Genomic DNA, 57,671 nt, shown 5'->3' on the forward strand with positions numbered 1-57,671 from the left:
GGCTCCGTCTCCCGGGAGCGACTTGGCCCATCGTGCGACGTGCGATCAGGTTGCCGCCCGGGCCTGCAACGCCTGCAAGTCCGGGCCTTTCTATCGCTTACGAATGGAGCCGATGAGATTCGAACTCCTTGTCATTTTGAAACATGCCGTTTTTTATAGATCTATGGCCGTTATTATCTACCACTTCAGTCAATTTTTGGCAGTATTTTTGGCAGCCCACGACGCAGCCTCGATTAGCGAGGGGCTGATCCAACTTACGCACCTTCACGCACAATCCCAGCGGCGATCAGCACGTTGATGAAGTCCACTACCCTTTGGTCGTCGCGGAGATTCTGCCGCAACCAAGGCACGAACCGCTCGCGGAGTTCCTTACTCGTGAACGTCCGTCCCCGCCACCGTCCAGGAGGGGCCATCTGCGCCGCCGCCAAGTACTTCTTGGCCGTCTGCTCCTTCCAGTAGAACGATAAGTAGACCTGCTGATAGGAGATGCGGGCGTTGTCCGAGCGGAGTAGCTCCGCGATCTCGTCGTATTTCAGAATCAGCTTCTTCCTCGTCGGCTTTAGCGAGGCAGGCGAAACGACTCCTGCCGTGCGAATCGGCGGCAGGTCGCCGACGAACTCGTCCAAACGCTGCGAGAGCTTGGCCCACGATTCGGGGGAGATCAGCGACAGCACTCGCAGAATTCGCAGTTGTGCGGGGCGAAAGTCCTCCAAGAGCGACTGAGCCAGGCTGCCCAAACACTCAGCGGGGATTTCAAAACCGACCCTGCCGTCCGCAGCGACCACAAGAAATCCGCCTGCATCGTAGATGGGCTCGCCATGCAGATCGGCTGGCACGGCGACGCGACCGTCGGCCACGGCCTCGGCCACGTTGTCGGCACCATAAACCTCGGTCCCGAATGAGTCCCAGCCGAGGAGGATCTTGCCGTCCGCCTCGGGAGGAGACTCGTCGTAGGTGATTGAATCGAACGTGAAGCGGTGGCGGGTATTGGGCCGACTTAGCAACTCCCGAGCTTCGTCCTCGAAATTGGGGCCGCCGTGTTCATGAGGCTGCCTGAGAAACGGCTGCTCGTCCAGGACGGCGAACACCGTTTCACCATGTCGCACCGAGAAACGAAGCCCGAGAAGTCCGCCCTGCTCGTCGATTTCTATATCCCACTCGTACGGCGGGGCCACGGCTTAGCTCCTGCTCCAAGGACCAAACAGCGCCAGCGGCAGCCGTCTGCTGATCACGGTGCCCTCGACCGCTCGCACCTGAGCCGTCCGCCACGCACGCGATAGCCGCAACTGCCTTTCATTTTCGGGCTTGGGCTTCGTCGCGGTGGTTGCGTCGGTTGCTCGCTGCCGAAGTAGTGCCGCTCGATGGCGTGGCACGGCTCCTTGACGTAGTCGGGGTTGGACAAAATGTAGGCCTCGTCCTCGGCGCTGATGCTGTGGCCGAGCAGCACGCGATACTGAGTCACCGTCCCGTTCTTGCTTGCGACTGTCGCGGCCGACTTCTTCAAGTGCTTGAACGTCAGTGGTCGCGTTACCCCCGCCGCGTCCCGAAGGGCGACGAAGTGGTCGTTCGACGCGCTGATCGACAGCGGGTTTCCTTCCCGCGATACGAAGATGTGCGGGCTGTCCGATCCTTCCCTCAGCTTCTTCAATGCCCGAACGGTCCTGTCCCAGAGATAGGCCACGCGCAGAGTGCCCTGCTTGTCGTGAACGTCTTTCTTTACACGCGTGAAGACCAAGTGGTGATCATCAACGTGATCCCAAAGCACGCGCTTGATATCGATGGGCGTCAATGCGGCGTTTAGTCCGATGAGCAGAAGGCAGCGGTCCAAATCCGTTTCGGCCTTGTTGAAGATCGCTTGAAACTCCTCGGGCGTGAGCGTCTTCGGTGCTCCGCGTGGGGCGGGTGGTGCCTTGAGCGGCTGCTTCCAATCTTGCCGCAGGCGGTTCCACAACTGGGCGTCGATCTTCCGTGATTCGTACGCGAAGTTGATGTAAGTCTTGACCGTGAGGAAACGGGCACGCGTAAACGTGTTCTTCCTGGGCTTCCCAGTCTTCTTCGACGGCTTCAACTGGTCGGCCTTGACCTTCTTTGCGTACGCGTCGAACAGGTCGAAATCGAGCAGATCGACGGTGCGGACCTTCACAAACGCCGCGAATTCGTCCCAGTACTTGTTGAACTTGGTCAGATCGACGGGCTCGATCTCGTCCTTCTTGGCGGCGTCGTAGAGCTTCCCGATGTCGGCCAGCGTGATGGACGGCTTCGGCCGCTCAATGAACAGGAGACGCTCAAGCGGCTCGTAGTCGAGTTCGGCGGCGGCCTGCTTCGGATTGGTCTTGATCAGCTCGATGATGCGGAGCCGCTCCCCCACGACAGCGGCCTCGATGTCGGTGTGGATCTGTTCGGCAGCTTCGGGATGCGTCTCAACCCATCGCTGCCACGCCTCCAACTTGCGGAGGTTGAGCTGCATGGCCTCGTCGGACGAGAGTGGGCCACCCTTCTTCTGCTCCGCCTCCCAGAGCCGAAACTTGTGGATCGCGAGTCGCTCATCGGGCTCGGTGTAGACGTGGTTCGGCTTGGCGATTGGATACCAACGTCCGTCGCCGCGCCGATGCAGTCCGACGATGGGCTCGCCCCACGACGTGACGTAATGGTCGGCCCTGCGGCCTACCTTCGCTCGCCCCATGTTCAAACCCTGCCAGAAACGCTCACGGAGCCCGTCTCAGGGCTGCTGGAGCATGATAGTTTTTGGCAGAGTTTTTGGCAACCGACTTGCGAGATGCTTTATTTGCAAGGACTTACGTAAATGGAGCCGATGAGATTCGAACTCACGACCTCTTGCATGCCATGCCGCTTTCTGTCCGGCCTAGGACTCGTAAACAACGTTACCAACGCGGTTTACGGATTGCAAGTCATGCGACCATTAGCGCGGTTTGTGACGGTTTTCGGCCGTTAGCGCGGCGACACCGCGCTAAGGACGGCGCCCCGGCCGTCAATCCGCGACGTCGAGATCCCGCTCGCGCTGTTCAAGCCGCCACGTGCTAAAGCTGTGTCGCTCGATGCGACGGCCAGGGCCCTTCTTCCCGTTGGTCGTCAACTTCCCGGCGCCTGCGGCCCACGAGACACGGGCGGTCGCCTTCTTCAGGTCCAGCCCCGAGACGTCATCGAGCAGCAGCAAAGCACACTGCTTGACGGTCAACCATTCCGAACCGCCGTCGCCTTCGTCGGGCGCCTGGATGACGCGCCGCACGACGCTCGCCAGCGTGCGTCCTCGGTCGGGGAACGGCTTGGCGATGAACTCGCGGGCGCCGTTCTCGGTCAGCTCGCGCGTCAGATCGACGCACGCACCGGTCTGCCCCGTCATGATGATCACGGGGGGGCAGCCGCCATTCCGCTGCTGCCGCATCCAGCGCAGCAGGTTCACGCCGCAATCAGTACTGGCGCCGCCGCGACCGCCCTTGGCCGGGATCTGCAGGTCGAGCAGCACGTAATCGAACGGCGTTGCCGCGAACCGCTCCTGGGCGTCGGCCTGATTGGTCACCCACTCGTGCTCATGTCCGAGCGAGAACAAGACGTCCTCAACCGAAGGCATGACCCGTTCATCATCTTCAACGATGAGCGCGCGATAGGACTTCATGCTTCTCTCCCCTTGGACGGCGTCGGCAGCCGCACCGTCACGACCGTGCCCCGACCCTCCTGACTGTCAAAGTGAATGCTGCCGCCTTGCGACACGATCTTGCGGGCCGCGTTCGGCAGGCCGTAGCCCGTGCTGTTCCGCTTGGTCTTGTTGCGCCGGCCGGGCGTGAACAGATGCAGGGTGTCGGCTTCTTCCTGCGCAAAACCCATACCGTTGTCGCGAATGCAGAGGTCTGCATGATCGCCGACCCGGCGCGCGGTGATCTCGATCCGGCCGACCTCGTCGGTGATCGCGCCGGCGTCGCCGGCATCCCCTGCCACGGCCTGCGTCCGGCGCGGCCAGCCGCCGGCGAAGGCCTCGAAGGCGTTCTTGAGGATGTTCGCCAGGGCCGTCACCACTTGGTGACGTGCGACGACGACTGTGATGTGCTCAGGGATGTCGAGGTCGGCCGCGATCGTGCTGGGATCGACTTCGCCATTGGCGCGCACACTCGCGACCGCGATCTCCTGGGCGGCGCGCAGCAGGTCCACGAGCCGCTCAGGCCGGCGGCCGGCGTCGAGCGGCTCGGTGAACTGCTCCATATCGAGCACGGTGCGCTCCAGGAACTCGAGGTCATCGCGCACCCGCGCGGGCAGCCGTGCCCGGCGCGCCCCCGCAGGCGGCGAGGTCTCGGCCAGCAGCGCCAGCGTGTTGGCCTTCAGGTGTGTGAGCACGCTGCGCAGGTCGTGGACCATCGAAGCCACCAGCAACTGCGTGTAACGCTCGCACAGACGGGATGCGTCGCGCGCGGCGGGCGCGCCGTGCCGCTTCTCGATCCGCTGCAGGTGGGCAGCCACCTGGTCGACCCCGAAACGGGTGCGCTGCGCCGCGCGCACAGCACGCGCGCGCCGGGCGACGGCGCGCTCCACCGCGTTGAGCACGAACGCATTGTGATCGTGCTCGAGTTTCTCGTGGAGCGTCGCGAAGAGCGGCTCCGGCAGATGCTCGAGCGCCCACGCGACCGCCTGGCGCACCTGCGGCAGCGGATCGTCCGCCAGTACACTCAGCAGCGCCGCCGCTTCCAGCGTCTGGAAGTACGCCGCGGGGTGCTCCGCGAGACCCCGGGCGAGCGCGAGGCGTTCGTCCCGACTCGCGGCGTTTCGGTCGGCCCGCAGGCGCGCGACCACGTCTGCGACGTCGATCTGATCAGGCTGCGTTTCCATGCATGCACCCGTAGCGCAGTTGACGCTGCGCGAACGCCTCGGCGCCGCCCTCGAGCAGCGTCAGGATCTCGTGCCGGCAATCGTCGACGCCGCCGGCACGAGCCACGAAGGCGCGCGTGCCGTCGGAGTCGAGCACGAAGACGCGCTCCGCATCCCCGAGCACCGGAATGTTCGGGTTATGCGTCACAAACACCAGCTGGCGACTGGCCTTGGCCGCGCAGAGGCTCCCGACGACGTGCTCGAAGATGAACCGGTTGTCGAGGTTGTCCTCCGGCTGGTCGATCAGCAGTGGGTTGGCGCTGTCGAGCAGTAGAATCGGCAGCACCGCGGTGCACTTCTGGCCGGTCGAGAGCGCCAGTGACGGCTTGTACTCGCCGTTGTCGTTGAGCTCGATCGTCGGCGTGTCCCCAAGATCGACGCACTCGAGCTGGAACAGTGTCTCGCTCCCGCCGAGGGCATCGAGCACCTTGCGGGCCTGGTCAGAACTCAGCTCGGCCTCGTCGACCAGCGGCCGCGGATCGCCCGCCCGCACAGCCGCCGCCAGCCGATCGGGCCAGAAGGCCTGCACGAGCTTGGGGACGACGGTATTGGTCCGCACGTGGGCGCTCCGCAACGCGGCGGCCAGCAGATCCGCGTACTGCTGTACATCGCCGGACTGACGCACTCCGACCCGAATGCGACCTGCGAGCTGAGTCGTGATTGTCTCCGCCACGCGCCGCCGGATGGCGAACCGCCGGTCGCGCAGCGTGGCCAGTTGCTGCAACAGGGCCTGGCGCTGCTCGCGCAGCGCTGCGAGCTGCGTACCCAGTTCGGCCTGGACGGCCTGCTGCGCGAGCAAGTGGTTGCGCTGCCGTTCGAGCCGGCTGCGCTCCGTCGCCTGGGCCTGCGCCGTCTCGCGCTGCTCGATCAGTGCCCGGAATGCCAGCTCCTGCTCGTTGTGCCGCACCTGGAAGTGCTGCGCGGCCTGCGTCAGCTCCGCCTGCGTGTTGGCCAGCGCCTGCCGCGCCGCGGTCAGCGCCACGTCGATCTGAGCCCCGCATTCGAGCGCGATACGTTTGACTGCTGCGACCGCCTCGGCGTTCGGCCCGCCGCCGACCTCCGCGCTGAATAGCAGAGCGGCGCGGGCCCCGATCTGACCATTCAGGCTGGCCACCTGTCCGTCGAACTCGCGCAGATAGCGGCGCAGGCCGTCGACCGCCCGTTGCTCACGGTCACGCAGCGCCTTCTCGGCATGGGCCTGGTTGATGGCGCCGCCGTCGTCGGAGCCGGGCGCCGCCGCCGCCAAGGCGAGTCCGCGCAGCTGCTCTTCGAGGGCTGGGAGGCCAGACAGTTCCTCGGTCAGGCTCGCGATCTGCGCCTCCAATGGGGCGATCTGGCCGGCGTTGGCATGCAGCGCGTGCTGCACGGTGCGGAGCTCGCTGGCGACGGTCGCCAACGCTTCGGCCTCAAAACGATCGAGCAACGCGAGCTGTGCCGGCGCGTGGTCGGCGATACGTTCGATCTCGTTCTGGCTGTAGAGGTCGGCGGCGAACAGCCGGCCCGACCGGATGGAGACCGCCGTCGGCTGGCGATCAGCGTCCAGCACGATCGGCTCTTCGCCGACGGCGCGCGTGATGACGTACGTCAGCCCCTCCTTGGTGGTGATGGTCAGCTCGACGCGCCCGCCGCCGAGGTTCTGGGCCAGCAGCGCTTCGATGCGGCGCCACCCAGCAGGGTCCACGTCCGCAGCCGGCAGCGCGTCCAGCGTGAACCGGATCAGCTCGAGTATGGTGGTCTTGCCCGAACCACGCGCGCCGATCAGGCAATTGAGGCCGTCGGCGAATTCGAGCGTGGCGCCGTCAAGGAAGCCGCCGATGACCCGCAGACTGCGCAGGCGGTGACCCATGTGAGGTTGTGTTGGGGGATGCGACGCGCCGGCCGCGACAACGAACTGTTCCATATCCGTTCTCCCTGATGATGTGCGCAGGGACTCCCCGCCGCGGTGAGGCCGCGTTCGTTTGCCCAGAATCGACTGCGTACACGCCGAAAAGCGCCCGGCGACCCCATCCTTGGGGAGCAATTCCTTGGCCGCGCCGGGCAGCCTGTTGGCTGGCATCGGCCACGCCCATGGCCGATCTTATGTTAGGGTAATGTTCGATACGTCATCTGTCAAGCACATGTCGAAGAAATCGCGCCGGCCACGCTCCGGATTCTCACCGCACCGAGGCAGCACACGCGCTGCAGCAAGTCCGGAAGTGCTTTAGGTGCAGCATGTTCGGAGCAGAGGAGGTCTCGCAGTCGGCCACGGGCAGCGATCTCCAAGCGACGGAAGGCCCGGCGGGTGCCGCTCTGGTGGGATCAGGGCACGCTGGACGATCTGACGGCATGGCGAGATCAGCGGATCGGGCAGGGTGCCGCTCCAGCCAATCCGTTCGTCTGCTCGCAGTCACCGCGCTCGGCCGGCAAGCCGCTGGATCGGCAGAACGCACGGGCCCGCTTCAAGGTCGCGTGCCGGGTGCTGAGTCCCGAGCGGACGGCGGGGTTGACGATCCATCACGGCCGGCACACGTTCGCTTCGTTTGCGCTGGCGCGGGGCGTGTCACCGGTGGCCGTCCAGCAGGCGCTTGGGCACTCCAGCCTGAGCGTCACGAATGTCTACGCGTACCTGTTGGACGATGACGGGGCAGATGGTCACTTGTTTGGCTCTGCGGACGATCGCCCTTGACCTAGACGAATCTGTGGGGCGTACAATATGCTAGAGGCGGGCGCTGCGCTCGCGCGCTGACAGGGCGCTAAAGGGGGTTAGGAGCGGCAGGATGGTTTATCGGACATGGCGCGCAGACATCGGGATCGCCGTAGGGTTGCTAATGGCTTGCTGCCTGCCGCCTGCTGTGCAGGCGGCCACGCTCACACCGGGCAACCTGCTCGTCTCCATCAGCGCGGCAGGCTACAGCACACTGTCGGAATTCACGACTGCGGGCAGCGTTGTGCAATCGGTGAACGTACCTTACCCAGTCCCACCGCGGCCGACGACGGAAGTGCTGCGCGACATGGTCGTAACACCCGGCGGAGCAGTTGCGATCTACAACGGGACTACCGACCCGTACATGACCCGTTGGGCTCCAGCGACAGGGGTATGGTCTCACCTCACACACGAAGGGTGGAGTACGTCGAATCTGACGAGTTACGGCGGTATCGCCGCATGGCATAACTACGTCTACGTCACGGACACCGCAACGTACGGAGAGCCGGCTGACGTGGCGCGGGGCATCGTTCGGTTTGACACCGCCAACGGCACGGCGTCTCGCTACTTGGACTACCTGGACTGGATCGACCTCAACATCGGGTTTGACGGCAAGCTCTATGCGCTCCTGCCCAATGAACGCTTCCTGTACGTGCTAGATCCACTGACGATGGCCACGGAGCGAGGCTTCTTTCTCGGGGCCGCGTGCCGGGGAATCGCGGTCGACGCGGACGGGCGGATTTTCGGCGCGTCGGGGGACGGGAACATCTATGAGTTCGACTACTTCGGCTACGTGACGAACACGCTCGCGACGGGCTTGGCTGGCGGTCTCACGGACATTGACGTTGCGGCTGATGGCTCTCTGGTAGCCGGATCTGCGCTGGGGTGGGTGATCAATTCTGATACGTCCCTGCAGTCGTTTGACGGCTTTCGTGCTCACCCATATTTGCCGACGTTCGTGAGCTTCACGACGCCGGTGCCGGAACCGGGAGTGGCCGCGGCAGCGCTGTTCGCGTCGGCCCTTATGTTCCGCCGGCGATAGGTGCAATCGTGCGGGTCCAAGCAAGTTCGGCGGACCGAAGTCAGCGTCGGATACGCGTCGGGAGAAATCGGTCTATTCACGCGCTGTCCGCAGCAGAACCGCGAGCGCCAGCAACTGATTGTCGGGGCGGAATGCGCTCTCCGAAACGGCAGGTAGCTGACACGAGCCCAATTGTGTTCGTCACGAGGCCCGTGGGCGGACGGCAGTGCGATTCGTTCAACGCACATGGTCTGTTCGGCCTGGACGTGCGGCTCATGGACCATCGCTGCCTGCGATCACCACGGAGACATAGTGCCCACGCTGACGCTCAGAATCGAAGAGGCGGTTTCCCGGATGATCACGATCTGGCCAACGATTTCCGCGGGAAAGCCAATTCATTGAGCAGTTTGGAGCAGCCCACGCTTAACAGTCCGCCGCGGAAGTCGATTTCGGCCGGATTTCACGCGGCCGCGCGGCCAACGTGATCTACGAACATTGGGCGACATCTCGCCGCCAGAACACCCGCCCAACGCCGCAATCGCGCGACTAAGCCGTTCCACAGGGCGGACAAACGCCGCGCGGCGGCCCTGCGGGCATCCGCCCAGCCCCGCGGCGTCCCAAACCCGGTCAGCTTCCGCATGATGAGGCCCAGATTGAACGCCGCCGTGTGGATCAGGTAGCGATTGGCAATATTCTCTCGGCCCCGCAGATACACCCGCCGCATCCCGCCGTCGTCTAACACGTGCTCGAAACTCCGCTCCACCAGTTCACCGCGCTTGCGGTGGAGACGTTTAGAACGGTTGCCTTTCCGGCGCCGCCGATTGTGGTACACCGCGGTCTGCTCCGCCTGCTTGAACGCCTGCTGCTCGGCCTGCTTCGCCGTCCACTTCTGCCGCCCGCGGTCCGGCTCGCTGACGTAGCCGCGCAACTCAACCCCTTCCAGGTTCACCAGCGTCTGGGCGCTGTGGTAGCCCTTGTCAACAACCACTTCCTTTACATGTAGACTGGAAGTATCCGCTGCGACCGTCTCATCCTCGCGCACTTCCTGCAGCGAGTTGCACGCCTGCTCCAGCGTGCCCCACATCGTCGTCGTGTCGCCTTCGTCGGCCGGATGCACCGCCGGCGCCACGACGGCCCCCGTCTCCAGGTCCACCGCGTGCTCGTTCTCGTGCGCCAGATGCGTGGTTCCGTCCTTCATCTTCGCAACCTTCGCGTCCGGATCATGGGGGTTAAACCAATCGTCATTGCTGCACTTCTTGCCCTTGCGCTGGCGGTCGAACTTCGCCAAGTCCTCCGCCGTTGGCGTCTCGATCCCCGAAGCCTTCGCCAGGTCAGTCAGAAACTCCCGATAGCTCTGCCCCGTCTCCCGCCGCACGATCGAACGCATGGCCGTGTTGGCTTCCAGGGTCGAGCCGTCCACACCCAGCGTGTGGCCCCTCAGCAGTTCGTGCTCGGCCAACCGCTTGAGCACCCAGTCGAACACCGCCTGATGCGTTTCCAGGTCGATCCGCAGCCGCGTGCGATTCAGCGAGCTGTCGTCCGGCGAACTCCCCTTCGCGGCCAAGCCCAGAAAGGCTCGCAGCGACAGCGAATCCGCACAACGCCAGGCGATCTGCCGCTCGCTGGGCAGCTTCTCGAAGTACCCCACCATGAGCATGCGGAAGTACACCCCCGGCGGCACCGATGGCCGCCCCAGCTTCGCGGCGTAGAACTTCCGGCAGTCCTCCTCACAAAACCGGTCGAAGCCGGCCGTGACCAAAACCTGATTGAGCTGCTCGTAGAAGGGATGCCCCGACGACTGGGGCAGGTCCGTGGTGGGCACCCAGAAATCCGTCTGCCGCTCCGCTTCTCGCCGACCCATCGCCATGTCCGCGTCCTCCGTGACCTTCGCCTTCCAAGACGGCCGGCCGTCTAGCATATCTAGTTTCCGCTGTCAAGGCGACTTCTGCGGCGGACTGTTAAAGAAGCTATCGGCTCTTGCCCCTTCGTCGAGCACTCTGCAACGAATCGGGCGTATCCCAATCACCGTCCAGCTCCGAAACCGTGCGCCTTGGTTCTCTCTTCTTCCAGTTTCGTAATCGAGACCTCATACGCGCCGCATCTCTGAAACGCCCCAGTTGACCATACACTTGGGCTGCCAATTCAAAGCCCTGCGTCCGCAGCTCGACAGGCAGCGCACGGACAAACATGTCAACAAACTGCTCGCACCGCCCTATATCGTGGCGCTCGTAGTACTCGATCTTCGCGAGCTCAAATGCAGCTTCGGCGTTCCGGTGGTCAATTCGGAGTGCCGCCGAATAACATCGCGCCGATGAAGCCGTTGACACATAGAGGTCGCCGAGCGCTAGCCACAGCTTGACCGACCTGGGATATTCACGCACCAGTCTACGCCCAATCCGTAGCGCAGTTGCGTGGATACGAGAAGCTAGTTTGACGTTCCCCTTGACACTCTGTCTCAAGTACCGGATGCGGTACTGGTCAAGGCGTTGCTCCGCTTGCCGTTGCTCCGCTTTGGCATGATTTCGTGTTGCATTCGACATACCTTGCCGCGGCCTCTTCGAGCTGCCCAGGGAAATTACCAACGACGTTCTCATTGAATCCTGTCACATAGAGCCGGCCGTACATGGATGCAATCTTACGCCTGAACGTCACACGGCATCTATCATCACTAAACGGCTTTCCACAACATGTGAATCCTATCTGACTCTCGACCCGAATGGCGTACTGCCAACCAGATTGCTCTGCAAGCTGGATGCCCCCATTGTATGCGATCAAATCTGCCGCATATGCGTCATTTAGGATATTAGTCAAGCCGAGATCGACCTCAAGAAACAGGATTTCTGTTAGCGCCATACAACATAGGCCCTCGACCGAGATTGCGGACTTGCGCCCCATGGTCCGGCCCTTGTGTGCATATCGCTTGAGCACCTTGACGTAGCCTTCGATTGACTTTGCTTTCTTGATCTTCCCCTCGGCTCGTGCAGCCTTTGCGAGCGACTCCAATTCTTCTACAGTCTCCCGTCCTGTCACGAATGACGGTGTAATGTTACACTTGCCACCCTTGCTGAGTCCAAGGGGGTCATAGTGGCCCATCGGCTCATCATCAATGTAAGAGAATAGATTGCCCTCATCTCCGTATTCCGTGACCGACAGGTGCGGATTCTGCGTTCGCTGCAGCGCGCGCGTCACTGCGAATCCCAACTCAGCAACTGGATCCCTGCTGATCCACCGCCCCAGCGCCGGGTTGTAGTAGCGGTAGCCCCAGTATCCCAGCCCGGTTTCGTCGTCCCAGTACTTGGTGCTGAAGCGGAACGGGTTCGCCGCGGCGTAGTCGCCGGTGGCCGCCGTGATGTTGCCGTAGGGATCGTATTCGTACTTCGCGATCAGCGCGCCGGCTACGTCAATAGCCGGATGCTTCCAGTTCACGAGCTGCGTGACGTTGCCGTTGCCATCGTAGCATACGGCCAACGACAGGTCGTCATTGCCTGCAGAGCCCGGCAAATAGTGCGCCGCCAGCAAGCCACCGATCGTACCGGCTCCTTCAAGGCTGTTGACCTGCCCGGCTTGACCAGCGAGGTCCAGGCCCCATGTGTACGTCCACTCACGGACGTCCTGCTCGCCAATGACCCGCAGCTCGGCCAGCATCCGCCAGCTGTCCCAGATGAACTTCCGCGTGTCGGTCACGACCCAATTCCCGCTCTGGTAGGCCTCGACCTGCTTCCAAAGTCGCCGACCCAAATAATCATAGCGGAACGAGAGCCGTTGGGCACCCTCGGCGATGGTCGTGCCCGGCGTCGGCTCCACGCACGTCAGGCGGTTCTCGCCGTCCCAGGTGTACGTTTGGGTTACACCAACGTTCCCGGCGCTCATCAGTGCCACGAACGGGTTGATGTCCGCCATGCTGGTTACGCCATCCCCGTTGATGTCGCCGTTGAGGATATTGCAGCCCGGATACGTAGCGTACCAAGCCGTGGGGTTGCTGAGGGCCAACACGAAGGCGTTGTTGTCACTGAATCCCACCACTCCGTCGCAGTTCATGTCGGCGGCCAACCACCTGCGCAACAGGTTGCCGTCGTCATCGTACTCGTACGTGTAGAACTGCTGGGGCGTGGAGCGCACCCGAGTCTGCGTGTACTGATTCAGTTCGTTGGTCACGTAACTGCCGTTCGGATCGTTGGGATCGTCCCACGTCCGGGACCACGTGCGGTTGCCGATCGGGTCGTAGAGGTATCCCCAGGTCGTGCCACTACGGACGGAGGTGGTCAACTCGTTGCGGTTGTTGTAGTCGAAGGACTGCGCAATCGGCGTCGCCGGGGACCCGAACGCCACGCCGCTGTAGCTGACACCGCGCCGCAGGGCAACGTCGCCGTTCACGTAGTCGTACTTCGAGATGTCATTCGGGTCGTTGTCCGGGTACCAGATGTTCTGGACGTAGTCCACGAGGTCACGCTGCGTTTCGTGCGGATAGAGGCGCGCCACGCGCTTCTCAGCGTGGTAGATGTCGGGGTTATTCGGATCGGTGACTATTGCCGCCTGGATATCGATGCGCTCCACGATATCCGTGCCGGCGCGGTATCGATAGACCGCGCCGTGTAGCTGGCTGGTCGAACCCGCCGTCGGCAACCCCGGCCCCGTCACGCGGGACAGACGCCCGAGCGGGTCGTAGGTGTAACCCGCTGAATAAATCGAGGTTGCATCCTGCGTGACGGACACACCCGCGTACCGTCCCAGCACAGCGCCACTGGACTGGTACTGCTGCGTGATCGTAAGCGGGTCAAGATAGAGCGTGCCGTCGATGGTTTCCGACGCGAATTGCAGGGCCGAGTTGTAATCAAACGTGTGGGTTCCCGCGGCATCGACAATCGTGGCCGGGGTGCCGGAACGATTGTAGGTGAACTGCACGCTCGGCGTGCCGTCATCGTACGTGATCTGCTTCAACTCGCCGGTCTTCGGCTCGCCGTTTTCGCCGTAATACATGTAGCTTGATGTCGTCAAGCGCGCCCATGTGCGCGTTTTCACCCGGCCGTCAACGGTATAGGAGTAAGCTACTTGCTGTTGAGCATCGTCACGCTTCTGCAGGAGCAAGCCTGTGGGCTGGTCAATCACCCACGTCGTCACATCACCGCCCGTCGGCGACGGCCACGAGCTGTTCTCGAACCCGGTCCCGCTGCGGAAGGTTGTGAGCGTCTCCAGGCGACCGAACGCATCATAGCTGTACGCGGCAGGCTGTGGAACATCACCCCAGACGTGCAGCACCGGCTGGCCCGGCGTGGTCGGATCATACTCGTAGTAGGTGTGAACGTACGTCGCGTCATTCGGATCATCGGTCGGCGTCGCGATCGTGCTCACCTTCCCGGCACCCGCCACGCCATTCCCGTAGTACTCGTAGGTCGTATGGCTGCCGAGCGCATCCTCGGTCCAGTCAATCTGGCCCACGCTGTCATAGTGCGTCCGAATAAGCGTATTCTCGTAGGGAGCGACGCCGGGGCGGATCACTTTGGCCTCCCGAGTGCTCGGATCGTACGTGTACGTTTGCTGCACACCAGTCTTGGACTGCTGCTCCATCAACAGCCCGTTGATCGTGATCCGTAGTTCGTCAGTTGTGCTATCCGGATGGTCAATCGTCTCGGTGACCGTTCGCGTGGCAGGAGTCACGGTCGTAAGCCGGTGCGTTGCGTTGCCATGCACGTCGTACGACAGCACGTCCCGGATCGTGTCCGCGGGGAAGCTGGTCAAACGCTCCTGCGTTGTGCCCGTTGTTACCAAACCCGCCTCGGTCGCAATCTGGGTCGTCGTGATGCGGTGCAAGCCACTCGTGTTTGAGTAGGTCACGGTGGTTTCGGTGTACCGGTCGTTCGAACCGGTCAGCACAAGTGCGTCGTTCTCGTCGAGGTCGAGGCCCGAGCGCACCAAGTTGCCGAGCGCATTGTATTCGTGAAGCTCTGGTGCACGCACCTTCGCTCCATTGGGATCCTCGGTCCAGGTCTTCTTGAGCTGCCCGGCGCCAAAGACATTGACCGGGTAGTACGCGTACGCGGTCGTCAACTCCCCAGACGGCCACGCCGGCCGGGTCTCGGCGACCGTCCGGCCCAGCCAGTCCACTGTCGTCCGGGTGACGCGCTGACCACCCGTCGGCCCCTCTGTGACCTGTGTCCACGGCGTGGCATCGTTCGGATCGACGCCGTAATCGTACGCCTTCGTCACGACGCCGGTACCGGTCACGCTGGCGATCTGCCCGTCGCGGTAGTACTCGGTGATCTCGGTGCTGCCATCCGGTCGTGTAACCGTCACCTGTCGATGTCCGTTCGCGAGGATGGTTTCCGCGTGGCTCGTGACGAGTGCGGGTTGCCAGTTGATGCTGTCCAGTACTGTCGCTTCCCACACAAGCCGACCCGCCAAGTCATAACGCTTCTCGCTCGCCACGCCGGACACAGTGCCCGTGTGCGTCGTTCGAACGCTGGGACCAACACCGGCAACGAAGCCGTACGTATATCCCGTTACCTGGTCGTATTCTGGCCCACCGGATGCGTTGTCCAGGCCGTCCCGAGTCACGGACGTTGGCCGCCCCAGGACGTCGTGGAGATAGGTCGTCTCGATCCCCTCGGCATCCGTAACTCTCCGATCGTAACAGCAGTTGATGTACTCGGTTTGCGTCTGAGTGATTACCTGGCTTTCGTTTGCCGGATCGACCCGGTACTCGAACGTCCGACGGCCCTGCGTGTCGTAATCCCACTTCAGCCATTCGATGACCTGATACCCACTGGCGGTATAGGCCTCGCGTTTGAACCAGTCCGGCCGCCGCGACGCGTCACGATGCGTAGTCTGTCTTGTCGTAGCATCCACAACCGGACCGGTCTCCCCTTCATACCGTACCTCGACCTCGCTCCCGTTGTCCGAGTGGTACTCCTTGTGCCGGTCAGCCTGCTGAACGAGGACGATCTTCTCCTCAGCACTCCCATCGTAGATCGTCGTCGTAAAGAGCCATTGACCGGAAGTGGCGTATCGGTACTCAGTCACGGACAAGATGTTGCCGCTGCACAAGTCGCCCGGAATCGACTGTGTGTAGGCGTTGGTATAAAGCGACTGTCCGACTTGCACTCCGTCAACGAAGCGTTTGACCGACTTGATGCGGTACCGCGCGTCATAAATGCGCTGCGTCCCCTGATAACCCGCGGCGAGCAGGCTCGGCTGCGTAGACGGCCGCTCCGTGTCCTTGAATCCGCTGATTTCCTCCACCGTCCACTCGATGGTGCACACATCATTCGGATCGGTCTGTTCGTAATCGTAGACGTACCACACCCAGGAACCATCCGGATTCTCCTGCCATTGCAGGCAACCCGGACACACGGGCTCCGACTCGTCGTAATACGCGCGCGTCGTCACCAAGTTGGCCCCAGTCGGATCGACGATCTGCTCGACCCACGGCCCATCCTGCGTCTCGTGCCGCGTGACGATGTGCGAGACCTCGTGCCACGCGCCGGCCAAGTACTGCTGCGCCACCCGCGTGCACTCGTACAGGCCGTTTTGGGTCCAGGCCACGCTCTCCGACTGCAGCGCAGTGGTGCCGTCACCTGTCTGCAGGCTCCAGTCACGCGTGCCATCGGTAGCTGTATATATGTAAGAGGCGAGAACGTCCTGACCCTCGTATTTCGCGACCGTCACCCATGTGGTTCCACCGTTCTGGTACTCGCGAATACTCCACGTTACAAACGGGGCCGCATTGTTAATCGGCTCGTACTCCTGATTTGCCGTACTCCATCGCATGTCGCTGCGCGCATAGAACCATACGTAACACACGTCATCGGGAGTCTCGTCATCTATAACCACCGCGACGGAGCGCGGTGTGGCAACTTGATATAGCGCGCCTTCCTGGTCATCGCCTTCCGGCCGCAAGACGACGCGGATTTGGTTCTTGACGTTTGGATCCGTTGCGCGCCGTTCCTCGACAAAATACTCCAGGGCCTGCGCGCTCGACAAGCCCGCGCTGGGCTCGTCCGCCCGCAGCCAGATTGCACCGCTGGAGCGTTCCTCGTCACATGGCCCCAGATTGAACCGCACTGCCATGCTGTCTACGTTCGCACCAACCGTGCCGGCACCGCAATTGCCCCCGCTACAACCGACCGTCAGTCGAGCTGAGTCGGGCGGACAATTACCGACATACACCCGTATTTCCACCTCGCCCGAGTAGCCCCCTTGGGCCGTGACGCGCCGATGGCAGGGACTCTCGCCGTACTGATCAAACTGATCGAACTGCACGTAAATCGGATCAAGTCGTTGCGTGCCAGCCGCATTCCACGCCTCCCAGATGAGATCCCATTTCTGACGGCAGTTGCAGCCCGCATCTGCATCGTTGGAGTCGCTCGCCGGATAATAGCGCGCATACGTGCTCTCGCCGGGACAGATCTTGTCATCGTCGAGTCGTACCTTGCCCTCCGGACACACTACATATACGGTTAGCGTGATCGTGACATCGTCGTCGTCGCCGCCGGCATACCATGCATAATCGCTCGCCATGTAGATCACATCGAACGAGGCGTCGGCCTGGACAGCCTTGTAGCGGTGGTTGCAGTCAAATGGCTCCCCAGGTCCAACCGGAATGGGAACCCCCGCCGTACCGGAATTGCTCCAACCCGGAAGTACCTTGTCCCACAAATACCCTACGCAACAGCAACCGGGGCAACTTGGCGTGTCGGGATATGTGGCATAACATACACTGCCCCCCGGAAGGTCACAGGGAGATTGGCCATACTCGTCGTATCCACTATCGTAGTCTTTACTGTATGCGTACACGTGGATGCGCGTGCCGACGCAGACAGTGATCTCCGCGTGGGACGAATCAGTCCAGTGAAGCGGGATTGCAGATGCCGATTCGATGTCAACTCCCTCGTCACCGAGGCTCGTGACGTCGCAGACTCCGAAGTTGACATTAATCGCAGGCGCCGCGCTCTGTGCTGGGCAGGGCCAATCGTAATCTGGATATTGCCCCTCCAGCATGCACCGCCACTGAAAGTGCTCTGGCTGCTCGCACTCGGTATACTCGGTCGCTGCAACTGGCTCCACGCCAATCACACAAAGTGCACCCACTGCGGCAATAACGCTCAGCAGACGCCGCGTGTGTCGAGTAATGCCGCCGCACGCCCAGCCATGACGCCATGTGTGACTTCGCACGTCTACCTCCATTGTGGAAAACATCGTGCACCCTCCAAGTCTCTACGATTAGTCCGGCAGCGCAACACACCTAATGGAGAAATGCCACTCAATTACGGTGACACGTCCGAACGCCCATAACAACGCCTACAGCAAGCAAGGTCGACTACGGGCCACGCTAGGTGTCAGCCTTCAGAATGTGACGACGCTATGCACTGGAAACCCGAAGATGTCCGGGCATGCAGCCGGTGCAAGAAGTAAAGGGAGCACCGAAAATGGACCCAGCCCACAGCACGTACGCAGCGAGTGCCGTGCGCGAACCAATGCTCGGACAACCAGAACACCAGCACCTGCAATCTATCTGACGTCGCTACCCTCTTGGGGCGCATGTAGTCTACACACAACGATGGTGCGAAGCAAGCCCCAATCGAAGAAAATATGAGACATTGAATCATACAATCCCGGTGCGTGTGAGACAGCATCGATTGCTGAGCGTCAGAATCACGCTCACCATAGTGAAGTTCGTGTAGCTCTACCAATACAACACAACGACAGTGCTGGTCAGCGCGCTCAAGAAATGCGCGAGTCCATGAGCATGTGCTCTATTGTCTGCCTGCTGCAATCGCTTGCATTGTTACAGTGTCGAAACGCTGGTTGTGCGGGAACGATGGGTACGCGGGCGCGCGAGTTGTACGGGGCTCGCACGCTGACTGTGACCGTAATGCCTTGGGGGCCGCGGCTTAGAGCGAGGTTGGCAGCGGCGGCGCGTGTTTTCGACAGGGCGGCTGCCTCAGGAAACAACAGTGCGGCTGGTGGCTCACATGCCATCTATCCGCTGCGAAGTCGGGGCATCATAGCGAAGCGAGTCCCCCTCGATCATTAGGGAAATCAGGTACGCGCGCCCCGGGCAGGCCTGCTCCATGGTTGCCAACGGCGTTGGTGCTGCGTCTGCATCGTGTCGCCACCAACTGCGCGCGAAAGCGACGATCCGCCCGGCAGCCCCCGATACCCCCGGTGCAGGGCGTCGTCCACGCGAGCCCATGTCTCGGTCGTCCCGGGGATCGGCCCCGACCGAGAGGTCGGCCAGGTGCGATGCTGCTTGAAGTACTGCTCAGCCCATCGCCGAATCTGCCCGACAGTCAAAGGCGGCAAGTTGCGCACGTTCCGGAAGTTGCGGTGCTTGGCCAGCAGATCAGCGAGCGTCATGCCGCCAGGCAACCCGCGCGCCCCGCGGATGAGCGAATTGTTCACCCCTCGCCACGTTTCACCATTCGTGTCGGCGATCCGTCCGGACAGCGCGGTCGGCCACCTGCCAATCCGCTTCCGGTATGCGTCAGCCCAATGCAGGACCTTCCGGACGTTCAGCCGCGGAAGGTGGCCACGGTTGCGAGCACCCCGGTGCCGCTCCAGCAGACGAGGCAGCGAGGAACCGCCCCGGAGCCCACGCCCGCCGTCGCGCAGCGCTGCCGAGACGTTCCACCATTTCTCGCCGGGGACGCCGGCGATCGCGCCGCTGTACTCATTGGGCCAACTACCGGTCCGGGCACAGTGCGCGTCCGCCCAGGCGAGGATCTGTCGCACCCTGAGGTTCGGGAGGTTGCCCGGATTGCGAACACCGCGATGCTTCGCCAGCAGGCGCGGCAACGACGATCCGCCATGCAAGCCGCGGAATCCGTCCTGTAGGGCTCGATCGACCTGTCGCCAAGTTGTCCAGTGGCATTCGGGAATCTCGCCCGAGTTCCGTGTCGGCCAGCGACCCGTGCGTTGCTGGTGGGCGTCGGCCCAAGCCAGGATCGCGGAGATTCGCAGCTGCGGGGCCCTCGGGCGCGCGGGCTTCCTCACCGGTGGTCGCGGCTTCGACCGCACGGGCTTCAGGCGGCGAGGTGTTCCAGCGCTGCGTCTCATGGACATGGAGGCATGATACCACGCTGATGCGAGTGAATTCCCCAATGAGTAACGCGGAGATGTGAACCGCGGGGTTGCGGCCGCCGAACTGACGACGGCTTGAACGGGTACCCCGCGTGGACGCCCGAAGCCCTGCGGGCCCAGATCCTGCGACGCCACAGAGCCGGTATGCCCATGGCCCACCCCACGCTGCATCCCGTATCGCTCGTCCGCGCGAGCCGGCGGTTTTTCGGCAGTTGGCGCGGGGCCATCGACGCGGCAAAAGGGCCTTAGCGAGGGCGCGATGGATACCGCTTCAACTTCGCGAGGCGTTCTGGCGGAAGTTCAGGCCGGCGGCGTGAGTCACGCCAAAAGCAGGGCCCCGCCGCAACTACGCAAAGCTGCAACCTGCGAGGCCGATGCCCGGAGGTCGTCTGCGGTAGCTCGCACTGCCCGACGGGCGTCAAGCCGCCGTTCCCAAGAGGCCGCCGGCGGCGCTCCGCTGCCAGACAAACTCGTAAACACGGGCGGCGGCAAGCTGCTTGTCGTCGTCGGAGAAGGGAGGCGTCGGCAGGAGGCGCCAAAGCTCGTCCAGAATATGCGTCTCGACGACAGCTCGCGTCTGCTCGTTCTGCGCCCATAGCTCCATCGGCTTCAACAACGCCTGCAAGGAACCCAGTAGGCCGCGACTCGCCTGTTTCAGCTTCTCCCTGTCCGACTTGCTGATGGCATCCCTGTTCAGAAGGTCAAACAAGGCGAGCTCGTCTTCCGAAAGCCCCTCCTCAACGGCGCGGCGCTGCTCAGCGTCCAGGCTGTCGGCGAGTTCGACAAGCCGAGCGAACGTCTCTTCTGCCGTGGCGCGGTCCTTTTCGCGGTTATAATCGGCGATGATCTCCTGATACCGTCTGTAGTAGTCCATCCGCTGGGGATTCTGCTGGAGCATCTGCTGGAGCTTCTGCTCCACAAGTTGGCGGATGTCTTGGAGTGCGGCCTGCTTCCGTTTCACCTTCTTGGCGAACTCGTCACGGAGCTTGCTGAAGTCGATCTTGCTGAGGTCAACGGTGATGCCTTCGGCGTGGTCGGCCCCGACCCCTTGAGCGCGGATGGCTTCGTTGACGATCTTGTGGAGTTCTTTGAGAAGATCGGTCACGTCCGAGGTGTCGCGGCGTTCCTCCAGCTTCTTGTAGATCGCCTCGATGTTGTCGTGCCGCTCGGCGAATGCGAAGGCCGCGGGCTCCATCAGCAAGGCTTTGAACCGTGCGAAGACTTGGCGGGCCATGATCTCGAATCGTCGCTTGGCTTCGTCGGACGCATAGACGGCGTTGACGGCATCCCGCAGGGCCTCGATACGGTCGAATCCCCTGGCACCGACGACGCGAGTCGGATCGAAGCCCAGCGAACCAAGATGATCCTCGGTGGCTTCGATTGCTTCGAGGAGGGCCGCAACCAGTTCTTCGATGGGCTTGACGACCTCGCCGTCGCCATCCCCGCCTTCCTCTTCCTCGCCCAGCGCGTACTGAGCCATCGCTTCGCGGAGGCTCTTGAGCATTCCGTTGTAGTCAACGATGACGCCGCAGTCCTTGCCGGGATAGACGCGGTTGGCCCGCGCGATGGCCTGCATGAGGGTGTGGGCCTTCATGGGCTTGTCGATGTAGAGGGTCGATAGGCACTCCACGTCGAAACCCGTCAGCCACATTGCGCACACGATCGCAACACGGAACGGGTGGTTCGGGTCCTTGAAAGCCAGATCGACAGCAATCTTCTTGCCGTCTGCCAACTCGAATCCGCGCTTCATCAAGTCGCGGTGCGGTCGGATATCGAAGCCCCACTTGGCGAAGTCCTTCACCTCGTTCTGGCCTTCGCTGACGATGATCTGGATGAGCGTGCTGGCCATCCAATCGGCTTGCCCCTGGAGCCTGGCCAGTTCCTTCGCGAGTGCCTCGCGGCGGTCGGGGTCCGCTTCGGCAACGAGTTCGCTCTGTCGTGCCGCGGCCGCCATACGGACAGCGTCGAGCTTGGCTTGCCAGAGGGGAATGACCCGCTGGTACATCCGGCCACAGGTCGCCTTGTCGATGCAAACGAGCATCGACTTGCCCGTTTCCCAACGAGTCGAGCAGTGCTCCACGAAGTCGGCCGCGATTTTGTCGAGGCGGTCGTCCGCCGTGATGACCTCGTAGTCCTTGCCGAGCAGCTTCTCCAAAAGTGCTGCCTGATCCGGGTCGAGGTCGGCTTCCTCCACCTTCTCGGCGATTCGGTCGTTGAGGTCTAGGCGGGTCAAGCCGAGCTTCTCGCCGCGGTTCTCGTAGACGAGCTTCACCGTTGCGCCGTCTTCTTCGGACCGCTTGAAGTCGTAGCGCGACACGTAGCTGCCGAAGATTCGGCGAGTGAGGTGGTCGTGCTTGAAGAGCGGCGTCCCAGTGAACCCGATGAAGGCGGCGTTGGGCAGGGCCAGACGCATGTTCCGCGCGAGCTTCCCGGCCTGCGTCCGATGCGCCTCGTCCGAAATCACGATGATGTCGTCCCGGCGGCTGTACGGGCTGTCGGGCGAGACATCCTGGTTGAACTTGTGGATCAGACTGAAGACGTAGCGGTGGTTCTCCTGCAACAGCCGCCGGAGTTCCACGCCGGTCCCAGCGCGAGGGGTCTTCTCATCCGCCACGCTGCACCCGACGAAGGTCTTGTATATCTGGTCGTCGAGGTCTTCTCGGTCGGTCATGATGACGAACGTGAAGTCGCCGGGCACACGGCGACGCACCTTCTCGGCGAAGAACGCCATCGAGTAAGACTTGCCGGCCCCTTGCGTATGCCAGAAGACGCCGAGTCGGCCAAGGTCCGGGTGCGCCCGCTCGACAAGCGGCAGCGCCGGCCCGTCGCGATCCGCCACGGCCGGCAAGCGATAGCGGAGCCGCTCGGCCGGCGGGAATTCGTGCTTCAGCCGCTCTTGGTGGGCGACGGACGCGACGGCGTTGTTCACCCCGAGCACCTGGTGGTTCCGGGCGACGATCTTGCGCGTGCCGCCGGCCTTACTGCTGTCGAAGAGGATGAAGTTCTCCACCAGATCGAGCAGCCGGTCCTTCGCCAGCATCCCGTCGAGTAGAACGCGGGCCTCAAGGTGCCCCTTGTCCTTCTCGTCCTGCCGCTTCCACTCGCTGAAATGGTCCCAGCCGGCCGTGATCGAGCCGTAGCGGGCGCGGTCGCCGTTGCTCACCACGAGAAAGGCGTTGTGGTAGAAGGCGTGCGGGATGGTGTCGCGGTAGTCGCTGAGGTTGCCGTCGTAGCCGGCCCGGATGTTCCGGTACACCGCCTTCAGTTCGATGAACACCAGCGGAAGGCCGTTGACGAAGCAGACAAGATCGGCACGGCGGTTGTAGTGCGGAACACACAGGCCCTGAATCTTCAACTCGCGGACCGCTAGGAATCGGTTGTTCGCCGGGTTGCGGAAGTCGATAACCTTGGCTCGTGCGTGTTGGACCTCGCCTCTCTCGTCTCGGAAGGCCACCGGCACGCCGTCACGGACGTACCCGTAAAACTCCCTGTTGTGCAAGAGCGCCGAGCGCGAGAAGTCGTACCGTGTCAGCGTCTCGACAGCTTCAGCGACGGCCGTTTCCCGCAGGGCCGGGTTCAATCGCGCGATTGCGTTGCGGAGGTCACGGACCAGGACGACTTCGCGCTCACTGGCCCGCCCCAGCGTCCCCTTCGGCCCGAAGGTCTCTTCGTTCCAGGCATAGACGCTCTCCCAGCCAAGCCTGTCGCGCAGGTAGTCCACGAAGGTTTTCTGCACGAGCCTGTCTTCACTGTTGATGTCGGTATGGGCCATGGTGTTTCACTCCGACACCTTCTCCAATACCTGCCGGACGAGGTGCATCAACCCCTCGTACACCCGGATGAATTGTCTGACTTGGGTCTTCATTGATTGAATCTCTGGCGACCAAAGGACTGCCCCACGCCTATGGGTTGCTAACATCATGGCTCACAGGACGCACCGGCTGTGACGCTGTGGTGTCGATGTGTTTCTGAATCCGATTCGCGATCAGGTTGCCAGCAACCCCAAAGAACAGGCCTAGCAAGACAAAGCCGAGCAGCCATGCTCGCAATCTCTTTGCTTTCCGAAACGGCCACAGATGGATCAAGTGCTGATTGCTGCCCGCAACCATCTCAATCAGCACGTGCCCCAACACAAAGACACATAGCCCCAATACCCCCCCCACTGTGGCAGCCCCGACGAGGTCGGACAGCTGCTCAGAAATGCCTACTCCAAACCATCCAGCACCCACAGAGAGTACAATTAGCAAAACAAGTACACTTAGGTACGACAGTATGGCCTTGCGCCGCTGCCCTTCCGTTCGCAACGCAGCAAACTGGGATTCCAAGTCCGACTGTTTGACGTTGAGGGACTCCATCGCCTTGTCCGCGACTTTCAACTTAGCCTCCTCCGCGGCAAGCCGCCTCTGGAGATCGGCGATTTCGGTATCCTTGGACTTTTGCTCTTCCGCCGATTCTGCAAGAGCCGCATTCTTGGCTGCCAGATCTGCCGTCAATTCCGAGATCTTTGCTTTTTCTTGCTCGGCCCGCAATCGCATCTGATCGACGAGTGCGTCGCGCACCAGTCGAATCTCCTCCTCCTCTGGCTGCCCGGCAGCGACTCGTGCTCTGAGTCCATCATTCAGAACCACTTGAACGAGGGTGTCTTCAGGTATGTCGCTGCTGCCTTCAAATCGCCCAAGCCTCCTGATGATTGCCAGACTCAGTCGCTCGGCATCTGCGTCGAACTCCCGAAAAAGGAATGGCAGCCTCAGCCCGCCGACCACGGCCTCCTCAAATTCTCTTGTCCGGGGCACCCAGAACTGGAGAAGCTGTATAAGTGCTGTTGGATGCAGGCAGAGGGGAACATGTGAGCCAGTCGCCTTCAGCTTGTGCCGATCAAAACCTATGAACCTGAAATCCACCGTGAGCACCCAGTCCTGGGCGTCGGCGGGGGACTCAACGTAAGCCGGACGCCTGTCTTTGACAAGGTGCCATAGAATGACATCGTGGGCTACTTTCTCATAGCTCTTGCGTCGCTCTTCCGGGAGGGCCTCTTCATACTTCATAATACTGTGGATGTCATCAATCACGTCTTGGCGAGTGGCGTAAGCGTCCAGGTTCTCATTGAACAACTCGACTCCAGCTTTTCGAGCAAGAGGCACAAAGTCTTCTAAGTATGGGTCAAACCAATCTTTTGGCGTCAGCCCTCCCGGGCGCTTTTGCCGCTCGGCAAAGAACCGTTCGCTCATGCCCGACATGCCGACACGAAGCGCAGTTCCTGTGAAGTTCGCGCTTCGCGGAATGCCAGACAACTGCAACTTCGCCGCTCCGATGGAACTCTTTGCTTCGGTGATAGTTCGTGGCGTTACGTAGAGCTGCACACGCGGATTATTCGTGAACGTTGCCAGCAGCCCTTTTAGTTCACGTGCGGCGGCGTTTGATGGGTTCTCGTGCAACCCAAGAAGTGAGAAGAGAAAGTTGGTATCTACGAAGAGGCGGAAGCGTAGGGGTTTGCCTGTGGCCGCTTTCAGCTTCTCAAGCACCTCCCCAGATACTCCGCTGGATTCCACGCAGAACTGGGCGTGCAGCAGGCGCGTAATAAAGCTCCGGACATCCGATTGCTGTGGGTCAAGGAAAGAGGTAGCCAGAGTCTTTAGGGCCGGTCGATGCTCCTCGCCGAAGCGTGCAATGAAGCTGTCAGCGTGGGACGCATCCGCGACAATTCTGTCCTCGGCGATGAGGAGACGACACGTATTAGCGCCAACGTCCCGAACCAGTGGAACCAACACGTGACGTTCAAATGCGTCCCAGACCGCGAGACCGTCCAGATCAGGACACACATTCTCGGCCAGGGAAAGGAAAAACTCGCGGGCCCTTTTCTCAACGTTCTCCGCTGCGGCAATATCTTGATCCAGAGCAGTTCTGGCCTTGTCGGGAACCCGATAGACGCCAGGTGAGATTTGAATCAGGCTGTTTTCCGCCTCCAGCGCAGAGAGTATGGACATCAACTTGTCGTGCCCAATAGACAGATGAAAGGTGGTCCGAAGTGTGTCGTCAATCGATACCACCTCAGAAGTACTCTTCGACAGCCATACGGCCGCAAGTACCAGTCTATTGAGCGTCTTGTCCCACCAGCCCGCTCGGTTGAGTTCAATGTGGTGGACAAGCGCGGACACCTCGCGGGGCAGCAATCCGGGTAATGTGCTCATAGCAGAACATCTCCATTCATCAGCCGCGGCAGCAGCAGGTCGCGGGCCTGTTGGAGCTTCTGAGTGGCCAGGAAGAGGACTCGTAGCTGTTCGTCAATTGGCCGAGAGAAGTCCTCGAACTCACGAATCAGGGAGTCGGGCGGCAAGGGCAGCTTCTGGTCCTCAAGCTCCTTCTTGGTCACCGATGCGAAGATGGCGCCTGCGCCGATCAAGTCTTCTTTGAAGAAGTGCGTCTTGAGCGCGTAGTAGAGAAACTCCTGATTGCCGGCGCGGCTGCGGAGAGCGGCAAGGCCGCGCCCGACGACGATCTTGTCCAAGCTCACGTTGAGCCGACCGACAGGGGCGCGCACACTGCAAAGGATGTCACCGGCTTCGGCGACTCGGTTCAGTGCCGTGGTGTAAATGCGGTGGCTGACGAATCTCTCGCCAAAATCCGCAACGCCCTGATGGAAGGGAAGGCCGTCGCCGTTGTCGTTGTAGAACTCCGACGATGGGCTCTGTCCCATCACAATCTCGGCAAGCTCAACCAGCCGCCGCTTCTCCCAGCCGACGGGCACGCCGGCGGTGACGCGGGTGTGTTCGTGGCCGGGGAAGCGGAGGCGGACGAACCATTCCTCGTAGAGCATCCGCGCCGCCTGCTCCAGCAGCGCCATCCGCCGCGCGTTCTGTGCGATCAGAGTGTCGTAGGCGGAAAGGACGTGGGCGATCTGCTCCTGCACTGGCGCACCGGGATACTGAACCGGAAGCTCATGCAGTACATTCCGGTTGACTCCTGGTACAGCAGCTTTGTCGCTCTGGTAGCTCCGAAGGACGTTTTCAAGAAAGTAGGCGACGAAGCGCGGGTGGTTGCCCTTGAAGTCAATGACGTACAGTGCGGTGTTCAGCGGCCAGTAGTCCTCTTCAATGTAGTAGACGGCGCCGAGCGTGCCGTATCGCCCTGTTACTACCCCTGGCGCTCTTGCTTTGGGCTCGCTGTGGTACCCGGTAATTCCGGACGAGGAGACGACAGGTACGTTGCCATGCTGCCGGCGTGAATCGGGCAAATCATGACCACGCTGCAAGGTTAGAACGTCGCCAAGGCGGCCCGAACACCACTTCATAGGCCAAGCTCCTCGAAGTTGGCGCTGATCCGCTTGGCCAGTTCCGCGGCCTCCTCGTTTAGGTCCGCCAGTTCCACGTGAATTTCGCGCAGGACATCCTCGAAGTCGAAGTCCTCGTCCTGCTCCGGCGGCGCGACGCCAACATAGCGACCGGGGGTCAGCGACCATTCGGCGGCTTCGATCTCGGTAAGCGTCACCAGCTTGCACAAGCCCGGCACGGCTTGGAATTCGGCCTTCGGGAAGCGCTCGTGGAGCCAGGCGATCTGCCGGTGAAAGTAAACCGCCAGCCGCAACTGCTCGACCGCGCCCTTGCGCCCGGCATCGAGGGCCTTGAGCAGCCGGGCGACGGCCCGGCGGTCATGGTGCTCGGCGAACCGCTCATCGCCGGCCACAGCCGCGGCAGCGTCGGCGGCCCGGACGGCCAGCTTGTGGAGAAGCTCGACTTGCTTGGACAGGCCGCGGGCACGCTCGGCGATGGGGTCGAGGGCTTTACGGGCGTCGTGCTGCTTGTCGTTCGTGGCGGGAAGGGTCCGGCAGTACGCCTTGCGGTACGCGGTGACTTCGCCGGCCAGCGTGGCGCGATCCTTGGCGTAAGCGTCGGCTGCGGCTGCCAGTTCGCCCATGGCGGCGGCGAAAGCGTCGGCCGCGGCCTGGTCGAGCTTCTTGGTCGCACCGACCACCTTGGCGAAGGCCGCGAGCGGCTCGTGAGACGCGGCGAGGGCCGACTCGAAGGCGTCCACGCCCGGCGGGATGGCGTCACACTCGCGGCAGACGGCGGCGAAGTAGTCCTTGACCAGGGCAAGGAAGCGTTCCTTCTGGCCGCGGTAGAGCCAGACGATGGCGCTCAGGTTGGCCATCTGCTCCGGGGAGAAGTCGTAGATCGTGCGCGTGACCTTGCGGTGGACGTTGCGGGCGTCCAGCATCAGTACCTTGTCGCGCCGCTCCGTCGGCTTGCCGGTGTCGAAGAACCACAGTTCACAGGGGACCGTGCGGGTGTAGAAGAAGCCGGAGCGGATCGCGACCATCACGTCCACGTGGCCGGTCTGGACGATCTTCCGGCGGACTTCCTTCTCCCCGTGGCCAGCGCTGGACGCCTGAGAGGACATGACGAAGCCGGCCCGTCCGCTGTCGCCGAGGTAAGAGTTGAAATAGGAAATCCAGAGGTAGTTGCCGTTGGAGACCTTCTTGGCCTTATTCACGCCCGGCAGGCCGAACGGCAGGCGCTTGTCGCCTTCGATCTTCTCGGCGTCCACCATGTCCACGTTGAACGGCGGATTGGCCATCACGAAGTTGCACTTGCCGACCAACGTGTGGGCGTCTTCGTAGTAAGTGTTGGCTTCGGCGATGTGGCCTTCGAGGCCGTGGACGGCCAGGTTCATCTTCGCCAGCTTGATGGTCGTTGCGGTCTTCTCCTGCCCGTAGAAGACCACACGCTGCGAGGTGTCCTGTCCTAGCCGCTCGATGAAGTGGCTGGACTGGACGAACATGCCGCCCGAGCCGCAGGCCGGGTCGAAGACGATGCCGTGCTCCGGCTCGATGACGTTCACGATGGTCTGAACGATGGACGGCGGCGTGAAGAACTCGCCGTTGTCCATGGCCTTCTGCATGGCGAACTTCATCAGGAAGTACTCGTAGATGCGGCCGAACACGTCGCCGCCGGCGGCACGGAGCGCTTCGCGGTTGAAGATGCGCACCAGATCTTCGAGGACGGACCGCTCGAAGATCGAGTATTCCTTCGGCAACACGCCTTTGAGCGGCTCGAAGTCGTCCTCGATGGCCTTCATGGCGTCGTTGAGCGCCTGGCCGAGGTCGCGGTCGGTGGGTAGCCCGGCGATGTAGTCGTAGCGGGAGACCTCCGGCAACCACAGCGCCCTCCGGCGGATGTAGTCCGCCTTGACGACCTTCCGCCTGGGCATTCGGCCGGCGGCCTGGTCGTCTTCGATCTGCGTCGCGGCCATGGCGAAGCGGTTGGCCGCGTGCCGCAGGAAGATCACACCCAGGACAGGCATACAGTATTCGGTCGAGGTGAGCTTCGAGTTGGCGCGAAGCTGGTCGGCGGCCTCCCAGAGGTCCGCTTCCAGGCTCTTCAAAGACGCAAGCGGTTCGTAACTCATGGTGCTCCCGAACGCGAAAGGACCATCAACTAATCGCCTTGGGTCGGTCTTTCAGCCACTCATCCACGGCGTCGCGGTGGAACCGCCAGTGCCGACCGACCTTCTGGCCGGGTACCTTACCATCCTGGGCCAGCTCGTAGAGCGTGGACCGCGAGATCTTCAGGCACTTCGACAGCTCCACGATGGTCAACACGGTGTCTGGCGGCGACTTGGCCATGGGCCGGGTCCTTGTGCGAGTGCATCCGCCCCGCAGGCGTCTCCTTGATTTCACAGTTGTTAACAGCCGGTGTCAATCGTTCATGGGCGGCAGGCGCGGACCGGCTGCGCGCAGCCCCCTCCTTGATCATGGATGAGGGGGCCGACAGATCAGGTCGGACCCGGTGGGGATTCGGCGGAGTGCGGAAACAAGGAAGGCATCGCCGTCGGCGCGCGACCGGCGAGCAGGTGGGAGCCAAGCTGCTGTTTCCAGGCTACTTACCACAGCCCTTGCAGCCACCTCGAGCCGGTGCCGCCTCCGGACGCGGAGATGGGGCCAAGCCGTGCAACGTCGAAAGCAGCACCGCCGCGCCGGAGTACGCGGCGGCGGAGAAGAACCACGCGGCCGGGGCAGTGACGCCGACGGTGACGGCGTAGATCAGAACGGCCGTCCAGAAGGTCTGGCAGGCCCAGCAGCCGAGGAGGTACTGCAGTGCGCGCCACGGCAGCGACGTCCGTGACAGGCGCTGAAGCTCGGCGCGGCGGGCGTCGAGCTCGGGTTCGGTGAGCGGCACGGCGGCGGCGTGCTGAGAGCCACGGGCGACATCCTCGTCCCACTTTGTGCGGTTGGCGAGCTCCCAGTTGAGCCGATTGAGACGCTGGCGGCGCGGATTGTCGCGCAGCGCGATGCGGTATTGCAGTTCCGCCGCCGGGAACGAGCCGAAGACCGCCTTGGCGACAGCGCACACGGCCAGGGTCCAGATGAAGAACGATGCTACGTCCGCCAAGCCGGCGATGTCGAAGATACTCGTCATACTCAGGCCTCCTTGCCTCCGGTGTTCAGATGAGCAGCGGGCATCGTGCCCGCGCCATGTTTTCTGCCTGTGCCGCGTCAGCCCTTGCGGGTTGCGCGCTGCTCCAGCTGCTCGCGCAGCAGGTGTCGGACGATCCGCAGCTCGGCACGGGCATTGCGCGGATCGACCGCGTGGGGGTCGCCCTTGGGCAGCCGCCAGCCGGCGTCGAGTAGCTCGAACAGCTCGGCGACCTCCGGGTCATGGGCTATCAGCCACGCCCGCAGATCGGACTCGCGCGTGCCGTCCAGCAGTTCCGCGGCGCGGCCCAGCACGTAGTCGCACGCCAGCAGCCCCAGCTCGTCATCGGGGCAGAACGCCGTGAGATGAACCCGCTTCGGTCCGACCGCGATGGAGATGACTGGCACTGGCGGCTCCTTGGTGTGACGCCCGGGTGGGTCACAGTACGCACTCGTTCTCGTTCGTCTTCGTTTCGCACGGGCACGCGTGCATCCACGTATCCGGGTCTTTGGTCAGGTCGTAGTTCCGCAGGCGCGGCACGCCGCGGCCGGTGTACGCCTCCAGGCCGCCGTTGCGGCCGGGGAACCGGCGATATGGCCGCCCGGTGCCGTCCAGGTTCAGATCGACCGCCACCCAAATCGACGTGCCGCGGCAGATCGGGAAATCCCCCAGGCTGCATGCGCAATGGTGCCCGGTGGAATACGGATAGCCCGGACTGCTCATCCAGCAGGCCGTGCCCCCGCCCGAGCTGGCCCGTTCGTATTGGCTGCAAAGCGGGTCGCCGTCTTCGGCGTACAACCCGTAGCCTGGGATCGGGGGCGGCAACGCCAGTGCCGCGGCTTCGTCCGCGCACTCCGTGCTGCCGTCGCAGCTCGGCGCCCCGGAGCAACCTGCCCACCAGATGTCCGCCACCATCCCGCGCCAGTAGATGCCGGCCACCTCGGCGAACCACGCCCCGCTGTCCTCCGCCAGCGGATACACCGTCCCGCAGGCGAACATATCGCCGAAGCAGTTGCCGGACGCGGACCCGCCGGCCGGCCCGGTGGCCTTCAGATTCGCCGGCCACGAGTGGTCCACGCGCCACTTCAGGTGCGCGCCGCCGTGGTGCTCGTCCCAACCGCCGGAACAGGCCGGCGGCGTGCAGACGAAGTAGCTCATGCCCTCGACCTGGCGGACGCATTTGCGGCGTCCCGCGTACCAATCCCAGCCGCCGGTGCCATCGGGCCGATAGCAGCCGACGCACGTTCCGTGGATGCCGCAGCCGACCTGGCCGTTATCGCACGACACGTCGAGACCATAGCTCGCGCCGGTGCGGTCCTCGTCCAGGTACCAGCACTGGCCCGTTTTCGTCGCGACCAGGCCGCATTTGTCGCTCCGGCAGTCGCTCCAGCATTCCGCCCAGGTCGGCGTGGGCCAGGACTCGCAGGTCCCGAGCGCGAAATCGTCCCAGTCCTCGTAGTACTCGGGGTCATCGCCCCAGTAGTGATACCAGCCGTTGAGCTGCTGCTGCGGCCACCAGCCGGTGCAGAGGTCCGCGTTAGCGCAGCACTTCTCGCAGTTCACCATCCATTCTTCGTGCGCGTTGTCCTGTACGATTACGCTGAGGTGGTAGCCGCACTCCGTGTCCATGTATGAGCCCGGTGTCCGCTTCCGCGTGCAGATCGGCGTGCTGGTCCACACGCCGTCGTCGATCAGGTAATCCACCGCATCGATGAGCTCCTGGATGTGGACCGCCTCGATGACGTCGCCGACCCGCAGTCCCCAGTGCGGGTACGTGGACCACACACGCGCCTCGTCGCCAAACTCGCTCGCGTAGTCCGGCTCGTACAGCAGCACGAACGTGCCCGGCGCGGTGCCCCAGGAGTACCCGCCGCCGTAGAACGGGTTATCGAAGGTCGTGCCCTCGCCGGCGTAGAGCATGTTGATTCCGCGCCACGTCTTGCGGGCCGCTTCGAGGCCCCACGTTTCACCGGTCCCCGGGACGTGGGTCGGGTGGTTGTGCAGCGGGCGCGGGTCCGGCGTGCTGCCGCCGACGAGGCCCTTGCCGCCGGTGCGGTAGTGCGGGTGGACGTTGCTGCCGGACCACCGGAAGTGGATCGGCATCGGCACGCAGCACACGCCGTCGTCCCCCCCGCGGAAACGCGGATTGTGGTGGAACGCGTCGGAGCGATAGTCCGTCTCGGCGCAGGTCTCGTACTCGCCGGTGCAGCAATCCCCGCCGAGCCAGGACAGTACCCAGCGGACCATGTTCAGCAACTCAGGCTGGACCGTTTCGCGGCCGTCAAACTCGTAATGGTCCGTTCCGTGCCGGATATCGACGCCGCCGTAGTCCGCGAGCATCTCCGGCAGGCCATGCTCGTAGGGCTCGTTGTAGTGGGTGAACCACTGGAGGGTGTACGCCTCGTCGTCATCCGGCGCGGTGTCGCCGCCCGGATCGTACTTGGTCACGTCCGGGTTCTCCGGCTCCGGGTCGTCGTAGGAGTACTTCACGTACCAGCGGCACTCGGTCCCATGCTGCCGCGCCGCGAGTGTCGCCGAGTACGTGCCGCTCGATTCGGACATCGAGACCTGATGCCATGTGCCCCACGATCCGCCCGGCGCCTTGAGCTGGTAGAACAGCGTCACGGCCGCTGGTTCTGGCACGCTCTCCGGCTTCGTCCATGAGAACGTGACCGCCGCGCCGTCCTTCCAGGTATAGCCGTTCGCGGTTGCCAGCCAGGGATGCGCGGCGGCATCGTCGCGTCCGGGCTGCGTGGCGCCGAACCAGCCGTAACCCTCGGGGTCGAAATTCCCCGTCGAGAAGTCCCGCGCCACGCTACCGAGCGGGAAGTAGGTGCGGTCGTGCGGGCCGAGCTCGTACTGCGCGGCCGGGTCGCCACTACGCGACCGGATCGGCACGCTCGGCGCGGGCATCGGGCAACACGGCGGGTGCTCGCCGAGCGCCGCGTATTCCTTCCCGCCGGACGCGTAGTCGTGGCAATTGCCCGACGCGTTGCAGCCGGTCTGGCCGGTGATGATCCGCCGCTCCCACATCTCCGGCCCCCAGAGGCAGCGGGGATGCACGCGGTCGTACCACTGGCACTTGCGCCAGGTGCCGGCGATGTTGTACGCCGCTGGCCGCGAGCCCCAGACCGCGTACAGCAGCCCCTCGAGCTTCTCGAGCGCGAGCGCGAACTTGCCGCCGAGCGTGTCTTCCCAGTTGATCTCACCGGCGCCAGCCGGCGCAGAGCCCTTGGGCAGCACCTTCACACCGGGCGGGTGCAGGTCGGACCAGCAGAGCTGCGCCGGCACTTTGCCGCCGCGCGTCGCGAGCGTTTCCTCGCCGTGGGAGTGCGTCCCGAACGTGGCGGCTTTCTCGCTGGTCACATCCACGTAGGCCACGTTACACACCCTCCAGCCGGAAGCGGATTTTGTTGGGCACGCGCAGCGTATCGCCCACGGGCACCGTCGCCGGCGTCTCGATCGTCGTCACCCACATCAGCTCGGGCGTGCCGCCAACCATGCCGTAGACCGCGAGGCTGCCGATCGGCCCGACCGGCGCCCCGCTGTCATTGAGCCATTCCGGCACGGTCGTCGATTCCATGCGCGGCAGTACCTCCGGTGGCCCGACCGAATAGGGCACGTAGGTCCAGGCCGGCAACTCGAGCGCCGGCAAAGCCGTGTGAAAGTGCGGCTCCAGTTCAGCGTAGGTCTGACGGCGGGTGAACGCCGGCGCTGTCGCCAGCAGCGGCCGGGCGTGGATCGAATCGTACCGTGCCCCGGTCTGCTGGAACGCAACCTTCGCGAAGCGCAGCGCGAAATCCCGGGTGATCCGGCCGAAAATGCGGGCCTGGTAGGCGACGTGCAGCGCCAGCCCCGGGCGCAGCAGCACGGGTCCGCGGAACAAGGCCGCCGCCACGAGCTTGCTCCGCGCGCTGTCCGCAAGGAACGCCATCGTGATCGGGAACCCGCCCATCTTCCGCAGGTCGTGGAGCCAATCGAGGTCGCCGCTCGTGTCCCATTCGTACATGTACGAGCCGACCACTTCGTTCGGGTCGCTCGGGTTAACATCTGTTGCGCTGCGCTTGCGCGGCCGTTGCCACGGGAAGCCGACCACCGGCTCCCACGACCGGCGGCCGATCCATTCCGGGGGTGGCTGGTCCTTCTCATCCGTCCACGGCAAGTCCCAGTCATCGCCGTCCTGCGGCACCCACTCGTGCTCGTTCGGGAACTCGACGACCGGGGTCGCGAGCGCCCCGCCGTCCGCCTCCAGCGCGGCGGTGAAGGCCACGGTCTTGCGCTCATACCCGAACGACGCGCGCATGGCGGCCGTGTAGCCGCCACCCTCGTTCGCGCCCGGGCCGGTGCAGGCGGCGAAGGTCATCTCGGGCCCGAACCCCACGCCGCCGCTGTCGGGATTCGGACGCTGACCGCGCGCGTGCGCGAGCGGATCGGAAACGCCGATCTGGAAGGTCAGCGCGGCTTCGTAGGCCGGGAACATCTGGCGGTACACGTACCGCATCCCCTCGTAGGCCAGCACGTTCGGCACGACGAACTCGGCCAGCCTCCGCCGGCGCGCGCGCTCGACGACCTGCACGCGGAACACGCCCATCAGTAGGTCCCTCGGTAGTGTGACCGCGTGCAGATGAAGGCGTCCACGCCCGGGTCGGGTGCCGCGAAGATCAGGACCACATCGCCGACCACCAGCGGATTGACCCACTGCCCGCCGGCGCCTTGTTCCTCCAGGTTGAAGACGTTGTTGTACGCCGCACCGCCGCCAACCTGCGTCCAGTCCCCATCTTCGTCCATCGTGGCCTGTGTGGCGGCGTAGCGATACGGCGGCGCGCTGCCCGACTTGGACGTGATCAGCGCAAACGATGCTGCCATCGACGCCGCGCTGGTGGGCAGGCCGATCTTCACCACGGCCCAGGCGACCGTGGGGTCTGGGTCACGATCGCTGGGCGGTTGGACCCACAGCAGACACGCCGAGCCGGCCGCGCCGCTCTCCAGTTTGTCGGCCTGGCCGTCCTTCGCTTCGGCGAAGACATGGCCCTCGTCGTTCATCTTCACGCGGGCCACGCAGGCGCCATCCACGCAGCCACGGCCGAACGTGCCCGCTTTCACGGGTTCGAGCAGTACAACGAAATGCCCGGCGTGCGCCGCCGTCGGCGTCACACCTTTCAACGCGACCCGCTCCTTGAACGCATCGGCGTTGTCGGTCGGCGTGAGCACCGGCCCCGACACACCGAGCACGTCAAAACGCTCGCGGTCGGCGCCGCTGTCGTTGCGAACCAGCACGATGCCGGTCTGCCGCCAGTCGGGCAGACCGTCCTTCGTCGCGCTGCGCTGGCGCTCGTTGAAGTCGCGGGCGGCGTCGACGAAGGCGTTGAACGTCGCCGCCGGGATGACCAGCGGATCGCCTGACCGCACCTTGCTTAACATGCCGACGCCCTCCCCGTACGATGCTGAGCATTGGAGGGCCTGCAGTGGCAATCTTCGATTTCTTCCGCAAACGCGACGATCCGACCAAGCGAAGCACGCCGCCGCGTCGCATCAAGGATGATGGTAAGCGACTCTCGGATTTCCCGGTCCTGCGCGACGCTTGGCTGAAGTTCCAGACTGATTACTTGGACGAAGCGCGAGAGATCGCAGAAAGGCACGTGCACGCGCCAGACACCAAGATGGCAATGGAGGCACGAAAGATCGTCGCCCTCGTCGCATTTCGGCAGGGTCAGCACCAAGCTGCGCTTCCCATGTTCGAACAGGTCGCCGCGCACACGGGAAAGGCGGCGGACTTGTTCAACGTGATGACCTGTGCAGGCACCGCTGGCAACGTCGGCCGTGCCCAAGAGGCCTTCGATGGCGTGATACACCAATACGAGGGCGGCGATACGGAGGGAGTTCCTCCGCTTCCGTACATCTGGTACTATCACGGCTGCGCACTCCGCGACGGCGGTCATCCAGATGCGGCGCTGCCGATGGTCCAGAAGCTCCGACCCGTGTACGAGCAACTGAAGATCACGGATGACACGTTTCTGCATATCCGCGGCGTGCCGTTCCTCTCCCACACGATGTCTCTTGCGGTCGATATCTTCCGCTCGACAGGCGAAGCCGCTGATGCGTGCGCGTGGATACGCGATTTCGCTCGATCGCTCGATGAGGATGGTCAGTCGTATCTGGCCGAGCTCTTGAAGCAGCTGAAGTGCCCCGAAGCTTGACCGCGCGGCCACCCGACGATGATCTTCATCTGCTCGAATCACGTGCCGATCCCCAGCAGGCTCAAGTTGCCGTCGTCGTAGACCCGCTCGATGTAGACCGCGAGCGGCTTCTTCACCAGCGCCTTGGCCACCGTGTCCTCGCTGTCGGCATATCGCACCCACAGGTACTCCCAGCCCTTCTTGTTGATGCCGGTGATGTCGCCGATCGTGAGGTTCGTGACGTTGGGACTCGCGGCGAAACGGAACGTGATCTCCCAGTCGCCGTAGCCACGCCGGGCACCGCAGGCGCCCAGGAACAACACCTCGCCGGCGGCAAAGCCCTTGAATGCACCGACGTTGACCCGTCCCGTGAGCTGGAATAGCGTCATCCGGTATGCCGGCGTGACGACCGAGTCCGGCAGGTAGTGCGTTTCGGCGAACTGGTACACCGGCACGGCGATGTCGACGCCTTCGACACTGTCCGCTGTGACGCCGATCGCGCCCTTGAAGTCCGGCGCGCTGCCTGCCGGGTACCGCGCGATCGTCTGCTTGCTCTGTGTGATGTGCTGCGTGCCGCCGCCGGTATCGAAGGCGAAGGTCGACTCGTTCGTCGGCGTGAACGGGCCGTACCGGACGATTCCCTCCCAAAGCTCCTCACCGATCGGCTGAACGCTGACCGTATCTCGCGGCAGGAAGAACCAGCCGCCGCCCCACGGGTCGTACGTCGATGGACTGCCCGCCACCAGCGCGTTGCGCGCCTCGACGTCGTCGTTCGTGCCACGGATGGTGTACCGCAGCTCCACCGAAGGGCTCGTGCCGGTCGTGACCAGCCGGCTCTCGAACTTCTCGACGACCTCGACAGGCAACGCGGATCTCCTACGCGAACGTCAATCGTCCAGCACTCTCGGCCAGCCGCTTCGTGTGCTTGGCGGTCTCCTCGGTGGCGCGGGCGGTCCGTTCGGCGGCGCTGCCGCCGCCCAGCCCCGTCGCGCCGAGCGGGTTGAACGTGCCGATCACGCTGATCTTCTGCGCCAGCAGGGTGCCGAGCCCGGCGAGCTGATCGTCCAGGCCGGCCAAGGGATCGCGGGACGGCCGCCTGGGACGGCCACCTTCCGCGTCGGCCGCCTCGCGCTTGCGCCGCGCTTCCGCCACGGCGTCGTCCAGCGCCTTGCGGGCCTCGTCCAGTTGCTGCTGGGTTGCCTTGACGCGGGCATCGGTTTCCTGGTCGAGCTGTCGCTGCGCGTCCTGGTCCTGCCGGCCAATCTCCTCCAGCGCGCCCTCGTGGGTGCTCTTGGCGCGCTCGCGCTCGGCCTGGCGCTGTGCTTCGCGGGCCTGCAGCGCCGCGTCATGCTGCCGGTCGATCTCCGCGTTGACCGACGAGAGGTCCTCGTCGGCCATCTTCTTGGCCGCCTCGACGTCGAGCGTCTCGTCGAACAGGCCCCACAGCTCGAGCAAGCGCTTGGTGGTCCAGTTGATCGCCGTGTTCCAGGCCTTCTGGAACCCCGCCGTGAAGCTGGTCCAGGTCTGCGACAGGAACGACGTGGTCTCGATCCAGGCGACCTCCAGCGCGTGGAACCCGATCTCGGCTGCGGCGAGGGCCCCATACCACATGCCGTAGGCGATGCTCAGGAAGAAGCGCTTGGCCTCGAGCCACGCCCGGTTGAGCGCCGCCACACCCTGCTGCCACGCTAACTTTAGGCTGAGCCAGAGGATCTGCGCGGCCAGGTTGATGTCGCCGGCGGCCAGGGCGTCCGCGATCCCGCCCATTACCTTATATACAGTGTCGCGCAGCCGGCCGAACTGCTCGCCGAGCCAGGTCAGCGCCTCGCTCCCGGCGCCTGTGACGACCAATAACGTGGTGCCCAGCGCCACGGCCGCAGTAATCACCAGCCCGATCGGCGAGACGATCGCCGCCAGGGCGGCGCCGATCGCACCGAATGCGGCGCCAATTCCTGTCACGACCGTGGCCAGCCAGCCGAACACGGCGCCGACGCCCGAGATCAGCGTCCCCGCCACGATCAGGCCGACACCAACAGCGGTCACGGCGGCGGCCACCTGCAGCGCGGTGACGATCAGGGCTTTGTTCTGCTTGAGCCATTCCGTGACGCGCACGACGGCGCGCGTGACCGCGTCGCCCAGATCTTTGATGGTCGGCGCCAGTGCAGCGCCGATCGTGAAAGCCGATTGCTTCAGCACCCGCCAGAGCGTGTCAAGCGTATCCGCCAGGGCGGCGGCGTCCTTGGCGGTTTCGGAGGAAACGGTGAGCCCGAGCTCGCGGGCTTTGCGCTGGTACTCCTCCAGTCCCTGCGCGCCATCCGCGAGCAGCGGCAGCAAGCGCGTGCCGCTCTTGCCGAACACTTCCATCGCCAGGGCGGCGCGCAATGTTGGGTCCTGCACCTTCGACAGCCGGTCGGCGATGAGCTTGAACTGCTGCTCGGGGTTGAGATTGACCAGGTCGGTGACGCTCAGTCCCAGCCGCGCGAGGGCCTCGGTCGCAGAGGCAGAACCCGTCGCCGCCTCGGTGACCACCTTCTGCATCTTGCGCAGGCCGGTTTCCAGGGTCTCCAGGTCGGCGCCGGCCAGATCGGCGGCCCAGCCGAGTTCCGAAAGCGTCTCGACACTCACGCCGGTGCGGGCCGACATCTCGTCCAGCGCATCGCCGGTGTCGACGAAGGCCTTCACCGTGCCGCCCAGGAACGTCAGCGCGGCTGAGCCCAGCGCCCCGAGCTTCAGGCCCACGGAGCGCACACCCTCGCCGAAGGCCTTCAGCCGCTGCTCGGCCTTCTGCAGCCCCTTGGCGACACGATCGTCCACGCCGAGCTCGACGAACGCCTTGCCCGCGCGGATGCCCTTGCTGCTGGCCAACAGGTATACTCCCGGTTAATGAACCACCTCGCAGCGACACTACGCACCTGCCGTGACCTGCTCGATGGCTACGGTGTGCACGGATGGCGCGACATCATTGACGCACTGCTAGCGTCGCCCGCGAGTGACTACGATCGTGCACTTGCAGCCAAATCCTGGTTTGGTGGCATGGGATCCCTCAACGATCTGGTGATCAGTCCTATCAACGGCGACCGGGTTGCGCCTGAAGAAGTTGCGCTCGCCAACGAGCGACTCATGACCGCACTCAACGACCTCCTCGTTGTGGCAAATGCACTGATCAAGGCTCGTGATCGGAAACAGCGCTGACCCTGTCGCGCTAGAGCGCTGGGAAATCATCCGCGCACGCTGCCTGCCCAGCGCTTCGGCAGCTCGGGACGCTCCTTCTCCAGTGCCGGTCCCATGAACGCGCGCTGAGCAATCGTCACACGGGTGCGTACCACCTTGCCGAGCCGGCGGCGCTGGATTTCGGTCTTGCCGCCGAACTCCAGCAGGTGCGGCGCACCGGTGCGCTTGAAGCCGACCGGCCCAACCACAACGGAATCCGTCGCGGAGTCATAGCCGAAGTAGATCAACCGCCGCAGTGAGCCCTCATGCGAATGCGGCGGCTGGCCCGGCGGCGCCGAGCCCTTCTTCGTGCGGATGCTGTGCTTGGCGGTCGTGCGGACAAACGCGCCGGCTCGCGACAGCACGGCGCGTTTGGCTTTGTCGACCGCACGCAACACGGCCGGCTTGTCGAAGAACAGCGCCTTCATCTGCATCGTGATCATGAGGCGTGCTTCCCGCATGGAATCGCGTGGCGCCCGTTCTGCTTGATCCGCAACACCTCGCGATGGTGACTGAGGGCCAGGGCGAGCAGCAACGTCAGCGCCACGACCAGCGTGGCCCCGACGCCGAATTCACTGCGATAGCCGGCCACGTCGCCGCCGACACCCGTCGCCTGCACCTCAGTCCGCAACGTCGTCTCGACCGCCGTCTCGATCCGGCTCGTGAGCTCCGCCTGCACGCCCGCGACGATCTGGCCACTGAGCTGCTGCACATTTAGCGCGGGGGTCTCGCCGGCGGGTTGCGACGCCGCCGGCGGCGGCGCCACGGCCAGCCGCGGTTGCGACTGGCTCGCGGCGCAGCCGACCAGCGGCGCGGCGAGTGTGACGAGCATGCGCAGCAGCACGCGCATGTACATGTCAGCGCCCTTCCACGAGACGTGCGGTGATCAGGCGGCCCGCGCGCGCGGTGATCTCGGCGGCGATGGTCTGGCCCAGCCGGTCCGCCGCACCCGGGACCACGACCAGCGTCCCGTCCGGGAGGCGTGCGAACCCCTTGTCCTCATCGCGATCCACGTCGGTAATGGTCAGCAGGACCGGGCCCGGAGGCGCTGCGCCCGTGCCAGCGACGGCCGAACGCTCGGTCGCGGCGGGCTGGGTGTCCGGCGGCGCCGCCCGCTCCTTCTGGTGCGGGCTCGTCTCCGTTTCCTCGCTGCTCGCGCTGGTCACCTGGAGCTGCCCGGCGATGCCTTCGACGCCGACGGATGCGGCGCCCTCCACGCCGGTGACCCACTTGCCCGAGAACTTCACGACGTACGTGGGGTTGATGCCCTGCGCCCCGGCCTGGATGACCAGCTGCTCCACACCCTGCGACAGACCCTCGCGCACCGCCGGGATGATGGCCTCGTCCGCCAGCTTGTTGGCGAAGTGCTCCACCGGCGGCTGGGCATTGAGCGTCGCACAGCCGGTCAGCCCGAACAGTGCCAGGATCGCGAGCAGGACACCGCCGACCGTCTTCAAGCAACAGAACCACATGAGCTTTCCTCCTTCCCTAGAGCCGCGGTGCGAGGGGAAAACCCCTCGAGGAACACCGCTTTCAGACTGTCCATGTCGATCGGGATGGGCGCCGGCCGTTTGGCGAACGGGTCGAAGTCGCTCGGCCGCAGCGCCCGGGTCTTCTTCGGGTCGCGATGGCAGTTGGCGAGCAAGGCCATCAGCGCGCTGCTGCGCGCCCACTCGTCCTTGGCGCGCGCTTCGGCCATCGCGAGCAGTTCACGCAGTGTCAGCCGGCCGGGCTCGACGCCGACGATGCCGGCGCAGCGCCAGACGAGCTGCCAGACGTCGCGAGCGCCTGGGCGACGAGGGCCTCGGTGTCCACGGCCGCCAGCCGGGCCTCGATCACGTCCCGGGCCCGGTCCATCACGTTCCACGTCGTTGCGAGGATGCGCTGGAGGTTCGCCCGATCTCTCGGGCTCGGGCAGAAATTTACCAGTTCCTCCAGCAGCGCCTTCGTCGCGTGCTCGATCGCGTCGCCCGCCATCGCGCGTCCGAAGTCCTCGTCGGCGACGTTCCGCGCGTCGGCCTCCGGCTTGCAGACGGCATACACCACGTCGCACAGCAGCACCGGGTCGCGGTACAGCTGCTCGATGAGCTTCCCGTCCAGGATGTCGAGCAGGTCCACGTCGAGCAGGCCGCGCACGCGCTTGAGGGCGTCGACGTTGATGGCCAGCGTCCAGGTGCGGCCCGCATTGTCGGTAAAGGTCTTCATCAGCTTCCGCTCCCTTCCACCCAGCTGCGGAACACGGCGAGTTTGGCCGTCACGCTGACGGTGAGCGCCTCCTCGAGCTCCTCGCTGCGGGTGAACGACGTGATCGAGAAGTCCCCGTCCGGCCCCTGGCCATTGGCGCGGTCCAGCACCTTCAGGGCGATGAGGCCCGCGGTGAGGAATGCGTTCTTGATCGCGGTGAAACCCGCGTCGGCCGGGTCCCAGACCATCTCGAACTCGACCGAGCACTCGCGCAGGGTGGGCGCAGTGGCGCGCCAGCCGAGGTTCGCCCGCGTCGTGACGTCGGCTTCGCCGGCTTCGAGGTTCAGCGTGACGTTGCGGACGTTGGTCAGCTCGGTCGGCGCCGGACTGCCGGCTGCGCCGTGGTACAGCTTGGCGTTCATCCCCAGTACGAAATTCGCCATGTTTCAGCCCTCCAAGGCGGCCGCGCGCTACGTCACCGCCAGTTCAATGACCGTGCCTACGATGGCCTTCAGGTACACCGTCTGGCCATACGACGGGCCGAGCATGACCATCGCGTCGGCCGGGATCGTCAGCTTGGCGGTCCCCTCGGCCACGTCGCGGACCTCCACGTTTGCGGCCAGCGGATGCACGACAAGCATCGCGCCGCGTGGCACCTCGACGGGCTGGTCGCTGTCGTCGGCGATCAGGGGCTCCAAGGCCCGGAAGTTCATGGGCAGCTCCTTACGAGTGATCTGGACCGGTGCGGTGTGCAGGAAAACGTGCAACCGCGCTTGCGTGGCCCGCAAGCCCGCGCCGGTGTAGACGACGCCGCCGACTCGCGCGGCGTTGACCTCGGCCCACGTCCACGGCTTGCCGGTCGCCGGCGAGTTCCGGGCGAACACGAAGACGGTGTCGTAGGTCGTGCTGGGCGAGAAGTTGCCGGTCGCCTGTTCGGCCGTGCCCACGTGCAGCACCGCCCGCCCGGCGGCGCTGGACGTATTGCGCCAGCACAAGGCCGCGGCCACCCCCACGATGCGCTCGCACGGTGCCAGGTCGAGCGCGGCCAGCGCGACATTGAACGCGGCGCCGGGGGACGCGCCCTCCAGGAACGTGCCATCACCATCGGGCGGGATTTCTGCTACGTGTTCCCAGTACTGCACGGCCGCACCTCTATGGCACCACCTTGGCCAACCGCTCCTCCGGCTGCGGCGCAGACCAGCCGCTGGCCGTTCCGCTGCCGTTCGCATTCAGCCGGGCGACGCGGGCCGTCGGGCCAAACAACGTGGCGTCGTCGCAGGTGTAGAGGTCGTCTACGTCGATCGTGTAGCCCTGCGATGCCAGGTTGAGGCGTTTGCCCAGGTACGCCGTGTTCATCGCGCCACCCGGCGCGGCCAACCCCTGCGCCACGACCTGGCCATCCAGCCGCCAGGTGTACCGATCGGGCAGCACGGCCAGATCGCAGAAGTACCAGCGATTCAGCGTGACGGGGCCGATGGTCGCGACCGGGGGCAGGCCGCTGGGACCGACGTGCAGGCGGATGAGACCATCCTGACCGAGCCGCAGCGACGCGCGGTGCGTCGTATTGGCGCCAATCAGCAGCAGGTACTCCCGCTGATTCAGGGTCTGCGGCAACGCCAACACCCGCAGCCCGAGGCCCACGGTGTACACCGCGCGAGCGATGGCGGCCGGGTTGCCATTGGCGTCATAACCGTTGCCGAGGGTGATGTACGCGAGCAGTGTGCCCGTCGGCACGGTGAGGCGGCAGCCGTAGCTACCGTTGCGCTGCGACGCCGCCGAAACCGCCACGCCGCCGCTGGACGCGATCAGCTCGGACAGGTCGCCCCCCTCGAAGCCCGCAAACCACTGCAGCGGCATTCGTGCTACCTCCGCACCCGGTACGTGACGGTCAGAACGCTCGTGAATTGACGGTGCTGTTCCAGGTGCTCGGGCGCGAACACCGGCTCGTTTTGCAGCGACAACCACACGGCGGCCGCAAAGCCGTCGAGCTGCTTCCCGCGCAGGTGATCGCCGAGTTCCTCGACCAGCTGCATGAGCGCATCGAGCTCGGCCGGATCGTCCGGGTTCACCTTGCGCTGCACGCCGATGTCGATGGCACAGTCGTAGAAACCGTCCATCCGCGTCGCCGCGCTGATCGACAGGCTCTTCGGGACGACGGTCACCTTGGTGTCCGCCAGGTCGGGCAGCTCCACGACCGGCCGGTAGCCGCGGGCAATCTCGCAGGGCAGGCTGAACGTGCCGGCCTGGAGCTTCGCGACGAGCGCGTCGGCCACGGCGATGATGGTGCTGTCGGCCATGGGTCACGCTCCTCGCATCAGGCTTTCGATCCACGTCCCGATGAACTTCAGCAGCAGCGTGCCGACGCCGCACAGCGTGGCGAAGGAGAGCTTCTGGATCACCGCCAGCCGGGACTCGACGCGCTCCATCCGCACGAGCAGCGACTTCTCGGGGTGGCCGTTGCCGAAGACGACTGCGCGGATCTCACGCACGTCCTTGAGGCAACTCGGCTCGCTGGTACACGTCTGGTTCTGTGTCGCGCTCATGTCCGCTCCAGGCCCACGAACTTCGTGTGAATCCGCAGCGTCTTGCGGTGCGGGTCGCTGTACCGCCAAGGTGGCTCACCGCCGGGGGCCATCACCTCATACAGGAAGACCTGCGCGCCGCTCGTTTCCCGGATGCGGTCGCCGGCCCTGGGCTGCTCCTGCGCACCGCCAAGCACCAGGTCCGCCGCCGAGATCAGGTAATCCCGCGACTGCGTGCGGTGGATGACGCCGTACTCGTCGGCCTGCTCGAACATGGTCTGGCCGATGGTGGCCGGCAGGTCCACGGTGTCGCCGCCACGGAGGTACGTGACCGTCCGTGTCAGGTGGCGTGCGCGCTGCTGGTCCAGCCAGGTGGCGCCGCGTTCGAGCAGGTCCGTCATCGGATCGTCACCTCACCCGATCAGGGCACGACCAGCGGCGTGTAGTCCGTGATGCCGGTGTTGAGCCGCACGCGGACGGTCGCATCGGTTGTGCCGGCCGCCGCCACCGCGTTGCCGATCCGCTTGTGCGTACCGGAGTTGCTGTCGGTCTTCACGAGCTTGGCGGTCGCATCCCAGTACAGCGCGACGCCGGCGGCGATGCCGGTGCCCGGCGCCTTGGGCAGGTCGAAGACGCCGGTGAGCGCCAGTGACCCGCGGGTGTTGGCAGGCATCGCGCGCGGCGCGATGCCCACCAGGTCGCCGAGCACAACCACTTCACCGACCGCGACGTCGCTGCCAGGCGTGTAGTCGATCGACGCCCCGTCATGTACGAATGTTGCCTGTGCCATTGTCCTCTCTCCTGAATCTCAGGCCGACAGGAGCGCGCAGCGCTCCCTTCTGTGGATTCGACTGACGGTCGCACGACAGACGCCAAACTGCCTGGCGATCTCCGCCTGGGTAGCAAGGCCCCTGAGCGCCGCGATGTGGTGCACTTGCTGATCGGTCAGCTTCTTGCCGACAGGTTCGCGCAGCCCTGTTCGGTAGGCGTGACGGTGATTCTCGCCGCGGCTGAGGTACTCCAAGTTCACCAGCCGATTGTCATGCTTATTCCCGTTGACGTGGTTCACGTCACGTCCTCCGGCCTCCCCGAAAAACGCCTTGGCAACCAGACGGTGTACACTTCTCGCGATATACCGGCCCGCCACGCGTGGACTCACAACCAGGTAGCCAGTCTTCGGATGGGGAGTCGCGCAAAGGAGCCGCCAAGCCCCAGACTTGCGACTCCGAATCCGCCCTAGGTCGCTGGCCTGGTACTCCGGGAATCCAGGGATGTCCCGCCACCGTTCATCGCTGACTCCATCGAGCGCAGATGCGTGTCTTGGCGCAGGTAAGTTGCTCACACTTCCCCCTTGCTCTTGATCCCGCCCCGCGGCTCCTGCAGACTGATGCCGAAATCATGGAACCCGCGCATCTGCACGCCCAGCACGTTGAAGTCGGCATCCGCCGTCTCGATCGTGGGGGCCTCCTGCACGTTGAGGAACGCGACCTCGATCACCGGCAGGTCCATCGGGTCGGCGAGCAGGTACCAGGCCTTGTCGCTGTGGCCGGTGTACTGCGCGTTGCTGAGGTAGCGGCTGACCTCGACGCGGAACTTGCCGGTGTGCGGGTTGGCCACCGGGTAGCGCGTGCTGGCGGTCGTGTCGCGGATCTCCAGCGACTTGAAGAGCACCGTGGCCATGGCGCTCAGCGCCGTGGGCACGAGCACCAGCGCCGGCATCGCGCCGAGCGGCTTGCCGTCGGGATCGGTCTGGTTCAGGAACGCGACCTCGGCCTTGCTGAGCCCCTCGATCGACAGCGCCGTGTCGGCGCCGGTCAGGTAGTTGTTGTTGCCGGCTGCGAAGAACGCCGCGTTGTTCATGAAGATCGACCAGAAGATGTCGTTGATCTTCAGGCCGCTGCCGCGCCCCAGCTTGCGGGGCACCGTGGTGATCGCGCCGAGGTCGTCGTTGATGATGTCCCGGCGATCGATCGACAAGAGCAGACCGTAGGTGTCGGCTTTGTTCGTGTAGGCCTGCTCGCCCAGCGTCCCATGCTTCAGCTCGCCGCCCGGGGCCACCTGCTCGTACTGGTCCTTGCCGATCAGCCGGTAGCTGGTGACGGTCTTGAAGTCGCTGACGTTGCGGACGGCACAGAGGTTCCGCCAGGTGCGCTCGACCGAAAAGAAGCCCTCCAGCAGGAACTTGTTCGCCACGTTGCTGAGAATGCCGCCGATGTCGATGGTCGACGCGGCGGCCCGGATCTCCCGACCGAAGGCGTAGCGCAGCATCTCGGGCGTCACGCGCCGTTCGCGGCCGACGTAGCCGTTGGCCCGCGCCGCTTCGATGATCAGCTCGGCCAAGCCGAGCCGGCCGTCGAACTGCCGCTGGGCTTCCTCCAGCGTCGGCGCGTCGAAGTAGCGCTCGGGCTTCTCGACCTTGGCGGCCTGCAGGCACGCGGCCTCGAGCACGCGGTCGGTGACGACCAGTTCCGTCACGTGCACGGCCGGCGCCTTGGGGCGACTGGCGCGCAGCACCTCGAGCTCGGCCTTGTCGCGCGACCAGCCCTCGGCGATCGCGCGGGCCTCGAGCTCGGGGAAGCGGCCGTTGCACACCGTCCGAATAGCGGCGATGCGCTTCGTTTCCGCCAGGGCCTGCGCGCGAATCTCTGCCACCGGGTTCACCGCCGGCGGTGTGGGATTGGCGGCGGGGCCGGCCTCCGTGCCGGCGCCCTCCGCCGCGTCGTGCGCGACGTCGTCGTGCGGCGCATCCTGCGCCTCGGTCCCGCGGACCTCCGTGTCCTGCGTCTCGTCCATGGGTTCGTGCTCCTGCTGCGCCGCGATCGTCGCGGTGGTGTTGCCATCGGCCCCCAGATCCACAAAGCTGATCTCGCCCAGCACCGCGCGGCGGGCGACGTACAGCGGCCCTTCGAACGTGCGGCCGTTGACGGTGGCGCTCTTACCGGCGCGGATGAACTCGGCCTGCGCGACCTGGGCCCCGATCGACGCCTGCCAGGGAAAGCCCCGCTTGCCACTGGCGACGACCTCCCGTGCCGCCGCGGTGTCGCGGCTGACGATGCCCTCGGCGATCAGCCGGCCGGCCTCGACGGCGATCCGCTCGGTGTGCCCGACGCCGGCGTACATGCTGTGGCCGAAGCGCACCGGCCGGCGCTGCGATGGAATCGACAGGCCCTCCAGATCCACCACGACCGGGAAGCGCCAGCCTTCGACACGCAGCGGCTCGCCGGTATAGGCGACCATGCTGAAGCGTGGCACCGACTCGACGTCGCCCTCCACGGCCAGCGCTTCGAGCGTGATTCGCCCCGGCTGGCAGCGCAGTTCGATGCGCTCGGGCACCTGGTCCAGCGGCTCACGCGCGGGCGTGGGCGTCGACGTCTTCCGTGACATCGTCATCCTCCTCCTGAGGTTCATCTTCGGTGGGTGGCGTCGCTGGTGCGGCGGTGGCCGTGGTGAGTCCCAGCTCGCGCATCAACGTCACTTCGCGAGCGCGCTGCCGTAGCTCGGACTCCCAATCGAGTCCGGCCTTCGCGTACTCAGCAGCCAGCGTCGTGGTGTTGCTCTGCAGGCGGGTGGCCTGCGCGCCGGCTTCCTTCTGCGGATCGACGTGCTCGAAGCCGTCCCAGAACCACTGGTGGGCCAGGTCGACGCCCAGTCGACGCAGCCACTGCGGCAGGTAACCGTCGATGAGCACGGCCTCGTCCAGCCACGCCTTGAGTAGCCGGTCGAGGACCGTGTCGCCGAGGAAGTTCTGGTCGACGCGGATCGCCTTGAAGAAGGCTTGATGATCGAGCCGCCCCGAGGCGTAGTTGTAGCCCGAGGAATTGCCGGCCGCGATGTTGAACGGCATGTTCAGGCAACGGGCGATCTCATTGATCACCTCGTGCTTGAAGTCGCCGTACACCGTCGTCGGTTGTTCCGCTTTGACTTGGCCGATCTTCCAGCCGTACGGCATCGTCATCCAGGTGCCGCGGTCCATCTCGACCGTGTCCATCGGCTCCACCGCCGCCGACTCGGCGTCCGCCGGGGCATCGGTGTAGATGACACCGCTGGGCAACGCGGCTTGCTCCGCCGCGCCGAGCACGGCCAGCGTGTAGCGGCGCAGCGTCGCGAACAGCGATAGGGCGCTGGTGACCTCCGGGATGCCGCGGCTCTGGCCCGGGCGCTCGGCCCGGAACAGGTGCACGACCGACTCGATCGGCATGAGGTCGTAGGCGTCGGGGCCGGCGCGCCACGCGCGCGGGTCACCGGGATGGCGCCGCAGGACGTAGTACGCGATTGGGTTGCCGAAGCCATCGAAGACGATGCCGTCGACGGCCCGCTCCTCCAGCGGCAGGACACCGAACGGCGTCGAGACCTGGTCGGCTTCAATCAGTCGCAGGTCAAGTGTGACTGGCAGGCTGGCGGGCGGGGACGCCCGCCCCACCCTCGGGTTGCTGGTCAGCAGGCCGAAGCACTCGCCGCTTTCGCACTGCGCGATGCGCATCGTGCGGAGCTTGTGAGAAAGGCCGATCGCCCTGGCCCAGCGGGTGAATTCCTGCTCGATGAGCCGGTTGGCTTCCGAGTCGTCCGTGAGCATCTGCAGCCGCGGACCGGTGCCGACGACGTAGTTCGCCAGCGTCAGCACAATGCCCTTGGCGTAGCTGTTGTTGGCGACCTCGTAACGGGCCCGGCTGCGCAGCACGCGCCGCACGTCGGCGCCCATGGCGGCATCGGCGGAAAGGTGATCGGCCTGCGCCCAGTGGCGGCGGTTCTCGGGCGTGGTCTGGGCGGCGTCGTACTTGCCGCGGACGACGAGCAGCCGGCCGCGAGCCGACGTGGGCCCCTTGACCTTCCGCCCTCCGAGCTGTCGCAGCCACTGGAACACTGTCACACTGCTCCTGGGGGGACTACCTTCGTCATCCGCACGCCGAGGCCCTTCTTCGCGGCGTCCTTGCTGGCCAGGTAGCGATCGGCCTCGATCTGGTCACCCAGCGGCTGCTGCTTGACCGTCTGGCCGTCGACCGACACCTCGGCCGGCTGCTGGGCCGCCTCGCGGATCGCGTCTGCGAGCTCTTCTGCCATCGCCTACCGCTCCACACGCACGACCAGGGCGCCGCTCAGCCCGTGCAGCCAGCGCGCCCACGCGATCAGCCACCACGCCCACCACGGCCGGCGGCGCGTGGTGAGCGTGATGACGCTGGAGGGGCTACTGCCCACGGGGGTGGTCCGCGACGCGGGCCAGGATCGAGTACAGTCGGCCCGGCTCGGCGATGGCGAACTCGCGCGCCTGCGGCGCGCCGTCCGCCAGGTCGAGTTCGAACACCTGCGCGCCGTTGAACTGCAGCGCGGACTCGAAGTCGTTGCGGAACAGCTCGGCGGTGGGCGCGTCCGCCTGGATCACCACCGCCTGGCCGAACGTCAGGCCCGACAGCGGCGAGCCATCGGCGTCGGTGGTCGGCGGGGTGAGTGTGAACTCGCCCTGGTGGTTCGAAATCTGCTGGGCCGTCAGGCCCGGAGCGCCCGGCGCCTGCACGTCCAGAGTGTCGACAGTGACGATCGTGACCGGACCGAATGACATGGGCTTCTCCCTACGTGGCCTGTTGCAGCCTCGCGACATCCGCGGGGCTCGAATTGCGGGAGCGGGATTCGAACCCGCAGCACCGGCGCATGAGACCGGCGTGTTGCCGTTACACCATCCCGCTTCAGTTCAGCTCGGGCCGGATCGCGCCGACCATCCGGCGGCGGAGTCGCCGCTCGCGCCGCGCGTACGTGTTCACGGCACGGGCCGGATCGTGCCCGGAGAGGAACGCCAGCCACGCCTCCTGCACCGCGTCCTCACGATAGGCATGCGGCATCAGGCGCAGCTCAAGGCTGAGCCGGTCCGCCGTGCACACTGGTGGCAGCGTTGCGTTCATCCACCTGTACCGACACGAGAATGGGAGATTTGACGTGCGTGGGGCGGAACGGAGGCAGATTGTTCCACGGATAGACCTGCGCGACGTCAAGTGGCCCGGGAACTCGACCAGCCTGCGGGTATTTTGCCAGCCGTTCTGGCAAGTTAGAATTCGGAAGAAGGAGTCACGCATGGTCCACGCCCGGTATTCGCCAGCAAACCTGCGCCACTATTGCACGCTGGCCATCGCTCTTGCGCTCTCCCTCCTCCCTGTGACGTTCGCGTGCTCGCGTTCGGCACCGCCTCCGGTACCGGCCTCGGGAGGAAAGCCCACAGCAACTTCTATGGCGGCGGCGTCAGAGCCACCTCCGTACGAGTACGCTGGCTTGCAGTTTGTGACGCCAACCGGCTGGAGCGTTGAGCAGGTTCAAGGCTTCGTGCTGATATTGAGTCCGACCGTTGAAGCTAACTGGCAAGCCAACATCTCTGTGGAAGCACGTTCGGACCCCGAAGCACGCTCGCTGGATGCCGCAGTGGATTCCATCGCAGGACAGCTGCGGGTTCGCAAAGCAGGCTTTCAGGAACTCGGCCGAGTCGTAAAGACGCATCCGAGTGGCTTCCAGTTCGCGCGAATCGAATACACCTGCCGTGAAGCAGGAGGAACCGCACTGACAGAGTGGGAGGTGATCATTCAAGCTCACGGCGACGCGCGCTACTTCGTACTGTGCTCTGCTTCGACAGTGCTTCTCGACAAATACGCTCCAATCTTCGAGAACTTCTTCAAGTCCATCAGGCTTGCAGAGGGCTGATTCCGTCTGCGGGTTACGATCCAGGGGTGCTCTCATACGTGGTGATTCGTCGCCCGCAGTGGCGACATTCCCGCCGGCGCACAATCCGCCCGCCCCAGGCGGCGCGCGTGTAGATCACGCGGAAGTGGCGGCAGCCACAGCGCGGGCATTCGATGCCGCGGCGCTCGCGATCGGGTTGGGATGCAGCGGGTTGCGTCACCGGCGATCCCTCCGCATCTCGGACAGCCGCATCGTCGGCCGGGGCTTGGGCGCGTCGCCCACGAGCCCGGGCGGCGCCGCGCCGCCCATCGACGCCGCCACCGCGCAGCCGACCAGGCAATCGAGCCAGTGGTTATCGAGGCCGTCCACGCGCAACTTCCATTCGTCCACGGTCCGGCCCCGTCCCTCGGTCCGCACGCGGTATTCGGCCGTGAGGTGTTCAGCGAGCAGCCGATGCACCTCGGCCCGGCGGCCGAACAGCGATAGGCAACCCGGGTCACCCATCGGCACCGCCAGCCGTGCCTGCACGAAGCTCTTCCAGTAGTTCGTGTCGAAGAGCACGTGGCGAACCGTGCGTCGGCCGGTAATCACCGGGATGCGCCAGTTCAGGCCGACGCGGTCGCCGCGCTTGCGTTTGTAGTCGCTGAACGGGATCGACGACGCGCCGACGTAGCGGCCGTGGCTGGGCAGGAGAATGCCGGCGTACTTGGACTGCCGGCAGAACTGGTATACGACGTCGGACGACTGCCCCCAGTTCGCGTCGACGAAACACCGGTCAACACGCACCTGCGCGCCATCGCTGCGCGGCCATTCGCGACCGAGGGTCCGGTCAACGAGCCGCTCGAGCCCGGCGTAGATCGCGCCCTCGAGCCCCGCCCGTGGCGCAGCGGCCGCGAGTGTGCGGCGCAGATCGCGGAGGGTGAAGTACTCGGTCTTCTGCTCCGGTTCCGTGCCGTAGTCGAGCACGTACCCTGTGAAATCGTCCTCCCAGGCGACGACCAGCCAGAAGAGCGCCTTCGCCTGCACGTCCACGAACATCGTCACGTGCGTCGCTGCGAGTGGCACCTCGCCGCGGCGCTGGCCGTTAAGCTTGGCCACGATCTCGTCCACCGTGAGCAGCTCGTCGTCGACCTGCTCTTCCGGCAGCGGCTCGTTCTGATACTCCGCCCAGAAGGCGGCGTCGCCCCGGTCCAGCCGCAGGTTCATCGCATGCTGGATGGCAGAGAGCTCATCGGGATGGTGGCGCTCGGGCCAGGCGATCACGGCGCCCACGTCCATCGCCTCGCGATTGGCGCGGTAGAACTCGGTCGCCTCGCCCGCACCACGGTCCGCGCGCATGCCCGCGCGCCACAATTCGGCGTAGCGGGCCCACAGCGCTTCGTTGGCGGGGAACGTGTAGACCATCTTGGTGCGTTCACCCTGCCACTGCGGGTGCTTCTCACGATCGAGAATGCGATCGGCCAGGTCGTCCGGCCGCACGACGGTCAGCGCCATCAGCCCCGCGATCTTCCGGCCGGGACCGGCCAGCCCCAGGATCGCGCCCGACAGGATGCGTTCGCGTGTCATGCACTGCGACGGCGAGCGGGCTGACTCGTCCGTCTGCGGATCGTCGATGAGCACCAGCGACGGGCGCACCGATGAGCCGTCCGCGCGCTTGTGCTTCATGCCGCGAATACGCCCCGTGATGCCCGCCACCTTGATGATCGCGCCGTTCGACTTAGGCGAGTGGTTCCCCAACCACTCGAGCGGTGGCAGCGTCGGCAGCACGATCTCCCGCGCCGTCCAGCCGATGTAGGTCTGCTTGCCGCGGTAGATCTGACCGGCCGTCCGCTGGTGGATGCCCTCCAGCGCGCGGACCGGCCCGACGACCTCGCTGAAGTCGTCCTCGAGCAGGTCGTTGGTCTCCAGCTCGACCTTGATGCTGTCGAGCATGCTCGCCGCGTGCTCTTCGTCGCTGCCGATCAGGGCGACGAACTCCCGGTGCCCGTACACCAGCGCCCACAGGCACGCCACTTCGCAAATGGACGTCTTGCCGCTGCCGCGCGGCATCGCCATCGCGAACAGGCCGCCTTCCAGCACCGCCTGCTCGATCTTGGCGATGACCTTCAAGTGGTCGTCCGACCAGGGCAGGTGGAACGTCTGCGGAAAATACACCTCGCAAAAGTGGCGGAAGTTGCGCTCGGCCTGCGCGCGCTGCTCCGCGTCCCGCGGGGCGTGGACCCACTCACCCGTGGCGATGTCCCGACCCAGCAGCGCCATCTCGCGGTTGCGCTGGGCGGCCCGCTCCTTGTGGGCGTCGTACCCGGTCAGGCCGTCGGGCTCGGGCTTCGGCCGGTGCCGCGCGCCGACCAGCCACGCGACGTAGCGCAGCAGATCGACCGTCCGCCCGTCGCCGATGCGGAAACCCGCCCGCGCGCGGTGGCGATGCAGCTGCCGCTCGGAGATGACCTCGCCGAGCGGCGTGCTATTGAGGAGCCGAACCAGTTCGGTCGGCTTCAGTTTGCGCGGGTCAATCGGCACGGGCGGACATCTCCTTCACCAGCCACGCGGCGTAGTGCGCGACGTTGACCGTGCCGTCGTCGTTCGTCGGCGCGCCGGCCGCGACGTCAGCCTGCAGCATCTCGACCGTCACGACCTGGCCGCCCACGGCCGACAGCAGCCGGGCCGCGTCCGCCAGCGGCAGCGCCGTGGGGTTCAGCTTCGGGGCGTCGTCGGCCATCACGCCGCCTCCCGCCCGGGTACGCCCCCCGCGGCCCCGGGGCGGCCCCGGGGCGGCGTATGTAACGAGCAACGGGTCCAGGCTGTCCCGGTGCGGGCGAGAGCGCTCTCAGGGCCCGGCGGACGGCCGACTCGGACCTGGCGCCAAGACATGCAAGAATATCTCGAATTCCTCGCCACATCGCCTTGCTTTCCCGCGAAAACGAGCGACTCATGTGTCTGTACGCATGGGGCGTACGCGATGGAGAAACGACGATGAACGCGACCACGAAAACCAACCGCCGCCTGACGCCCGGGACCTTGGTGGTCAGCCGCGAAGACGGCGAGCCCGGCCGGATCGTCCGCGTCTGCACCTTCCGCCGCAACGGCGTCGACGCCTGGTCGTACCTGGTCGACACCGCCGACGGCCGCGAGATCTGGGAGGTCGGCGAGTTGTTCGTCCCGACTCAGGCGTAACCCCCCAACCCAACGCAAGGAGCAATCCCGATGACCACGAAGCGCAACACGACGAAGCGGACCACGCGGATCAGCATCCGGAAGGTCGACGGCGGCTATCGCATCACGGGCGACACGCGGACCTTCCGCAGCCACAGCACCGCGTTCGACGCCGCCTGGCGGGCGGCGGCCCGCACGGGGGCCAGCCTGTACGCCATCACGCCCGACGGGCAGCGCATTCCGATCGTCACCGGTCGGATCATCCGCGCGATCGATGGCCGGTAGGCGCAACGCGCCCCCGACGGAGCCATGACCATGTCGAAGCGCAAGACAAAGACGACCACGCCCACCCGCATCGAGGCGCTGCTGGCCGGCATCGCCCAGGGCCGCCTCGGAATCGAGACGTTCGAGCGCCGCGGCCTGGACCGGCTCGACTTCCACGAGGTCTACGGGCCGCAGGTCCGCCGCGCGCTGCTGCAGGCCTACGTGCAAGGCTACCAGGATGGCGCCCGCGACCGCGGCGCCGGGCTGGACGCGCTGGTCGCCATGCTGAGCGCGGGCGAAAGGCGGGTTCCCGCCGCCCCCGAGAGCGCACTCGGACCTGCCGCAGATTCCGCTGAGAAATCGCAGAATTCCGGCCCCGCCAGTGGATTCCCGGCGAAAAGCAGCGAACTGATGTGACTGTCGCAGCGCGAAGGAGCAACGCCAATGACAACGAACCACACAAACCAGACGCCGGACGCCAGCGAGGTCCTGGAGACGCTGCGGATCACGAAGGTCCAGCGCCGCACGAGCTGTGGGGGGTCCTGGGTGGTCGGCACGATCGCCGGGCACCGCTTCGACGTCCTGGTCTTCCCCGAGCACGCCGAGTCGCCGGATTTCGAGCTGGACGACAGCCGCATCTCGAAGCTCTGGCTCAAGCACCTCGACACGCAGCAGACCGCCGCGAACTTCGACCGCGGCTGGGACATCCGCCCGACTACGCCCATGGCCGCCACGATCGTCGACCTGCTGGCGGCCGGCCTGGCCGAGCACGTGTTCGGCAAGTAGCGAGGAGCACACACCATGGCCATCCAGATCCGCGCCATCGAATGCCGCAGCGCCCGCCAGGCCCTTGATACCGCCCGCGACAGCGGCTGCGGCGACGCGATCCTGCTCAACGGCAAGCACTACGCGATCTTCCGCGCCGAGGCCGAGCGGCTGGAGACGGCCGGCGTCGAGTTCGCCTACCTGCACGAGATCACGCTGGAAGACGGCAGCCGCCGCATCGTCACCGTCCCGATCAACGACTGACCTCCAACCATGAGGAGCCCGACCATGACGACCGAAACGACGAACACCGACGCCCGCGAATTCGACGGGGCCATCCACGACCAGGCCGACGCCCGCGCCGGCGCCAACCGCGGCGGCGAGCGCGTCTTCCGCATCGACGTCACGTACACGCGCGGCACCGCGGCCAGCCAGACGACGCTGATCCTGACCCAGGCGGCCGCCGCGGCGCTGCGCGACGTGCTCGACGCCTACCTGCCGGAACCCGACGGCATCGATGACGACCGTGGGCTGTACGGCGCGGACGCGTACGACCTGCAGCGCTTCGCCGAGGCCTACGCCGGCCTGGGCGACGCCGTGGGTGAGCAGGTCTGGGACCTGCTGGACGGCAACGACGAGGTCAACCCGAACGCCGTGCGGCTGATCCGCGAGCGGCTGGGCGGGATGAACCGTGAGCTCGACGACGCGCTCGAGAGCCACGACGCGGAGGACCAGGACTAAAGCCGCCGAAACCCGCCGCGGCGGGTCGCCCGGGCGCGTGAGACCCGGGCCTGACGAGGCCAACCACAGAAGGAGACGGCCATGAAGAAGGACGAGATCAAGATCGGAAATTGCTACCAAGCGAAAGTGAGCGACCGGATCGTGACGGTGCGGATCGACAGCACCAACACGCATGGAGGGTGGAACGCCACCAACACCGCCACGGGCAAGCGCATCCGCATCAAGAGCGCGCAGCGCCTGCGCCGGGCGGTGGGTGACGAGGCGCCGGCAAGCCGGCGGTCGAAGAAAGCCAGCGTGGAGATCACGCCCGCCGATGAGGGCATCGCCGCCGGTCGCGCGGAGGCCGCCCAGCCCGAGGTCAACCCGACCGTCGAGGTCGTCACCGGCCAGCCGGTGCCGGCGAAGAAGACCCGCACGCGCAAGCCCGCCGCCGAGCCCAAGCCGAAGCGCGTCAGCGCGCTGGACGCTGCGGCCCAGGTCCTGGCCGACGCGGGCCAGCCGATGCGGGCCAAGGAGATGATCGCCGCGATGGCCGAGCGCGGGCTCTGGTCGAGCCCCGGCGGCAAGACGCCCGAGGCCACGCTGTACGCCGCCATCATCCGCGAGATCGCCACGAAGGGCGACGCGGCCCGGTTCCGCAAGGTCGAGCGCGGGCAGTTCGAGTACACCGGCGTCGCGGGGAACTGAGCCATGCTGCCGTACCTCCAGAAACTCCACGACGTGCTGAATGCGGCCGAGGCGGTGCTCGCTGCGCGCGAGGCCGAGATGCTCACGAGCGATGAATGGGATGCGCTCGAGCACGCCGTGGCCGCCGCCACTGAGCCGCCGCCAAACGAGCGCGACGAGACCTTCACCGTCGAAGACGGCGCGCTCGTCCGCCGCGTCGTGCCGCGCAAAGGGCAGCCCTACGAGCATCGCTGCCCGCAGGAGGCCTTCGAGGCGATCGCTGCCGCGGCCGAGGAGGCCGCCGGCGGCTTCGTCCTTGAGGACCTCCGCCGCGCGACGCGACTGCCCTGGACGCAGGTCGCCGTCGCAGTCGCGTTCCTGAAGGAGCGCGGCGGCGTCGTGCCCGTCCACGGCCGCAAACATGCCGCCGCGTCCACGTGCGTCTACGAGGACGCCATGACCGAATACCACGCCCTGCACGAGGAGAAGTGAACCATGCGACTGACCCTGACAAAGAACGACGGCGAGCTGCTCGCCACCTGGACGATGCCCGACACCGTGACCGAAACCGAGGTTGACACCCTCATCGGCGAAGGCCTGTGGCAGAAGTGCCGGCTGGACCGCTGCGACGGATGCGGCGGGTTCTTCCCACACGCCGAGCTGGTCGAGCGCCATGACGCCCACGGCCCCGACTGCCTGTGCCGCGCCTGCGGCGGTGAGAGCAACGACGCCCCAGATCAGCCGTAGCCACCCGCCCATCATTCACCCTCCACCGACGCCTCGGTCGCGACCGGGGCGTTCTCACGGGCAGCGATCCGCTCCGCCTTCGGTATCGCTGGCAGTCGCACCGTTCCATTCTTCGGCCGCTGCTTGTCCCACCGACGATGGCACGACACGCACAGCCAACGCACGTTCAGTGGCTCGGTGTAGTCGTAGTGGGCGGCCTCGATTCGACCTGGGGCACCGCAGTGCTCGCAGACTTTGGGACGCGTCAGCAGCCCAGTGCCTGTGTAGTACCGGACCAGCCCCTGCGCGCGTCGCGCTTCGGCGGTCGGGCGGTGCCGGACCATTCGGCCCGTGGCCTGGGCACTTGCCTTGCATGCCATTGAGCAGTACACCTGAGTCCTCCGCGCTAGCGGACCGAAGATGCACGCGCACGCCGGACAGACGGCAAAGGTCGGCAGCTTCCGGTTACCGCCCACCTGATGCGACCTACCCGGCGCACGAGGGATGAACGCTCTTCTGACCTTCAGCACGAACACGCACAGC

At 65.1% G+C, this 57,671-nt stretch carries 55 protein-coding genes, 1 tRNA gene and 1 pseudogene (1 of these 57 running past the window's edge); 14 read left to right on the forward strand and 43 right to left on the reverse strand.

The genetic code is table 11. From position 1 onward, the window contains the following. Window positions 1-254: 254 nt before the first annotated feature. The 5 genes from KA383_12920 to KA383_12940 form a co-directional block, all read right to left on the reverse strand. A complete protein-coding gene (locus tag KA383_12920; protein ID MBP7747023.1) occupies window positions 255-1,175 on the reverse strand; it encodes a hypothetical protein in 921 nt (306 codons plus the stop codon). A 53-nt stretch (window positions 1,176-1,228) separates the two neighbouring features. After that, entirely contained in the window at window positions 1,229-2,683 is a 1,455-nt protein-coding gene (locus KA383_12925) for a tyrosine-type recombinase/integrase (GenBank protein MBP7747024.1), read from the reverse strand. A gap of 306 nt (window positions 2,684-2,989) precedes the next feature. Next, a complete protein-coding gene (locus KA383_12930) occupies window positions 2,990-3,634 on the reverse strand; it encodes a response regulator (protein MBP7747025.1) in 645 nt (214 codons plus the stop codon). Further along, window positions 3,631-4,836, reverse strand: coding sequence for a HAMP domain-containing histidine kinase (locus KA383_12935; GenBank protein MBP7747026.1), 1,206 nt, complete (start codon window positions 4,834-4,836; stop codon window positions 3,631-3,633). The genes KA383_12930 and KA383_12935 overlap by 4 nt, the downstream gene beginning before the upstream one ends. Continuing rightward, the gene (locus KA383_12940; GenBank protein ID MBP7747027.1) at window positions 4,820-6,775 is read right to left on the reverse strand and encodes an AAA family ATPase; all 1,956 of its coding nucleotides are present in this window, start codon (window positions 6,773-6,775) and stop codon (window positions 4,820-4,822) included. Before KA383_12940 ends, KA383_12935 begins: the two co-directional genes overlap by 17 nt. Before the next feature lie 381 nt (window positions 6,776-7,156). On the opposite strand from KA383_12940, the gene KA383_12945 reads away from it, so the two are divergent. Together KA383_12945 and KA383_12950 are read left to right on the forward strand one after the other, a co-directional pair. Continuing rightward, window positions 7,157-7,540 (forward strand): tyrosine-type recombinase/integrase, encoded by a 384-nt coding sequence (locus tag KA383_12945; GenBank protein MBP7747028.1) that lies wholly within the window; start codon window positions 7,157-7,159, stop codon window positions 7,538-7,540. Between the two features lie 91 nt (window positions 7,541-7,631). Further along, complete coding sequence (locus KA383_12950; GenBank protein ID MBP7747029.1) at window positions 7,632-8,600, forward strand: hypothetical protein; 969 nt, start codon at window positions 7,632-7,634, stop codon at window positions 8,598-8,600. Between the two features lie 694 nt (window positions 8,601-9,294). Here the strand turns inward: KA383_12950 and KA383_12955 are convergent. The 13 genes and pseudogenes from KA383_12955 to KA383_13015 form a co-directional block, all read right to left on the reverse strand. Beyond that, a pseudogene (locus KA383_12955) lies at window positions 9,295-10,446 on the reverse strand (transposase). A gap of 611 nt (window positions 10,447-11,057) precedes the next feature. After that, window positions 11,058-17,093 carry an RHS repeat-associated core domain-containing protein gene (locus KA383_12960; protein ID MBP7747030.1) on the reverse strand — a complete coding sequence of 2,012 codons (6,036 nt, stop codon included), beginning with the start codon at window positions 17,091-17,093 and terminating at the stop codon, window positions 11,058-11,060. A 1,521-nt stretch (window positions 17,094-18,614) separates the two neighbouring features. Then, window positions 18,615-19,388 (reverse strand): hypothetical protein, encoded by a 774-nt coding sequence (locus KA383_12965; GenBank protein MBP7747031.1) that lies wholly within the window; start codon window positions 19,386-19,388, stop codon window positions 18,615-18,617. Window positions 19,389-20,073: 685 nt separating this feature from the next. Further along, a complete protein-coding gene (locus tag KA383_12970; GenBank protein ID MBP7747032.1) occupies window positions 20,074-23,427 on the reverse strand; it encodes a type I restriction endonuclease subunit R in 3,354 nt (1,117 codons plus the stop codon). A gap of 130 nt (window positions 23,428-23,557) precedes the next feature. Beyond that, a complete protein-coding gene (locus KA383_12975; GenBank protein MBP7747033.1) occupies window positions 23,558-25,843 on the reverse strand; it encodes a hypothetical protein in 2,286 nt (761 codons plus the stop codon). Further along, a complete protein-coding gene (locus KA383_12980) occupies window positions 25,840-26,943 on the reverse strand; it encodes a restriction endonuclease subunit S (protein MBP7747034.1) in 1,104 nt (367 codons plus the stop codon). The genes KA383_12975 and KA383_12980 overlap by 4 nt, the downstream gene beginning before the upstream one ends. Further along, window positions 26,940-29,057: an N-6 DNA methylase gene (locus KA383_12985; GenBank protein MBP7747035.1), complete on the reverse strand. Its 2,118-nt coding sequence runs from the start codon at window positions 29,055-29,057 to the stop codon at window positions 26,940-26,942. The genes KA383_12980 and KA383_12985 overlap by 4 nt, the downstream gene beginning before the upstream one ends. A gap of 25 nt (window positions 29,058-29,082) precedes the next feature. After that, window positions 29,083-29,274: a helix-turn-helix domain-containing protein gene (locus tag KA383_12990; GenBank protein ID MBP7747036.1), complete on the reverse strand. Its 192-nt coding sequence runs from the start codon at window positions 29,272-29,274 to the stop codon at window positions 29,083-29,085. Between the two features lie 253 nt (window positions 29,275-29,527). After that, window positions 29,528-30,067: a hypothetical protein gene (locus KA383_12995; GenBank protein MBP7747037.1), complete on the reverse strand. Its 540-nt coding sequence runs from the start codon at window positions 30,065-30,067 to the stop codon at window positions 29,528-29,530. 77 nt (window positions 30,068-30,144) lie between these two features. Continuing rightward, window positions 30,145-30,471, reverse strand: a complete 327-nt coding sequence (locus tag KA383_13000) for a hypothetical protein (protein MBP7747038.1) — start codon at window positions 30,469-30,471, stop codon at window positions 30,145-30,147. 31 nt (window positions 30,472-30,502) lie between these two features. After that, window positions 30,503-33,445 (reverse strand): hypothetical protein, encoded by a 2,943-nt coding sequence (locus KA383_13005; protein MBP7747039.1) that lies wholly within the window; start codon window positions 33,443-33,445, stop codon window positions 30,503-30,505. Between the two features lies 1 nt (window position 33,446). Further along, window positions 33,447-34,655 carry a hypothetical protein gene (locus tag KA383_13010; GenBank protein ID MBP7747040.1) on the reverse strand — a complete coding sequence of 403 codons (1,209 nt, stop codon included), beginning with the start codon at window positions 34,653-34,655 and terminating at the stop codon, window positions 33,447-33,449. After that, complete coding sequence (locus KA383_13015) at window positions 34,655-35,485, reverse strand: hypothetical protein (GenBank protein MBP7747041.1); 831 nt, start codon at window positions 35,483-35,485, stop codon at window positions 34,655-34,657. Before KA383_13015 ends, KA383_13010 begins: the two co-directional genes overlap by 1 nt. A gap of 44 nt (window positions 35,486-35,529) precedes the next feature. Between KA383_13015 and KA383_13020 the strand changes: the two genes are divergently transcribed. After that, window positions 35,530-36,261: a tetratricopeptide repeat protein gene (locus tag KA383_13020; GenBank protein MBP7747042.1), complete on the forward strand. Its 732-nt coding sequence runs from the start codon at window positions 35,530-35,532 to the stop codon at window positions 36,259-36,261. Window positions 36,262-36,299: 38 nt separating this feature from the next. Here KA383_13020 and KA383_13025 read toward each other — a convergent pair whose 3' ends face one another. After that, complete coding sequence (locus tag KA383_13025; protein ID MBP7747043.1) at window positions 36,300-37,106, reverse strand: hypothetical protein; 807 nt, start codon at window positions 37,104-37,106, stop codon at window positions 36,300-36,302. A gap of 10 nt (window positions 37,107-37,116) precedes the next feature. After that, window positions 37,117-39,105: a phage tail tape measure protein gene (locus tag KA383_13030; GenBank protein ID MBP7747044.1), complete on the reverse strand. Its 1,989-nt coding sequence runs from the start codon at window positions 39,103-39,105 to the stop codon at window positions 37,117-37,119. Window positions 39,106-39,123: 18 nt separating this feature from the next. Between KA383_13030 and KA383_13035 the strand changes: the two genes are divergently transcribed. Next, window positions 39,124-39,432, forward strand: a complete 309-nt coding sequence (locus tag KA383_13035) for a hypothetical protein (GenBank protein MBP7747045.1) — start codon at window positions 39,124-39,126, stop codon at window positions 39,430-39,432. A 26-nt stretch (window positions 39,433-39,458) separates the two neighbouring features. On the opposite strand, the gene KA383_13040 is transcribed toward KA383_13035, so the two are convergent. From KA383_13040 to KA383_13130, 19 genes are all read right to left on the reverse strand, one after another. Continuing rightward, on the reverse strand, window positions 39,459-39,893 hold the full coding sequence (locus KA383_13040) for a hypothetical protein (GenBank protein MBP7747046.1): 435 nt from the start codon (window positions 39,891-39,893) through the stop codon (window positions 39,459-39,461). Then, window positions 39,890-40,306 (reverse strand): hypothetical protein, encoded by a 417-nt coding sequence (locus tag KA383_13045; protein MBP7747047.1) that lies wholly within the window; start codon window positions 40,304-40,306, stop codon window positions 39,890-39,892. The genes KA383_13040 and KA383_13045 overlap by 4 nt, the downstream gene beginning before the upstream one ends. Window position 40,307: 1 nt before the next feature. Further along, the gene (locus KA383_13050; protein ID MBP7747048.1) at window positions 40,308-40,922 is read right to left on the reverse strand and encodes a TRAM domain-containing protein; all 615 of its coding nucleotides are present in this window, start codon (window positions 40,920-40,922) and stop codon (window positions 40,308-40,310) included. Continuing rightward, window positions 40,904-41,149 (reverse strand): hypothetical protein, encoded by a 246-nt coding sequence (locus tag KA383_13055; GenBank protein MBP7747049.1) that lies wholly within the window; start codon window positions 41,147-41,149, stop codon window positions 40,904-40,906. The genes KA383_13050 and KA383_13055 overlap by 19 nt, the downstream gene beginning before the upstream one ends. A 20-nt stretch (window positions 41,150-41,169) precedes the next feature. Beyond that, the gene (locus tag KA383_13060) at window positions 41,170-41,655 is read right to left on the reverse strand and encodes a hypothetical protein (GenBank protein ID MBP7747050.1); all 486 of its coding nucleotides are present in this window, start codon (window positions 41,653-41,655) and stop codon (window positions 41,170-41,172) included. Then, window positions 41,655-42,077 (reverse strand): hypothetical protein, encoded by a 423-nt coding sequence (locus KA383_13065; protein ID MBP7747051.1) that lies wholly within the window; start codon window positions 42,075-42,077, stop codon window positions 41,655-41,657. Before KA383_13065 ends, KA383_13060 begins: the two co-directional genes overlap by 1 nt. A gap of 27 nt (window positions 42,078-42,104) precedes the next feature. Beyond that, window positions 42,105-42,776 carry a hypothetical protein gene (locus KA383_13070; protein MBP7747052.1) on the reverse strand — a complete coding sequence of 224 codons (672 nt, stop codon included), beginning with the start codon at window positions 42,774-42,776 and terminating at the stop codon, window positions 42,105-42,107. Window positions 42,777-42,786: 10 nt separating this feature from the next. After that, the gene (locus KA383_13075; GenBank protein MBP7747053.1) at window positions 42,787-43,491 is read right to left on the reverse strand and encodes a hypothetical protein; all 705 of its coding nucleotides are present in this window, start codon (window positions 43,489-43,491) and stop codon (window positions 42,787-42,789) included. A 5-nt stretch (window positions 43,492-43,496) separates the two neighbouring features. Next, on the reverse strand, window positions 43,497-43,931 hold the full coding sequence (locus KA383_13080; GenBank protein ID MBP7747054.1) for a hypothetical protein: 435 nt from the start codon (window positions 43,929-43,931) through the stop codon (window positions 43,497-43,499). A gap of 3 nt (window positions 43,932-43,934) precedes the next feature. Next, entirely contained in the window at window positions 43,935-44,177 is a 243-nt protein-coding gene (locus tag KA383_13085; GenBank protein MBP7747055.1) for a hypothetical protein, read from the reverse strand. Further along, complete coding sequence (locus KA383_13090) at window positions 44,174-44,557, reverse strand: hypothetical protein (GenBank protein ID MBP7747056.1); 384 nt, start codon at window positions 44,555-44,557, stop codon at window positions 44,174-44,176. The genes KA383_13085 and KA383_13090 overlap by 4 nt, the downstream gene beginning before the upstream one ends. Before the next feature lie 20 nt (window positions 44,558-44,577). After that, on the reverse strand, window positions 44,578-44,946 hold the full coding sequence (locus KA383_13095) for a DUF2190 family protein (protein ID MBP7747057.1): 369 nt from the start codon (window positions 44,944-44,946) through the stop codon (window positions 44,578-44,580). A gap of 18 nt (window positions 44,947-44,964) precedes the next feature. Continuing rightward, window positions 44,965-45,498, reverse strand: coding sequence for an HNH endonuclease (locus tag KA383_13100; GenBank protein MBP7747058.1), 534 nt, complete (start codon window positions 45,496-45,498; stop codon window positions 44,965-44,967). Then, window positions 45,495-47,540 (reverse strand): hypothetical protein, encoded by a 2,046-nt coding sequence (locus KA383_13105; protein ID MBP7747059.1) that lies wholly within the window; start codon window positions 47,538-47,540, stop codon window positions 45,495-45,497. Before KA383_13105 ends, KA383_13100 begins: the two co-directional genes overlap by 4 nt. Next, on the reverse strand, window positions 47,503-49,023 hold the full coding sequence (locus KA383_13110; protein ID MBP7747060.1) for a phage portal protein: 1,521 nt from the start codon (window positions 49,021-49,023) through the stop codon (window positions 47,503-47,505). Before KA383_13110 ends, KA383_13105 begins: the two co-directional genes overlap by 38 nt. Continuing rightward, complete coding sequence (locus KA383_13115; GenBank protein MBP7747061.1) at window positions 49,020-49,214, reverse strand: hypothetical protein; 195 nt, start codon at window positions 49,212-49,214, stop codon at window positions 49,020-49,022. The genes KA383_13110 and KA383_13115 overlap by 4 nt, the downstream gene beginning before the upstream one ends. 124 nt (window positions 49,215-49,338) lie before the next feature. Beyond that, on the reverse strand, window positions 49,339-49,710 hold the full coding sequence (locus KA383_13120) for a hypothetical protein (protein MBP7747062.1): 372 nt from the start codon (window positions 49,708-49,710) through the stop codon (window positions 49,339-49,341). A 53-nt stretch (window positions 49,711-49,763) separates the two neighbouring features. Beyond that, a tRNA-Met gene (locus tag KA383_13125) sits at window positions 49,764-49,834 on the reverse strand. Continuing rightward, window positions 49,835-50,047: a hypothetical protein gene (locus KA383_13130; protein MBP7747063.1), complete on the reverse strand. Its 213-nt coding sequence runs from the start codon at window positions 50,045-50,047 to the stop codon at window positions 49,835-49,837. It abuts the tRNA gene before it with no gap. Between the two features lie 169 nt (window positions 50,048-50,216). Between KA383_13130 and KA383_13135 the strand changes: the two genes are divergently transcribed. Next, window positions 50,217-50,834: a hypothetical protein gene (locus KA383_13135; protein MBP7747064.1), complete on the forward strand. Its 618-nt coding sequence runs from the start codon at window positions 50,217-50,219 to the stop codon at window positions 50,832-50,834. Between the two features lie 195 nt (window positions 50,835-51,029). On the opposite strand, the gene KA383_13140 is transcribed toward KA383_13135, so the two are convergent. Then, window positions 51,030-53,333 (reverse strand): phage terminase large subunit family protein, encoded by a 2,304-nt coding sequence (locus KA383_13140; GenBank protein MBP7747065.1) that lies wholly within the window; start codon window positions 53,331-53,333, stop codon window positions 51,030-51,032. Further along, window positions 53,323-53,532, reverse strand: a complete 210-nt coding sequence (locus KA383_13145) for a hypothetical protein (protein MBP7747066.1) — start codon at window positions 53,530-53,532, stop codon at window positions 53,323-53,325. The genes KA383_13140 and KA383_13145 overlap by 11 nt, the downstream gene beginning before the upstream one ends. Window positions 53,533-53,786: 254 nt before the next feature. Here KA383_13145 and KA383_13150 point away from each other — a divergent pair, with 254 nt between their 5' ends. The 9 genes from KA383_13150 (at window position 53,787) to KA383_13190 (ending at window position 57,149) form a co-directional block, all read left to right on the forward strand. After that, a complete protein-coding gene (locus KA383_13150; GenBank protein ID MBP7747067.1) occupies window positions 53,787-53,987 on the forward strand; it encodes a hypothetical protein in 201 nt (66 codons plus the stop codon). A 30-nt stretch (window positions 53,988-54,017) separates the two neighbouring features. Next, entirely contained in the window at window positions 54,018-54,251 is a 234-nt protein-coding gene (locus KA383_13155) for a hypothetical protein (protein ID MBP7747068.1), read from the forward strand. A gap of 30 nt (window positions 54,252-54,281) precedes the next feature. Beyond that, window positions 54,282-54,647 (forward strand): hypothetical protein, encoded by a 366-nt coding sequence (locus tag KA383_13160; GenBank protein MBP7747069.1) that lies wholly within the window; start codon window positions 54,282-54,284, stop codon window positions 54,645-54,647. A 27-nt stretch (window positions 54,648-54,674) separates the two neighbouring features. After that, window positions 54,675-55,016 (forward strand): hypothetical protein, encoded by a 342-nt coding sequence (locus KA383_13165; protein ID MBP7747070.1) that lies wholly within the window; start codon window positions 54,675-54,677, stop codon window positions 55,014-55,016. A gap of 15 nt (window positions 55,017-55,031) precedes the next feature. Then, window positions 55,032-55,259, forward strand: coding sequence for a hypothetical protein (locus KA383_13170; GenBank protein ID MBP7747071.1), 228 nt, complete (start codon window positions 55,032-55,034; stop codon window positions 55,257-55,259). 24 nt (window positions 55,260-55,283) lie between these two features. Beyond that, window positions 55,284-55,736: a hypothetical protein gene (locus KA383_13175; protein MBP7747072.1), complete on the forward strand. Its 453-nt coding sequence runs from the start codon at window positions 55,284-55,286 to the stop codon at window positions 55,734-55,736. 81 nt (window positions 55,737-55,817) lie between these two features. Beyond that, window positions 55,818-56,423 (forward strand): winged helix-turn-helix domain-containing protein, encoded by a 606-nt coding sequence (locus KA383_13180; GenBank protein MBP7747073.1) that lies wholly within the window; start codon window positions 55,818-55,820, stop codon window positions 56,421-56,423. 3 nt (window positions 56,424-56,426) lie between these two features. Next, on the forward strand, window positions 56,427-56,894 hold the full coding sequence (locus tag KA383_13185; GenBank protein ID MBP7747074.1) for a hypothetical protein: 468 nt from the start codon (window positions 56,427-56,429) through the stop codon (window positions 56,892-56,894). 3 nt (window positions 56,895-56,897) lie between these two features. Then, a complete protein-coding gene (locus KA383_13190; GenBank protein MBP7747075.1) occupies window positions 56,898-57,149 on the forward strand; it encodes a hypothetical protein in 252 nt (83 codons plus the stop codon). An 11-nt stretch (window positions 57,150-57,160) separates the two neighbouring features. Here the strand turns inward: KA383_13190 and KA383_13195 are convergent, their stop codons facing one another. Together KA383_13195 and KA383_13200 are read right to left on the reverse strand one after the other, a co-directional pair. After that, window positions 57,161-57,508 (reverse strand): hypothetical protein, encoded by a 348-nt coding sequence (locus KA383_13195; protein MBP7747076.1) that lies wholly within the window; start codon window positions 57,506-57,508, stop codon window positions 57,161-57,163. Between the two features lie 106 nt (window positions 57,509-57,614). Then, window positions 57,615-57,671 carry the 3' end of a ParB N-terminal domain-containing protein gene (locus tag KA383_13200; protein MBP7747077.1) on the reverse strand. 1,305 nt of this gene lie beyond the right edge of the window, so only the last 57 of its 1,362 coding nucleotides appear in the window; its start codon lies beyond the right edge, outside the window — the gene reads right to left on this strand; the stop codon is at window positions 57,615-57,617.

It is taken from the genome of Phycisphaerae bacterium, assembly GCA_017999985.1.
In the GTDB taxonomy this organism is placed as follows: domain Bacteria; phylum Planctomycetota; class Phycisphaerae; order UBA1845; family Fen-1342; genus JAGNKU01.

Coding starts and splice junctions, on each gene's coding strand:
- KA383_12925 (MBP7747024.1), bottom strand. CDS start 2,683: ATGGGGCGAGCGAAGGTAGGCCGCAGGGCCGACCATTACGTCACGTCG.
- KA383_12930 (MBP7747025.1), bottom strand. CDS start 3,634: ATGAAGTCCTATCGCGCGCTCATCGTTGAAGATGATGAACGGGTCATG.
- KA383_12935 (MBP7747026.1), bottom strand. CDS start 4,836: ATGGAAACGCAGCCTGATCAGATCGACGTCGCAGACGTGGTCGCGCGC.
- KA383_12940 (MBP7747027.1), bottom strand. CDS start 6,775: ATGGAACAGTTCGTTGTCGCGGCCGGCGCGTCGCATCCCCCAACACAA.
- KA383_12950 (MBP7747029.1), top strand. CDS start 7,632: ATGGTTTATCGGACATGGCGCGCAGACATCGGGATCGCCGTAGGGTTG.
- KA383_12960 (MBP7747030.1), bottom strand. CDS start 17,093: ATGGCGAGCGATTATGCATGGTATGCCGGCGGCGACGACGACGATGTC.
- KA383_12970 (MBP7747032.1), bottom strand. CDS start 23,427: ATGGCCCATACCGACATCAACAGTGAAGACAGGCTCGTGCAGAAAACC.
- KA383_12975 (MBP7747033.1), bottom strand. CDS start 25,843: ATGAGCACATTACCCGGATTGCTGCCCCGCGAGGTGTCCGCGCTTGTC.
- KA383_12980 (MBP7747034.1), bottom strand. CDS start 26,943: ATGAAGTGGTGTTCGGGCCGCCTTGGCGACGTTCTAACCTTGCAGCGT.
- KA383_12985 (MBP7747035.1), bottom strand. CDS start 29,057: ATGAGTTACGAACCGCTTGCGTCTTTGAAGAGCCTGGAAGCGGACCTC.
- KA383_12990 (MBP7747036.1), bottom strand. CDS start 29,274: ATGGCCAAGTCGCCGCCAGACACCGTGTTGACCATCGTGGAGCTGTCG.
- KA383_12995 (MBP7747037.1), bottom strand. CDS start 30,067: ATGACGAGTATCTTCGACATCGCCGGCTTGGCGGACGTAGCATCGTTC.
- KA383_13010 (MBP7747040.1), bottom strand. CDS start 34,655: ATGGGCGTGTTCCGCGTGCAGGTCGTCGAGCGCGCGCGCCGGCGGAGG.
- KA383_13015 (MBP7747041.1), bottom strand. CDS start 35,485: ATGTTAAGCAAGGTGCGGTCAGGCGATCCGCTGGTCATCCCGGCGGCG.
- KA383_13035 (MBP7747045.1), top strand. CDS start 39,124: ATGAACCACCTCGCAGCGACACTACGCACCTGCCGTGACCTGCTCGAT.
- KA383_13040 (MBP7747046.1), bottom strand. CDS start 39,893: ATGATCACGATGCAGATGAAGGCGCTGTTCTTCGACAAGCCGGCCGTG.
- KA383_13045 (MBP7747047.1), bottom strand. CDS start 40,306: ATGTACATGCGCGTGCTGCTGCGCATGCTCGTCACACTCGCCGCGCCG.
- KA383_13050 (MBP7747048.1), bottom strand. CDS start 40,922: ATGTGGTTCTGTTGCTTGAAGACGGTCGGCGGTGTCCTGCTCGCGATC.
- KA383_13055 (MBP7747049.1), bottom strand. CDS start 41,149: ATGGCCGAAGCGCGCGCCAAGGACGAGTGGGCGCGCAGCAGCGCGCTG.
- KA383_13060 (MBP7747050.1), bottom strand. CDS start 41,655: ATGAAGACCTTTACCGACAATGCGGGCCGCACCTGGACGCTGGCCATC.
- KA383_13065 (MBP7747051.1), bottom strand. CDS start 42,077: ATGGCGAATTTCGTACTGGGGATGAACGCCAAGCTGTACCACGGCGCA.
- KA383_13075 (MBP7747053.1), bottom strand. CDS start 43,491: ATGCCGCTGCAGTGGTTTGCGGGCTTCGAGGGGGGCGACCTGTCCGAG.
- KA383_13080 (MBP7747054.1), bottom strand. CDS start 43,931: ATGGCCGACAGCACCATCATCGCCGTGGCCGACGCGCTCGTCGCGAAG.
- KA383_13085 (MBP7747055.1), bottom strand. CDS start 44,177: ATGAGCGCGACACAGAACCAGACGTGTACCAGCGAGCCGAGTTGCCTC.
- KA383_13090 (MBP7747056.1), bottom strand. CDS start 44,557: ATGACGGACCTGCTCGAACGCGGCGCCACCTGGCTGGACCAGCAGCGC.
- KA383_13095 (MBP7747057.1), bottom strand. CDS start 44,946: ATGGCACAGGCAACATTCGTACATGACGGGGCGTCGATCGACTACACG.
- KA383_13105 (MBP7747059.1), bottom strand. CDS start 47,540: ATGTCACGGAAGACGTCGACGCCCACGCCCGCGCGTGAGCCGCTGGAC.
- KA383_13115 (MBP7747061.1), bottom strand. CDS start 49,214: ATGGCAGAAGAGCTCGCAGACGCGATCCGCGAGGCGGCCCAGCAGCCG.
- KA383_13120 (MBP7747062.1), bottom strand. CDS start 49,710: ATGTCATTCGGTCCGGTCACGATCGTCACTGTCGACACTCTGGACGTG.
- KA383_13130 (MBP7747063.1), bottom strand. CDS start 50,047: ATGAACGCAACGCTGCCACCAGTGTGCACGGCGGACCGGCTCAGCCTT.
- KA383_13135 (MBP7747064.1), top strand. CDS start 50,217: ATGGTCCACGCCCGGTATTCGCCAGCAAACCTGCGCCACTATTGCACG.
- KA383_13145 (MBP7747066.1), bottom strand. CDS start 53,532: ATGGCCGACGACGCCCCGAAGCTGAACCCCACGGCGCTGCCGCTGGCG.
- KA383_13150 (MBP7747067.1), top strand. CDS start 53,787: ATGAACGCGACCACGAAAACCAACCGCCGCCTGACGCCCGGGACCTTG.
- KA383_13155 (MBP7747068.1), top strand. CDS start 54,018: ATGACCACGAAGCGCAACACGACGAAGCGGACCACGCGGATCAGCATC.
- KA383_13160 (MBP7747069.1), top strand. CDS start 54,282: ATGTCGAAGCGCAAGACAAAGACGACCACGCCCACCCGCATCGAGGCG.
- KA383_13165 (MBP7747070.1), top strand. CDS start 54,675: ATGACAACGAACCACACAAACCAGACGCCGGACGCCAGCGAGGTCCTG.
- KA383_13170 (MBP7747071.1), top strand. CDS start 55,032: ATGGCCATCCAGATCCGCGCCATCGAATGCCGCAGCGCCCGCCAGGCC.
- KA383_13175 (MBP7747072.1), top strand. CDS start 55,284: ATGACGACCGAAACGACGAACACCGACGCCCGCGAATTCGACGGGGCC.
- KA383_13180 (MBP7747073.1), top strand. CDS start 55,818: ATGAAGAAGGACGAGATCAAGATCGGAAATTGCTACCAAGCGAAAGTG.
- KA383_13185 (MBP7747074.1), top strand. CDS start 56,427: ATGCTGCCGTACCTCCAGAAACTCCACGACGTGCTGAATGCGGCCGAG.
- KA383_13190 (MBP7747075.1), top strand. CDS start 56,898: ATGCGACTGACCCTGACAAAGAACGACGGCGAGCTGCTCGCCACCTGG.
- KA383_13195 (MBP7747076.1), bottom strand. CDS start 57,508: ATGGCATGCAAGGCAAGTGCCCAGGCCACGGGCCGAATGGTCCGGCAC.